Source organism: Peribacillus sp. YIM B13482 (genome assembly GCF_042787975.1).
Classification (GTDB): Bacteria; Bacillota; Bacilli; order Bacillales; family DSM-1321; genus Peribacillus; species Peribacillus simplex_A.
Genome location: NZ_JBHZPF010000024.1, coordinates 1 through 56,018, shown reverse-complemented (window position 1 = coordinate 56,018; position 56,018 = coordinate 1). Strand labels below are relative to the sequence as shown.

Genomic DNA, 56,018 nt, shown 5'->3' with positions numbered 1-56,018 from the left:
TCGCGTTCATCCACAACCGGGACCCCGCCCACTTTATTTTCGATCAAGATTCGCAGAATTTCCTTTAGTGTAAAATCAGGACGGGCTACATAGACTTCCCTTATCATGAAATCCTTAACTAACATAATACCACCCCTTTTTTTAAAGTTCGTCGTTCTATATTCATCTCCTTTCTATTATTACCCTTACTTACTCTATTTAAAAACCCTTGCCGCCTGGACTGCCTTTTTCCAGCCATTATATAAATCCTTCCGTTCCTGCTCTTCCATCTCGGGTTCGAATTTCTTATCGACTGCCCACAGCTTTGAAATCTCTTCTTGGCTTTCCCAATACCCGACTGCGAGCCCAGCTAAATACGCGGCCCCTAACGCTGTCGTCTCACTAATAACCGGCCTTTCGACTGGTACTTTCAAGAGGCCGCTTTGAAATTCCATCAAGAAGTCGTTTTTGACAACCCCGCCATCGACCCTCAATGCCTTTAGGTTAATCCCTGAATCGACTTCCATGGCGCAAAGGACATCTTTTGTCTGGTAGGCCAAAGCTTCCAATGTTGCCCCGTACGAAATGCTCCTTCGATGTCCCCCTTGTTAATCCGAATACCGCTCCCCTCACATCACTATCCCAATAAGAGGTACCTAATCCAACAAATGCTGGGACGACATAGACGCCGTCAGCTGAAGTGACCCGTTTTGCATACATTTCACTGTCTTTCGAATCATTCAAGAGTTTTACCCCGTCCCTTAACCATTGTATGGCCGAACCTGCAACAAAAACACTGCCTTCCAATGCATATTCGACTTTTCCGTTCAGCCCCCATGCAATCGTGGTCAATAGGCCATGCTCTGATTTCACTGCCTTTTCTCCTGTATTCATCAGCATAAAGCATCCTGTACCGTACGTATTCTTGGCTTTGTTTGGCCAAGTATGTTTTGAAATAGGAATGGCAGCCTGTTGATCCCCCGCTGACCCGGCAATCGGGATTTCGTGGCCAAAGAAATGATGTGGGGCTGTATTCCCATATACCTCCGATGAGGAACGAACATCCGGCAGCATCGATTGCGGTACTTGCAGTATTTCCAGAAGCTCTTCGCCCCACTTTAAATTATGAATGTTATACATCAGCGTGCTTGAAGTTCGAATAATCGGTTACATGGGCTTTACCACCCGAAAGTTTCCATATGAGCCATGTTCGACCGTACCAAACAATAAGTCTCCGCTTTCAGCTTTTCCCCGGGCCCCATCTACATGGTCTAGAATCCACTTCATCTTTGTACCGGAAAAATAAGCATCATTCAACAAACCGGTTTTCCGTAAAAATAAGTCATCAAGACCCTCATCCTTCAATCGCTCGCAAATTTCGCTTGTCTGCCTGGATTGCCAGACGATGGCATGATGAATCGGCTGACCTGTTTCTTTATCCCATACCACGGTCGTCTCCCGTTGATCCGTTATGCCAATCCCAGCAATCTGTTCTGGTTTTATATTCATTTCCGATAAAACGGAACCCCAAATTGCATTTGCATTGTGCTTCACCCATCCAGGATTCGGGAAATATTGGATGAATTCCTTTTGGGCAATATGCAAAACTTCCCTTCTTTTATTAAGGCTCTTTTCGTAAAGATTGTTGTTTTTAAAACGAAACTATTCAAGGTTGATTGGAGCGGAAGTGCGAGACTCCTGCGGGAGCAGCGGGACAGGTGAGACCCCACAGGCGTTTACGCCGAGGAGGCTCACCGCCCGCCCCGCGGAAAGCGAGCATCTGGAGGGAAATCAACCACAACTCACTACCTGGTAAATAGCAACAAAGTATGTGAAAACAGCCTTTATTAAAAAAACGGCCCGGGAACTTGTCGTTCCCTGATCTCCATGGTTGTCTCCTCCTACACTTAAGATTCCTAAGTGTCTTGCTGTTTTTTCTTTCTTCATTTTTCTTGATATTCCCGTAAAAACAAAAAATATATAAAGTACGGCGAAAAACTGAAAAATATTAGCAGGTTAAGAGATTATCTTTTACAATGAACATAAGTTGGATAGGAGGAATGGAAAATGAATAATCATGAAATAGATTTTAAAATATATGGAGATGACATGCAGTTTGTTGAAGTGGAATTGGATCATCAGGAAACGGTGATTGCAGAAGCTGGAAGTTTAATGATGATGGAAGATCAAATCAAGATGGAAACCATCTTTGGTGATGGGTCTTCGAGTAGCGACGGCGGAATGATGGGGAAGCTATTTGGCGCTGGAAAAAGGCTCCTTACAGGTGAGAGTCTTTTCATGACGGCTTTTACGAATGAAGGAAGAGAAAAAAAACACGTTTCCTTTGCCTCACCTTATCCAGGTAAAATCATTCCAATGGATTTAAGCGAGCTTGGTGGGAAAATCATTTGCCAAAAAGACGCTTTCCTTGCTGCAGCGAAAGGTGTTTCGGTCGGAATTGAGTTTCAGAGAAAAATAGGTGCAGGCTTCTTTGGCGGCGAAGGCTTCATCATGCAAAAGCTTGAAGGAGATGGAATGACCTTCGTGCATGCCGGTGGCACAATCCATAAAAAAGAATTGGTTGCAGGAGAGATCTTACGCGTGGATACAGGATGTTTAGTAGCCATGACTAGCGGAATAGATTATAACATTGAATTCGTAAAAGGCGTGAAAACCGCTTTATTCGGAGGCGAAGGTTTATTCTTTGCAACATTAAAAGGACCCGGAACCGTCTGGGTGCAATCTTTGCCATTCAGCCGTCTTGCCAGCCGTGTATTCGCTGCAATGCCGCAAAATGGCGGATCTTCTGACGAAGGCAGTGTTACTAGAGGTTTATTCAATTTATTCAACGATAAATAAGAACCGGGATCAATGGCTGCCATCATGGCAGCCATTGATCACTTTTTTAAAGGATGGATATCTACATGCAGCTTGTTAAGTGGTCCTACATGAGACGCAATAATATCAGGGCTTTTTTTGATCAATTCCCGGATTCGCCTGTTATTTTCCGCAAAATAAGAGATTACTATTTTGTTTATACCGTTCACTGGACAGCTGCCGATGCCCCTATCGGCATAAAGGAGCTTGAAGAAATGGAACAGCTGCTCAACCGTGAGCTCGGAACTGAACTTCAATATCTTTATCGGAAAAAATGAGTTCACTCCTCGTACATCATTTTTCTTGTCATGCCTCCATCGACGATAAGATCAGCACCCGTAACGAAGTCATTTTCCGTTGCCGTCAAATAAAGACATGCCCTTGCTATATCTTCCGGTTTGCCAACCCGATTGGAAAAATGCTGTTGATGATCTTCATCCCTCAACGAGTCATAATCACCCGTTTCAATCCACCCCGGAGAAATCGAATTGACCGTAATTTTCTCTTTACTGAATGAAGCGGCAAGTGCATGGGTCAGGGCTTTTATCCCTCCTTTTGTCGCAGCATAGGATTCCGAATCTGGCTCAGACATTATCGCTCTTGTTGATGCTAAATTGATGATTGCACCTCCCATTTCATTATTCCGCATCGATGCAGCCGCTGCCTTGGAACAAAGGAAAACACTGCGTAGATTCGTATTCATCATATCGTCCCATTCCTCAATCGTCAGCTCATAAAGCGATTTGAACAATGCCTTTCCCGCATTATTGATTAATATATCAATGGTCTTATATGTTTTTAGAGTGATATCCATCAAATGCTGGATGTCAGCTTCCTTGCGAACATCCGTCTTAACGAACATGGCTTCATGCCCATTATTTTTGAGCTCTTCCGCATACAGCAGACCTTCCTGCTCGTCCATATCTGCGAGAACCACCGATGCACCGCTTTCTGCATAACCCTTTGCCACACCTCTCCCAATACCATTTGAAGCGCCCGTTACAATCACCGTTTTGTTTGCAAAACCCATCATTTCACCCTCACTTTCGCCAGCTTATTTTTCCTTATCATAATATCCAATTCGCTTCACTACAAACACTACCCTTGGGTGATCAACAAATCCGTTTCCTAAGCATCAACAATCAGCAGGACCCATTATATTTTTGTAGCGGCCTCCAATGATGTATGATAATAAAAACAGCAAGAAAGAACCAGGGTGAAGGGCACCCGCTATTATTTTTCTTAAAGTGTAAAAAATTTATATTGGAGGAATTAAAAATGGACTTATTAAAAAATGTGTTTTCTTTAGGATTAGGTGCTGCCGCTGCTACAAAGGAACAAATTGAAAAAGCAGTGGACTCTCTTGTAAAAAAAGGCGAAATCAGCAAAGAAGACTCCAAGGATCTTATTAAGAATTGGGTCGAAAAAGGGGAACTAGCCCAAAAACAATTGGATGATTCCGTCAAGGCCAAAGTCAATCAAGCGCTCAACGGCCTAAACTTGGCAACCAAAGAAGAAGTTCAGGACTTAGAGCGCCGTATCCAAATTTTAGAGAAACAGAACCAACAATCGTGATTTGGAGGTACTTGAATGTTTGGCAAGCGACTGAAACACGCACATCGTTACCAGGAAATCATTAATGCCTTTTTGAAAAATGGTTTTGGTTACTTCATCTATCGCCTTGGATTATCCGAGAGTAAAGCGGCATCGAAACTCCAGCCTGACGAAAACCTGAACCTCCGCTCAATCGGAGAGCGGCTGCATACGATTTTACAAAGCCTGGGACCTACATTCATTAAACTTGGTCAGATTGCAAGCACAAGGCGTGACTTCGTTCCGGAAGAAATCATCCGCGAACTTGAAAAGCTGCAGGACCAGGTCACCCCCTTTCCATTTGATAAGGTTCGCAAAATTATTGAAGCCGAATTGGGTGATTCTTTGGAAAACATTTTTCTTGAATTCCATGAAAAACCACTGGCTACCGCTTCGATTGGGCAGGTCCATACTGCACGGCTTCCATCACAGGAAGTCGTAGCAATCAAAGTGCAGCGGCCCGATATTCTGCCGACTGTGGAAACGGATTTGGAAATTCTCGATGATTTGGCAAGACTGATGGAAGCACGCATATCTTGGGCCAGACGCTACCAAATCAGAAAAATGATTGATGAATTCGCTAAATCGCTTCGCGCAGAACTCGATTATAACTCCGAGGGCCGAAACGGGGAAAGAATAGCCAAGCAATTCATCGATGATCAAGGGTTTAAGATACCAAGAATCCATTGGGAGTATTCCACAAAAAGGGTCCTGACGATGGAATTCATTCAAGGAATTAAGATCAATCATTATAAACAGCTTGATGATGAAGGTTATGATCGTCGGAAAATCGCAGAAAGATTAGCGAATTCCATGCTTCAGCAAATATTGATCGATGGCTTTTATCATGGCGACCCCCACCCTGGCAACATCATCATTTTGCCAGGAAATGTCGTCGCACTCATGGATTTCGGGATGGTGGGACGTCTGGAGGATGAAACGAAGTATCAGTTCGCCTCGCTTGTCATCAACCTGAAACGTGGAAGCACCAATGGACTGATCAAGACACTTTCAGAAATGGGTCTTCTGACGGACGAAACCGATATGGCGCCATTAAGGGTGGATATTGATGAACTGCGAAATAAATATTATGATATACCATTGAGCCAAATCAGCTTAGGCGGAGCGGTCAATGACCTGTTCACAGTTGCCAATCGGCACCAAGTCCAAATCCCTCCAGAATTCACGATGCTCGGCAAGGCTCTGCTTACCATGGAGGCCATTGTTGAAGGACTAGATCCGCATTTCAGCATCATGAAGGCAGCTGAACCTTTCGGGGAAAGGCTTTTTAAGGAGCGCTACAATCCAAAAAATATTGCCAAGAACGCTTGGAATCAATTCATCGAGTCTGCCGAAGCCATTGCTGAACTACCCAAGGATATCAAGGAAGTAACAGGTATCATAAAAAAAGGGAAATTGCGACTGGATATCAATATTCCCGAACTTCAAGTTTTTTTGCATAAGCTTGATCAAATCTCGAACAGGCTTTCTTTCAGTATTATCCTGCTTGCATTCAGCATAATCATGGTCGGTCTCATTATTGGCTCGGCAATAGGTGGGGAAACCCTGATCCTATGGAAAATACCGGTTATCGAGATTGGATTTGTCGTTGCAACCCTGATGTTCTTACTTATGCTTTACACCATTTTCAGATCCGGAAAAATGTAAACTTACGAAAAAGGGCAAACCCTCTAATAAGGGCTTTCCCTTTTTCATGTTTTCATTTCATTGGTTATTTATCCGACGTTCATATGAAATGGCATACGCCCTATGGCGAAAGTGTAAGATTGGATCTTCCGAGCACTCGATTCCTTCAGTAATATTGGTTGGATCAAACAATAACTGATCTCTAATCGTTTCCAATTTATTAGAAATTACTAAATGGCCGACCGTTATTACCTGTTTTTCTTCCGACCAAGCAGTGGTTGGATCGTCAGACGGATCATTTTCCCCTCCTATTTGAATGTTCAATTTAAAGCCCACAGGACCTTGCCTGAGCCTCTCTTCCATTTCTTCTTCCAGATATTCTGCCGAATGCTTGGCTACCTCCTCTTTTGCTAGCATACTTAGGCCGGCATCAGGTACCCACTCATACTTAATAGCCTGACGCCGTCCTTCCGCATTAATGAAATAGAATGCATGAATGGAGTAATATTGACATGTTGAGAAACTGGCTGGAGAACGCATTTCTTTAAGCATTTGCAGGCTTGCCTTGCTTTCAGGGTATTTCAACAGGATTTTTGTAAGCTCTTTCAGATTTGGGAAACCTTCTTTTGCAGACTTGAAAAAGTCAGCAATATCAACAAACGCTTCCGGTGTTTTCGCAAAGAATAGCGGAATGGTGACAGTAATGAGATCTGATGCCTCTCCACTCGGCAATTTAAACTTGACTGCCATGCCCTTCACAGGGGATATGGCATCTGGATGGCTTGGTATCGGCGAGCTATTTGAGAACCGAATGATCACCGGCACGGCTTCATCCTGAAGATGCGAAGCCACCGTTAATGGGGACGCTTTTCCATTTGGGGTAAAAACCCCCTCATAAACATATCCCCTTGCATGCACCCGCCGATAACCGGGATATGTTCCAGCTACTTTTTCAATCACATTAACTGCTTCTCTGACTAGTTCAGGTTTAAAGTTGTCATTTCCCTCCATATACCTCACCCCATCTTTTCAAATTCCAATCCATGTTCTTAGTTATTACCTGTACCCCTTATCCCATTAGCTTATTCAAGGTAAACTTCCGTTCATACATGCACCTGAAGCATTGATCGTTAAAAAACGCCTGGAAAAATCCAGGCGCTGCACAAATCATGTAATAAAAGTTTTTCTATATCGCTTTTATAATTATAGGAAAAATAGTAAGTAGAACAAGATGGCAAGCCTTATGAACCAGAACTAAAGATCTTCACATTCAATCATTCAACATGAACGGCAGTACCATAAGCAATGATTTCACTAGCGTTTTGCATGATAGCCGATGTTTCCAGGCGCATTGCAACGATGGCATTCGCCCCTTTCTCTGTCGCTTCATCGACCATCCTGCCAATTGCTTTTTGTCTGGCTTCTTTCATCATTTCCGTATATTCCGTGATTTCACCGCCGACAATGGTCCTCAATCCCGCAAGAATATCTTTTCCAATATGTTTCGATTGAACGCAGTTCCCCTTAACAAGCCCCTTCAGTTCTTTAATTTCTTTTCCAGGAACGGTATTAGTAGTCACGATAATCATATAGTTCGTCCTCTTCCTTTTTTTTGATTTTTTTTACGATCAAATAAAAAATTAACGGTATTGGGGCTTGAATCAAACCAAGAATACCCCACATCCACTGGTTAAAGCCATTCTTCCTTGCATCGACAAATAGATATATGCTTTGGCTCAATAAAATAACCCCACATACAATCAAGGCAAGTTTTTCAAAACTACTCATGAACTCCACTCCACCTACCTTTTTAAATAAAATGTATTATAATCAGTGAAGATTTATGTTATCACCTAAAAAGCTAGAAACCTTCATATAGATGTATTACCTTTTCATATTATACCTTGATGTACACGTGATTTTTCGGGTTCTTCAGAAACTATTCAGGAATGATTCAAAAATATGGCTGCCTTTTTTGCCGGTTAAACCGTTCTGATTCTTCCATTTATGATTAGCCACTTTCATAACAGTTGAAAATAAATAAAAATACTCATTCCTGTTCACGCTCCACTTGAGAAAGGATTACATGTGTAACGGTTGCAGCAAAAGGAATTGTCCGATTGATGAATTCCTCCACTTCTTCAAGGCTCTCACTGTGGATTTTCAGCATAAAGCAAGCCTGCCCGGCAATTCGATAGCAAAAGTCAACATTCGGCAGCTTCGAGATATACTTTTTGAATTTCTCATATTCCCCATTTTTTATCGTTGCTTCCACGATACACTCAATAGGAAAACCGATCTTTTTATGATCAATCTCGGCAACATACCCTTTAATGATCCCGAACGACTCCATTTGCCGTACCCGGTCGGTAACGGTTGGGGCAGATAGATTTACTTTCTTTGCCAATTCCCTCATGGAAATCCGGCTATTCAGCGTTAATTCAGCAAGGATGCCCCGGTCTTTTTCATCTATTTTCATTTAGAAATTATTCCTCTCTTTTTCTTTATATTTATACAATATTCAACCGAAATATTTTACAAGCGTAATTAATATTCCTGTTTTTTTATATTAGGATTATCTCAAGGGGGAGATGCTCATGACAAGAATAAAAAATTCGGCGATTGGCTCCAGTCCGTATCAAAGATTATTTCATTCAGAAGAGATTTCGCATAAATGGTCGGACCTCTCAAATTGCATATCTGCGGATGGGAAACTATCGAAAGAGTTAAAGGAAAACGTCAGAAGGGTACTGGCATACGGTAATGGCTGTTCATACTGTCAGGCAAAAGGTATTCCATTAAAGCCAGAAGATGCGAAAGAAAGCTATGCAATCGCCTTTGCAGAAGTATTTCTCATTCAACGTGAAAAAACAGAGGAAAAGTTTTTCCAAGTATTGAAGGAGGTATTCAGTGATGAAGAGATTTCTGAACTATTGGCATTCATTTGTTTTACAACGGCCCAGCAATATTTCGGGGCTATGATGGATTTATAAACGCAAATAAAGGAACAGGCATCTCGCCTCGTTCCTTTTTGCAAAAAGCCTATAAACCCTTCAGTAGTTTGAACGTCCATTCGGGTCATATACCAGCATAAATTGAATTCCAGCTAGGTTTTCGCACCATGATCATCCATTTCATTGATCCTTGGAAGAATGGAGCGGGAAGGCACCGGGGATGTCAAAACTACGGAAGTATTCAGATGTCCATAGGGTATTAATCGATCTATAAGTAATCTCATGCTGTCCATATCAGCTAAAGCCGCTTTCAAAAAATATCCAACTGTTCCTGTTACACGATGGCATTCGATAATGTCTAAATCATTTTTAACTAACTGCTCGAAATCGGAAACGGAAACCTTAAGTTCACTTACCTGAATGAACACAAGTACACCTCTTCCTATTGCCAGTGGTGAAACCCTTGCACTGAACCCCTCAATGATTCCCTTTTCTTGCAGGCGATACATACGTTCAGAAATACTGGGCCGACTGAGAGCCAATTTCTTCGATAGTTCACTAATCGTAATGCGTCCATTCAACTGTAAAAGTTCCAGTAAACAAACATCTATTTCATCCATGAAGCAACCGCCTTTCATAATGAAGGAATATTAGCTAATATATCTTTAAAATGTTGTATGGAAAGTGAAAAAACATTCTTTTTTGTATGTAATTTTAACAGTTAATATTCTATCATTAAAATTAGTAAATGAAAAAGAAAATTCTGAATTCAACTAAAGGAGGAACCTGTATTGACCTTTACGAAAATCCCGGTTCGAAAAAACATTGAAGACATAAGCCCATATGTTTCCGGTAAGCCAATTGAAGAAGTCCAACGCGAACTGGGACTTGAAACGATCGTTAAATTGGCTTCCAATGAGAATCCATTCGGTTACTCAACTCTAGCAAAAGAAGCCATGCTTAACGAAATGGAGCAAATCTCCTTTTATCCAGAAGGAATGGCACCGTCATTAGCTGAAAAGCTGGCAAGGAAATTGAATATCAATCAAGATCAAATCATCCTAGGAAATGGGTCTGATGAAGTGATACGTTTGTTAACAAGAACCTACATCCAACAAAATGATGAAGTCATCATGGCTGATGTTACATTTCCACGGTATGAAACGAATGTATTGATTGACGGCGGTACACCTGTAAAGATACCTCTTATTAATGGTGTACATGACCTGCAGGGTATGTATGATGCCATAACTGAAAAAACAAGAATGATTTTTGTCTGTAACCCCAATAATCCGACAGGAACGATCGTCCAAAAAGAAAAATTAAAATCTTTTATCGAGAAGGTGCCGAAACATATTTTACTGGTCGTTGACGAAGCATACTATGAATATGTCGATGATGAAGATTATTTAGAAACTTTGCCGCTTCTAAATACCCATTCAAATCTGGTCATCTTACGCACTTTTTCAAAGATTTATGGATTGGCTGCATTAAGGATTGGATACGGTTTAATGGATGCTTCCATCATACAAGAGCTAGTTAAAGTGAAAGAACCCTTCAATACCAACCGTTTAGCACAGGCTGCGGCCTTCGCTTCCCTCGATGACCATACATTTGTAGAGCAATGTGCTCGTAAGAATGAGGAAGGAAGAAGATATTTAGAAAACGAACTAAGCGAGATGGGTTTAACATTCTTCCCTTCACATGCCAACTTCTTGATGGTCAAACTGAACCATCCTGGCAGGGACATTTTCGAGAAGCTATTGATTTCTGGTGTCATCATCCGTTCTGGTCATTTGCTAGGCTATGAAAATACGATCCGCGTGACCATCGGCACTCCGCATGAAAATGAGAGATTCATAAACTCCTTACAACATGCAATCAATAAAACGTCCAGTACTTGATCTACGAAATGAAGTTGCAGTATGATTGATGATTAATAGATAAAAGATACGACATAGACGCCTTTGCCCATGTCGTATCTTTTACGTGAATTTATTTAACAAGATTCCTTTTCTATTATAGTTGTTTCCTGTTCATCCACACTTTTAAATTTAAAGATCGAAATGGAGATCAATGTAGCCAACACAATAAGGCAGGCAACGATGCTGATCCGATTCTGTTCACTGAACACGAACGTGACACAAATGATGCTTAAGGCGATTACCGCAAATAAGGTTACATATGGAAAGCCCCACAATTTAAAACTCGGAGCTTTAGGATATGAATTGCGAAGTTTTAGCTGCGCTAAACAAATGCTGATCCATACAAGTGATACTACAAAACCCGGAAACGCCATTAATAAAGTAAATGCCCGATCCTGGGCAACGTAGGTAATCATGGAGCCGACGACCAATGCAACGGCACTTAGGATTAAACTATACAAGGGAACGCCATTTTTTGATACATAAGAGAATGACCTGGGGGCCTCCCCTTCTGCAGCTAAAGAATGCAGCATCCGAGTACACCCATATATTCCGGAGTTAGCTGCAGATAAGACGGCCGTAATTAAAATGAAGTTCATGATGTGGGCAGATCCCTGAAAACCGGACATTGACAAAACTTGTACAAACGGACTTGCTTGGTCGCTAATTTCGTTCCAAGGAATCAGACCGCAGATTACAAGTATCGGTAAGGTGAAAAATAATACGACTCTCCAAATATAACTTTTAATGACCTTCGGTAAAATTCGTTCAGCATCTTTTGCTTCCGTTACCGTCAGGCCTATTAACTCGGAACCGCCATATGAGAACATAACGATCAGTAATGCTGAAAAGATGGACATCCACCCATTTGGGAAAAACCCTCCGTGCCCTGTGAAGTTTTGCAGGTAATTAGATCCGCCGCTTGGGATGGCCCCAAATAAAATACAGGCTCCCAAGATAATGAATAGAATGATCATTGTAATCTTAATGCCGGCAAACCAAAATTCGAATTCACCATAATTTTTAACATTCATCATGTTAACCCCAATGATTAAAGCAGCACACCCTAAACTCAATATCCATAACGGGATTGTTGGGAGCCAATACTGCAAAAAGCTTCCTGCGACCACTACCTCAATGACACATACGGACAGCCACATGAAACAATACATCCAGCCTATAATGAAGGAACTTCGCTTACCGAATGCTTTCTGAACGAAACCTTTCATATTCGTATTGGGATAGGCGATTGCCATTTCCGCTATAGCTCCCATGACTACAAGAAGTAATAATCCTGCAAAAATATAAGTGAAAATGACTCCTGGCCCTGCTAACATTATGGTTTCGGCACTTCCTTTAAAAATCCCAGTACCTATTGCCCCTCCCATTGCCATCATGCTAATATGCCGCGGCAACAACCTCTTTTGCAGTGACCCACCATTTGATTCCATTACATCTGCCTCCTTTTTCCCATAATTTTTCTTATTAAAATCAAAACCCATTTCAATCGTTGAAAGGCGAATAGATAAGTTATTTCATCAATCCTTATGGTTTAGGAGTGGAAGGATGCAAAGCCTTCTTGAAAAATCACCTCATACTTCACCAAATAAAAATGATATCAATATGCCGTTAGTTTTACAAGAGTATGATTGCAAGCTAATACTGCTCCTGTTGGTCAAACGCCGTTATCCGGGCCTGATCCTTCAATATGGAGTAAATTCCCTGATAGCCTTGCCTTATGGGGGACCAATGACCAGGTTTCTAAATCAATTAAAATGAAACCCTCCAACCGGGGACTACATTGGTAATCCCCATTAATTTACATCTTCCAGTTATCTTATTTATTTACGATGTGAATCGCATGTCCCAAAACTGCCTCCGCCGCTTCCATCCACCCCTCAGTCAAAGTTGGATGAGGATGCATGCTGAGGGCTATATCTTCGACCCGAGCTGCCAACTCAAGTGCAAGGACCCCTTCACCTATAAGGTTGGAGGCATCTGCACCAACCATGTGCATTCCAAGCAATATGTGGCTTTTTGCATCCACAATCACTTCAGCAAATCCCTCTGTTTCATTCGTTGCAAGCGCCCTTCCATTGGCACTGAACGGGAACTTCCCGGTCTTGACTCTGTATCCCTGTTGTTCTGCTTCTTCACTGCTTAAACCAACCCCTGCTATTTGTGGTTCCGAGAAGATTACATATGGGACATACGGGGAGTCAATGGCACTTGGCAACCCCCCGATTACTTCCGCTGCCACGATACCCTGTTTGGACGCTCGGTGTGCAAGAGCCGGCCCAGGTGTAATGTCACCGATGGCAAAGATGTGCGGCACATTTGTACGGCATTCCATATCTACAGCTATATGGCCCTTTTCACTAACCGTAATGCCTGCCTGATTCAGGCCAATCTCTTCTGTGTTAGGAATCCTGCCAATTGTAACCAGGGTCTTTTCGCTCACTACCACTTCCGCCCCCTGGTTTTCCGAGGAAACATGAAGGTGAACTTGGCCATCCACTACACTCGCCTTTTCTACCCGCGCCGATGTTTTAATATCCATGCCTAGCTTCTTGGCATTACGGGTAACTTCCTTGACAAGGTTCTCGGCAACCTGGGGGAGAATGCGGTTGGCCATCTCAATGATGGTCACTTTAGTACCTAACTTTGCAAATGCCATACCCAATTCGATTCCGATATAGCCTCCGCCTATGATCGACAAACTAGATGGGACTTCATGCAGCTGCAAACTTGCTGTTGAATCCAAAATATACTCTCCATCGACTTTAATGAATGATGGAATGAAAGGTCTGGATCCCGTCGCAATAATTGCCTGTTCAAACTTGTAGGTTTCAAAATCGCCATCGGTTTCGACTCCGATACGGTCATCAGATAAAAAGAAGGCTTGACCTTTAACCACAGTCACTCCATTTTCTTTACACAGATGGGCAATACCTTGGTTCAACTGGGAAGTGATGCCCTCTTTCCAACCCTGCCAAATTCCCAAGTCCATTGTGGTTCTTTCTTGAGACAGCCTGATCCCCATTTTCCCTAAATCGTTAAGCTTTTGGTATTGATCGGCTGCGTGAATTAAAGCCTTCGAAGGTATGCAGCCCCGATTAAGACAAGCCCCGCCCAGCTTATCCTTTTCAACAAGCACGACCGATTTCCCTAACTGTCCGAGACGGATCGCCGCAGCATATCCCCCCGGACCTCCTCCCATGATGATAACATCCGTCTCTACAGCAACTTCCCCTACTACCATTTATCTCATCTCCACAACTAAACGAATTGGATTTTCCAGCAGTTCCTTGATTCTATTTGTAAAATGCACAGCTGTAACACCATCTATTAAACGGTGATCGAAAGATAAAGACATATTCATCATTAAACGGATTACACCTTCCAAATCGCGGACGACCATTCGTTGTTCCATTTTATGCAACGCTAATATGGCCGCTTCCGGATAGTTAATGATCGGGGTCGCATGCATCCCACCGATGGGTCCTACATTGCTTATCGTAAATGTACTGCCTGTGATTTGATCTATGCCCAACTTCCCTTCCCGGGCTTGGTTTGCCAATTGCCTGATTTCATCAGCCAGTTGGAAAATGGTTTTTTGATCTGCATGCTTTATGACAGGAACAATGAGACCCTCTTTTGTATTCGTTGCAATCCCAATATGATAATAATTTTTCAAGATGATTTCATTGGTTTTTTCATCAATTGAAGCGTTTAAAGTTTTAAACTCCTTTAAAGCGATTACAATGGCTTTTACGAAAAATGGCAAAAAGGTCAATTTAATATCCTTATCATCGGAATACGCCTTTAATTGATCTTTCAATTCCTTCAATCGATCCATTTCCAATTCATCTACATGGGTTACATGAGGAATGGTCGAAACCGACTTCACCATATGTTCAGCGATCTTTTTACGAATGCCCTTAAGGAGAATTCGCTCTTCCCACTCTTTTTCCAATCCTTTTGCCTGGACGGCATACTTCATTGGGGACATATCTTGAAGAATCTTGTCATCATTGTTATTGGCATTTTCCCTTATTATCGAATTATTTTCTTTAAACTGCTTCAAGTCACTTTCGATTATTCGCCCAGCAGGACCGGAGCCTTTAACCTGCTCGATATCAACCTTCATTTCCCTTGCCATTTGACGCACGAATGGGGTAGCCAACACACGCACTGCATCAAGATGCGGTTTGCTTGTAACATGCTCTCCATCTACTTTTACATCATCAGATTGAATGACTTGGATATCTCCTTCACTAATGCCTGTTTCCGGAGCAGGCATATCGTTCCCTTCTTGAATTGTGAATATAGTGGTTCCCACTTCCACGATATCCCCTTCGGAAAAGAATATTTTCTTGACCACCCCCGTTGCTGGGGCAGTCAATTCCGCATTAACTTTATCCGTTTGCACCTCAACAATGGGTTGGTCCTGCGTCACCGCATCCCCTTCCTTGATCAGCCATTGGATAATTTCTCCTTCATGCATCCCTTCCCCTACATCAGGAAGTTTAAATTCCATCATGCGTCTTCCTCCTTTTCCCTTAATTATCAATTAAAATGAAATCGTCTCCACTATTCCTTGTTTTACCCGGTCAACAGTCGGTAGATAATGATCTTCTATTGAAAACGGCGGAACCGGAACATCAAATCCTGTTACACGCTTAATCGGAGCTTTCAGGTAAATAAGAGCTTCATCATTAATGATGGAAATAATCTCCGCACCTAATCCGGCAGTCTTATGGGCTTCATGGACGATTAATGCACGACCTGTCTTTTTAATGGATTGCACGATGGTATCCCTATCTAAAGGGTATAATGTTCGAAGATCAACCACTTCACACTTCCAGCCTTTTTCGCTTTCAATCTTTTTCGCGGCATTCAATGCCTCCCTTAACATAGCCCCCCATGCAAAAATCGTCAGATCGCTTCCCTCCTGGACCACTTTTGCTTGACCAATTGGTATACGATACATTTCTTCGGGAACTTCTTCCTTAAAAGCACGATACAATTTAGTCGGTTCCAAAAAGATTACCGGATCAGGATCTTCAATTGCGGCAATTAGAAGCCCTTTTGCGTCGTATGGATTACTGGGTGCAACTACCTTTAAACCCGGAGTATGAGCAAAGAAGGTTTCGACACTTTCGGAATGAAGTTCAGGTCCTCTGATTCCAGCACCATATGGCGTACGGATTACGAGGGGCACGCTAAATTGCCCACGAGTCCGGTATCTCATACGGGCAGCATGGGAAACGAGTTGCTCGAATCCCGGATAAATAAAGGCGAGGAATTGAATCTCCACTATGGGCAGCAGTCCGTTAAGGGCTAAACCAATGGCAGAGCCGATGATTCCGGATTCAGCTAATGGCGTATCCACAACTCGATCTTTTCCATACTTTTCATAAAGCCCTTCCGTCGATCGGAAAACTCCGCCGTTCACTCCAATATCCTCACCCAAGATCAACACACGATCATCATGACCCAGCATTTGGTCCTGCGCTTCCGTAATAGCCTGGAGCATCGTTAAACTTTTGCCCATTATTTCTTCACACCTTTCTTTAAGATTTGGTTCAATTCCTGCTTCTGTTCCTTTAGGTGCCATGACTCCTCAGCATATACATGTTTAAACATTTCGAGCGGATTGGATTTCGGATAACCTTCCGCCTTTTGAAGGTGAGCATCTATCAGTTCGTTGAATTGTTTTAACACCATTCCTTCCTGTTCTTCATTCCAGTAACCCTCTTTATTCAAATACTTTTTAAGACGCGTTATCGGATCACGATTTTCCCTCCAGAACGTTGAAACTTCGTCCTGATCGCGATATATGTTCGGATTGTCTGCAGTAGTATGGGCACCATAGCGAAAGGTTATGGCTTCGATTAAAGTAGGTCCTTCACCTTTAAGCGCCCTTTCGACAGCCTCTTTTACAGTCAGCCATACTGCAAAGATATCATTTCCATCCACTCGAACCCCATGTATGTCATAAGCAGCAGAACGCTGGGATATAGTTTTAGATGCTGATTGCTTTTCAAAAGGCACACTGATCGCATAGCCATTATTTTGGCAGAAAAAGATTGTCGGGGTTTTATAAACACCTGCAAAATTCAGTGCCTCATGAAAGTCCCCTTCAGAAGTGGCACCATCACCAAAATAAGCAATGCTTACATTCTTTTCCCCTTTAATTTTACTTGCCCAAGCCGTTCCTACCGCATGAACCATTTGAGTGGCAATGGGAACACTAGGAGGTAATATCCTTTTACCTTCCGGACAAATTGAACCCTCAAAATGTGCCATCCAGTATAGGAAAACACGATACAATTCCTGTCCATGAATGATTGCCGCTCCATGATCACGGTATGTGGGAAACATCCAATCACCTGCCGACAACGCTAAAGCGCTTCCTGCCTGGGATGCCTCCTGTCCTTCGAAAGGTGCATAAGTTCCCATTCTGCCTTGGCGCTGGAGATTAATTGATTTACGGTCAAATGTTCTGAGCAGTAGCATGCTCTCATACATCTTTAACATCAATGATTTATCGATTTTCCCATCAATCGTTCCAACTATTTCTCCGTCAGGTGTCAATACACGAAACATTTCCGGCTCACCTTCATTTGAATACGCTTTCATTATTGGGTTTCCCGTCTTTTCCATTTCATTTCTCCCCTTAAGATAGATTTGTTTCGCAAACTTACCAAGGATTTGAACAGTCATGAAATAACAGCCCAAAAAGTTTTCATTGGTCTTTTATGTCTGTGAATAATTACTGTTTCATAAACTACATTTGCTTATATAAAAGGATAATACATCCAAGATTTTAATAATATGTTAAATAGAATGAATTTTTCGTATATTACCTTTATTTAGAATGTGTTTTCTTATATCTCACCTTCATTTTGAAAATAATCCCGATTATGGAAAAATCAAATGTAAAACCAGCGGGTTACCGGCAAGTTTGGGGATAAGCTCCGACCTTTTCAAGTCACTTGTTAGCTAGCATCCATTCAAGGGCTGCCTAAATAAAACAAGTACATCCACTATCATCAAAATCAGGATCGAGCACAAAAAGACCCATAATAATCATGGGTCTCAGACTGTTGACAAACTCGATAAATAATTGAGTTTGTCTACGTTTTTTTATGGCTTGTACAATTTGAACGTTGATTGGAACGTAGGGCACTCCCTTTCCGTGGGCGCTCCTCCCTCGGCTTGCTCCTGCGGGGTCTCGCACCTTCCGTTTCATCAACTTTGTTATAAAATTAAAATCTTTTGCCTACAGTCTTTATTGTTTAAAATAGAAGCATAAAAACTTGGGGTGATAAGGATGCTTCCAAACATGATTCTAATCAGCGAAATCAACTTGAAATGATTACTTTAGATTAACTGGTGCCAGCGAACCATTTGGTTCGAAAAGTGGAGGCCGCCATTGACTTCGCATTCATATATGACTTGGTGAAAGATATGTATTCAGAGGTAGACGCCCAAGTACTAATCCAGTTATTTTAGTTAAACTGACATTTATTCAATATACCTTAGATATTCGCTCGATCGAGGTTTACTTTACCAACAAGATTTCATTTTTCCTTACCCCACTACACGGGTATTAGAAAGATCTATTTTCAAATGTGCCTTTCACGACCGCTTCACCATCTTTGACCATGATTTGCCCCATCGCGATAACCCTATTTATTTCTAACGTTTGTTTCTTCAATATGATGATATCGGCGTCATTCCCTACCTCAAGCCGGCCCTTCTTAGTGAGGTTTAAAATATTTGCCGGATTTTCCGTCACAACTCGTATGGCATCGGCAATTGATACTCCATCCTCGATGACCGCATCTACGACAGAATCATATAAGGACATGCATGTACCAATGTTCAAACCGCGCAGGTTGCCACTGCCATCGAAGTCAGGCAGGCTTGCTTGCCCATCTGAAGTTAAGGTGATCTGCCTGATATCTACCCCTTCTTCTAGTGCTCTCTTTATTGCTGTACTTGCTTTGACCTCCCCTTCTTCAAGGAACTTCTTGATCGTACTTGTCGTAAAATCAATATAACCCCCTTTTTTTGCATATTCCATCCCTGCTTTGAATAAATGCGGATTTCGATTTATATGTGTAGGGTAAAACTGTGTGATCGGTATTTCCGTTGTCTCGACAACTTCTTCAATTACCTGCAAATGGTTTTGACTGTCGCCGACATGAATGTTGACGATACCGCTTTTCCCGGACAACAGACCTCCATTACGCGCTTGAGAGGCCAATTTAGCCAGTTCAGCTACAGTCGGCTGTGAAGAACGATGATCGGCAATGGCAATTTCGCCAACACCGATAATTTTATCCACAAGAATCAAATCATCTTCGATCTTACCGGTTAACGTCTTGACTGGAACTTGATAGGAACCAGTCTGAACGAAGCAGCTAATACCTTCTTCTTCAAGCGCTCTCGCTTTAGCGAGCAGTGCTGGCATGGTCCTTGTCGTCCCATCTGTTCCGATGACCCCTACCAATGTCGTTATACCCGCTAAAGTGGCATCTGTTAATTGGATTTCTGGTGTCCTCGTTTTAAAGCCCCCTTCCCCACCTCCGCCGATAATATGTACGTGAGCATCTATAAAACCCGGAACCACAATTTGGCCACTCGCATCAATCACTTTCATTTCAACGAACTCTGCAGGGACATCAATCTTGTCCTCAATGAAACCAATTTGCTTTCCAACCAAGAGAATATCTTTTTGGCCCATATATTCCGGACCATAAAGCTCCCCATTTTTAATAAGTGTTAACATAGTTCGTTCCCCCTCCAAAAATTGAAATTTTCAAATAGGTTTCAAAATCTTTCACTCGGGTAAATATACAACATGACCCGCTAACAATTACATAAAAAGGACCAAACATACTTGTTCATTTTAAAAAGTGTTGTAGCTGAATTGACATCTTGATTATGCTTTTCCAAAAGTATAAAAACAAAAGGAGTAAACGACATGAATAAAGTGATTTCTTCTGATATTAAAACAAATAAAAGATTATCCATGCGACAAATCATGAACCTATATCAAGTTACAAAAGAATTTAAAGGGAATATATATTTTATCTGCAACCATAAATTGGTCGATGCCAAGAAACTTTCGACTTTCGTATCCTTTGTGCTCATTCTTCAAGAGTGTTCAACCATGAAAGTCATACTTGAAGGCGAGAATGTACATGCCATGCTAGAAAAAGTACAGGCTATTTGTAAAGAAAATGATGAAAGTGCATTTGGATTCCAATCGAACCAAACCGTTAATATTTAAATGATTCCAACTATGTCATGAAGAGGGTGTATAGAAGTGAGAACCATTTTAATGGTGATAGGCGCAATCGTCGTAATCGGCATAATAGCAAATCTCATTTTTTAATGAATGATGAAAGACTGTCAATGATTGACAGTCTTTTTTTTATGCTAATTTATTGGAAAGTACGGGCGTGCCATGATCCCATTTCATGAAAATTACCACGGCACATCCCAATCCCTCCATTTTTTCAAACCATTCCGAATTTCTTTTCCTTTATCAATCCAATATTGCTTCCTTTTGTCCTCCTCTTCTTTCTTTACCTGTTGCTCAGCTATAACTGCCTGTTGTTTAGCTATAAGCGGTCCGATATCTTGAGTATTAAAAGATTGAGATGCTTGATTCTGTAATGCTCTCGACATTATTTTTTGAAAGATGATTGCAGTTCCCTGACTGCTGTGTGTCGTTAAATAATGCTTTTCATCCGTTTTATCATATCCAGCCCATACTGCACCGACCAACGAAGGTGAATAACCGATGAACCATTGATCTTTAACCCCTGATATTCCTTCGATGGGAACTTGTGTTGAACCTGTTTTACCTGCTATTTCATAACCCGACACAGCTGCGTTTTTCCCTGTGCCATATTCCACTGTACCAAGCAACATGGAATTCATTTTATCGACGACGCCTTTAGAGGTTACTTTGGTGCTTTCCTTTTTCCAGGCGGCTACCTCTTTTCCATCATTATTTTCTATTTTTACAATGGCATGGGTTTCCATACGTTCCCCGCTGTTGGCGAATGCTGAAAAGGCTCCTGCCATCTGCAGCGGGGACACACCTTTCTTCATCCCTCCTAAAGCAAGCGAAAGATTTCGATCATCCTTTTCATAAGGAATCCCAAACCGTTTAAGAGAATCCAGCCCCTTATCGATGCCAATCTCATTCAAAAGCCAAACCGTTGGTACATTCAAGGAATTCATCATCGCTTCATACATGGGTACTTCTCCTTTATATACACCGCTCAGGTTTGTTGGCTCATATTCCCCAAAGCTCATTTTTTCATCCTTCAAAGGGGCAGTGATACCGTATCCCTCTTCAACCGCTGGAGTATAAACGACAAGTGGTTTAATGGATGAACCTGGAGATCTTGTAAGCTGGGTTGCCCGGTTATATCCCATAAATTGATGCTTTCCTCTCCCACCGACAATTGCCCTTATCCCTCCTGTTTTAGGATCAAGGAGGACTGATCCACTTTGAACCATTTCTCCTGTACTCGTTCCAACTGGAAAATTGGCTTCATTCGCATACACGGATTCTGTAGCCTGCTGCATGGATTGGTCCAGTGTCGTGTATATTTTATAGCCCTTTGAAAGCAGGTCCTCAAGCTTTATTCCATATTTGCTTGATGCTTCCGATAAAACATGATCCACATAATAAGGGTACTTCCCTTTTAATGGATCGGTTTCCTTCTCCCCCATGAGAAGTGTCACTGTATCTTTTTTTGCAGCCGCTGCTTCATCCTTCGTCAAATAACCATGTTCCGCCATTTTAGAAAGAACCAAATTACGCCGCTTCACTGCCCCGTCTAAGTTCTTATATGGATCAAGTTTGGATGGCAAGTTAATGACACCTGCCAGCAAGGCTCCCTCGGCAACGGTCAATTCAGAGACCTCTTTGGAAAAGTAAATATTTGCGGCCTTTTTAATTCCCCATGCCCCATGGCCAAAATAAACTTGATTCAAATACATATCCAGAATTTCATCTTTTGTATATTTATCTTCAACTTCCTGGGCCAGAAAAAACTCTTCAATCTTCCTCTTCAGTGTTCGATTCGACTCCAGCATCGTAATCTTCACAAGCTGCTGGGTAAGTGTGCTCCCTCCTTCAACAACACTTCCGGCCTTCGCATTTTTAATCAGCGCTCGCAAAATCCCTTGATAATCTATGCCGTGATGTTCATAAAAACGGTGATCCTCAATGGAAACCACCGCTTGTTTCATATGTTCCGGTATTTCATCTATCGAAACACCTTCGGATTTATTTGCCGTGATCGTGCTGGCAAGATTTCCATCCCGATCATAGATTCCTGTTGGTTGCTGAAGAATATTTTGAAGATGGCTTATATCTGCAACCTGTCTGAAATAAAAAAGTGAACCGGCGCCTAAAACCACAATCACCAATATAATAATTAGACCTAATTTCACTAACCCTCTCATTTGTACCCCCATTTTCCAATCTGCGACATGTTTCATTAAAAATATTTTACCCCTTTTATTAAAGAAAACTCGTCGATTGACTAAAAGGCCTAAGCTAAGTCGCCTTTTCTTTAGCACTATACCCGGGTATCGGTTTCCTTGCCGATGATACCCCCTTCACCGAATGAAAAATAAGCCCGCCACTAATTGAAGGACCAGGATTTCATCCTACCATTTTTAATAATGACCGTATCTATCCTTTACCCGTAATTTGCGATCAATATACCGATTAATGGCGTGAAACCCTTAAAAAGTGGGTATAACACTTTAAATACTTATAAAAGGGGAGAGATGGCATGAAAAAAAATTTAAAACATATTGTCGTCGCTTTTGATGGAAATGAAGAAAGTAAACGTGCCGTGGAATATGGAGCAACATTGAAAAAGGCCTTTCCTGAGGCCGAGCTGACCGTAGTTCATGTCCTATTTGATAAGGTTGAGCAGCGTATCATGGGAAACGCCTCGGCGCCGGGGTTTGTACCGGCTGCTGGATTTTATGTGGATCCCGTCCAGACACATCCCGTCGTTGAAGTCGAACAACCAGAAATTCAAATGGTCAATGACACCCCTTCCGCCGTTGAGAGTAGTGTTCAGAACGCAGAAAGTAATACGTTGAGATTGCTAAGTGAATGTCAAGTCAAGGGGAAATTCGAGATATTGGAAGGACATGCGCCAGATAGCGTATGTGAATATGCGGCAAGAACTGCTGCCGACCTCATCGTTGTAGGCAATAGCGCTAAAAGCGGTTTGGAAAAATTCTTTCTTGGCAGTACAAGCAGCTCCATTGCGAAAAACGCACCCTGTTCGGTATTCATTGCAAAATGAGGATTGAGCCGTTTCGCCCTGTAAGACTCAATTTGCTTAATCTCCGAAAAAAGCCGAATTCTTTATAGAATCCGGCTTTTTTTGTTAATAGGCTTTTTTCAGTAATACACTTGAAGCAGCCGAATATAACATCATCACCACAAGGGCCGATAAAATAAAACTGATCAGCATATAAGTCCCATTATAAATGAATGAATAAATCACTACTGGCTGTCCTTTTGGAGCTGCAGAGCCAAAAAACACGATTCCGGATATGAAATGACACAGAAACCTCAGAAAACTGCCCAAAAACATGCCGCCAATCCCATACCACTTCGCTTTGGAACGCTTTTCCTCTTTATAGCTATTTACAAACTTATTCATGAATACACCGGATATCCCGACAACCGTAAAGGCAAGATAATAATCAATGAAGCCTTGAATCGGCGTGCTGATCCATGCTGTACCACTGACGATCTGCAAAAGCCCAAGTAACAATCCGGTTAACATACCACCTTTGATGCCCCACCGATATGCCATCAGAAAAATCGGTACCATGGCTATTGAAATCGAGCCTCCTTGCGGCCAGATTCTTGAAAAAATGAATCCAGAAACCAAATCCAGTAATAAAGCCAGTGAAGCAAAAATGGCAACCTCTGTCATGAATAACGTTTTATTTTTCATCATGTCTCTCCCTTCTCCAAAAATGAAAAGTGTCCATGAGTTCCCTCCCTGCCAGATTTTGCACAAACAAAAAAGCAACACCGGGGCGGTAGTGGATGCCCAGTATTGCTTGTATCCAAAACCACATCCCTACGCAAGTGTTAACTATCAGGTTCATAGGGTCTGAACTCAACCGTTCACTCTCAGCCTTTTGGCTCCCCTTGTGGAAGTATTTAATTTTCGATCCTCGGTTAGAATATACTACTAGTTTCTATAAAAGACAACTTAAAGAAAATGTCATATCATAAAAACTTACCACTCCCATATTTATGGGGGTATCCTTTCTTTTAACCAACTTCAATACACCTGCAATTAACCAGGTTAGATGGCTAAATGCAACAACTTTTCTATAGACTCACTAAGGTTTGTTTTGATATCTTTTAATTTACACCGGGGAGGGATTAGACATGGATAAACATTCGATTTCAGCTGAAAAAGGCGCATACATAAGCATTGCCGCTTACATATTCTTGTCTGCTCTTAAATTGTCATTCGGTTATTTCGGTGATTCTAAAGGGCTTTGGGCAGATGGTTTAAATAATACGACCGACATCATCGCTTCCATAGCCGTATTGATTGGTTTGAAAATTTCGAAGAGACCTCCTGATGATAATCATTCATATGGTCATTTACGGGCGGAAACCATAGCCTCGCTGGTAGCTGCCTTCATCATGATTACCGTGGGCATCCAGGTTGTTTACAGTGCTATAGAATCCTTCTTCCAGCAAGATTCAACAACCGTTCCAAATATGCCGACCGGTTATGTCGCTCTTTTCTCTGCAATCTTCATGTACGGAATCTACCGTTATAACTTAGCGTTAAGTAAAAAGATCAACAGCTCTTCCATCTACGCCGTTGCACAGGATAATCGTTCCGATGCCCTTGTCAGTGTTGGTGCTTTTATAGGAATCATCGGTACTAAGATGGGAATCCCTTGGCTGGATGCGATAGCTGCTGCTGTAGTAGGGATCATCATCTGCAAAACGGCCTGGGATATCTTCCGTGATGCATCCATCTCTTTAACCGATGGTTTCGACGAGCAGCTCCTGCAAAAGATCGGACAAACCATTATACTGACAGAAGGTGTTAAGGACATGAGTGAAATTAAAGCCCGTATGCACGGAAGTGAAATCCTGCTCGAAACTACCGTACATGTTAACCCTCTTTTGACCGTCATCCAAGGTCACGATATTACGGTTAAAATCGAAGAGAATCTTTTGAAGGAATATAACATCCAGCATGTGATCGTTCACATTGAACCATATGCATTTAATAAAAAAGGTAACCGTCATTAACTTTGCGGATACCTTTTTTTATTATTAAATCCTGCAATTCCTTTAATAAAACTGTGTCAAAAAAAGGTATTTATCGATTAATTGCCGAATATTTATCCAATTGACACATGTGTAAAAAACATTAATCTGTTATCATAAAAGCAAAATAATTATTTTAATATTTTGTATTTTATTCAAATAAATTAATTTCTGGGTCGAAAGTAAAATTCATTTTCCTACATTATGGAGGGCAAAATGGTATCTAATCGAGAAATGACCATTCACTTTTTATCTTCTCAAAAAAACAGCATCATTTCCAAATGGAAAGATCAGTTGCTCCATTTATCGGACGGATATATGGGGTATTTTAAAGGGGAAGTGGAAAATATTTTCAATCTGCTAATGGATCAGCTTGGGAAATCGGATACTGACATAGACGATGTACTGAAGGTCGTAGGTGAAAAAATTGCGTGTGATCGAGTTAATAAACAATTGGATATGGAAAATTTCTTTTCCACTGCAACCATCGGCAGATCCACCATCGTTGAGCACGTTTTGAATTCCGAGGCAACGAAAGAAGAAGTATCCGATTTAATTAAGCAAATAAACGTTTACTTCGATAAACTAATTCATTTTGCATTATCCTGTTATACCGAATTGAAAACGATGGAACTTAAAGAACGCTATCAATTCATTAGCCCAAACCATAAAGACCGTTTGACGCTCCTTGGCCAAATGACCTCAAGCTTTGTCCATGAATTCCGAAATCCACTGACTTCCATAATGGGATTCATACAATTGTTACAGGCAGAGCAACCGCAGATAAAATATCTTGATATCATTTCAAAGGAATTGGATCAGCTCAATTACCGGATCACACAATTTCTTAATATTTCCAAAAAAGAAACTTCAGAAGCACAAACTGATCTATTTTCGATTGCTCAGCTAGTGAATGAGGTAATCGAATTTTTATATCCCAGCATTTTGGAAGTAAATGCTTCGATAACATGTAATATTGCCGATGATGCCGTCATTTCCGGTTCTAAAGAAGAGTTTCGCCAAGTTTTACTTAATATTATTTTAAATGCTCTTGATGTGGTCGCCGGAATGCCATCCCCGTCCATTTATATATCAGGCTCTGAATCACCACCCGGCATTCTTACTTTAAACATTTCCAACAATGGGCCAAGAATACCGGACGAAGTCCTGCCGAATATTTTTGAACCATTCATCACCACAAAAAAAAGGGGAACGGGATTGGGACTATTCGTCTGTAAAGAAATCGTTTTAAAACATCAAGGAACCTTATCCTGCCACTCTACCGATTTCCTGACGACCTTTTCCATACAATTGAAAACTAAATAATGGATAAATATCCTTATTTCCTTGGGTTTTCAGTTTGAAATTTTTGACTGATTGACGTCCAGTTACTTATACTAATAGTTAGGTTCCACTACTAATCGAGGTGAATGACCAATAGATTGAAAATAAAAACCATCATAATTTCATACAAGATAAACGATACTTATTTTTCTTCTAACATTTAATACACTACCATCAGTTCATTCATTATTGGTTTTGGGAGGTGACTGGGATAATTAAGTCGTTCGGTACATCAGGCGATTCAATTAAGTCCCACACTAATTGGACATATTAAGTTTTTTATTAGTCATTATTTTAATCGCTTTAACTGCCTTTTTTGTAGCTTCGGAATTTTCGATCATAAGGGTTCGCAGCTCTAGGATAGATCAATTGATTGAAGAGGGAAACAAAAAAGCCATTGCGGCCAAGAAGGTTACATCCGATCTGGATGAATACCTATCCGCCACACAGCTTGGAATCACCGTTACCGCTCTAGGATTGGGGTGGCTAGGACAACCGACCATCCTCAAATTGGTTGGGCCTTTATTCAATGCCTTGAACATCCCGCAAGAAGTCACAAGCATTCTGACATTTGTCATTTCGTTTTCCCTGATAACGTTCCTGAATGTGGTTGTAGGTGAATTGGCTCCAAAGACCGTTGCCATCCAAAAGGCCGAGCAAGTAGCCTTGGCTATTGCCAGCCCTCTGATTTTTTTCCATAAAATTGCCTTTCCCTTCATCTGGATATTGAATCATTCTTCTCGTTTCGTTGTCGGATTATTTGGCTTCAAGCCTGCATCCGAAAGTGAAATAGCACATACGGAAGAAGAATTGCGTTTCATCCTATCTGATAGCTATAAAAGCGGAGAGATTAACCAATCGGAATTTAAATATGTCAGCAACATTTTTGAATTCGATGACCGTGTTGCTAAGGAAATCATGGTTCCCAGGACAGAAATCATGACCATATCAAAAGATGAAACGGTACAGGAATTCGTCGATGTGGCCAAATTGGAGAAATACACTCGATATCCTGTTGTCGAAGGTGATAAAGACCATGTCATCGGCTTAGTGAACTTAAAGGAAGTCTTCTCGGATCTTATAAAGAATCGTGAAATCCACATCAAAGCGATTGAAAATTACGCTCGTCCGATCATTCGAGTCATGGAGAATATACCCATCCACGATTTGCTTTTGAAAATGCAAAAAGAACGCATTCATATGGCTATTTTGATGGATGAATACGGCGGAACTTCGGGCCTTGTCACAGTTGAAGACATCCTAGAGGAAATCGTTGGGGAAATTCGTGATGAATTCGATATCGATGAAGTTGCATCGATCAGGAAAATTAAGGATGGACACTATATATTAGACTCTAAACTTCTTGTAAAGGAAGTGAATGATTTACTTGGCATTCACTTAGATGAAGATGATGTCGATACTATAGGAGGATGGGTCCTTACTGAAAATTATGATGTGAATGTAGGGGACATCATGGAAAAAGACGGATTCTGCTTTAAAGTGATTGAAATGGAAGACCACGCCATTCGTTCCATCGAGGTAACAAAAAAGGTCGTAAAGCTTCCTTTGGAAGAGGACCTTCCCCAAGGATAATTATTAAGAAAAGCCACGTATAAAGTCATTTTACGTGGCTTTTTGTGTTCACTTATCGGATAACCGTCCCATTTTTTTGACCGTTACGATTGGAGGCGTAGTATTTTTTTTCCATATGATATAAAGCATAATAAGGACAACGGAAAAACCAGCTCCCGGAATTATATAAGGTGCAGTTATTTCCCTGATTTGCTGCCAGTTTTCGCCGAGGATCCGTCCTAAGGATAGAAACAAAATGGTCCAAGGGATGACAGCGGCAACCGTATAAAATATAAACTTCCATACAGACATCCTTGCAATTCCCGCAGGGATGGAAATGGCATGGCGAACCACAGGAATGAATCGAGCCGTAAAAATCACGCCTACCCCATAACGTTGAAACCACTCTTCAGCCATTACGATATGATTTTCTTTAATTAAAATATATTTTCCATACTTTAAGAGAAAGGGCCGTCCGCCATAATAACCAGCCCAATAGAGAAATAATTGTGCCATCGTCCCACCTACCACACCTGCAAGGACAGCTCCCCAAAAAGTCATTTTCCCCAGGCCAACCAAATAACCACCGTATCCGAGAACAAGCTCACTCGGGATGATTTCAACCATCAGCCCCAATAAAATCCCCATATACCCCATTTCTGCAAACCAATTCAATATAGTCATAATAAGCTGTGATATCATGCAATCGGACTCCCCTTACCGCTGATTTCAAATTGTTTGTCCTTCTATCCTATTTCAGCTTATAAGGTTCTATTCGATTTTTCATATCCTGCTTCACTTTATATCACTTTTAGGAATGCACAAAAAAAGACCAGCTGATATGTGCTCCGGTCTCATTGCATCAATATTCTTTTAGCTCCCGTTTTTGGGAAAATTGAGGAAAAGTGGTGAGTAAGGATGAATCATTTTGTGAAACATTAGTGAAAATCTCCTGGCGTGATTTCGTTTTTTCAATATGAATCCCGAGATTTTTATACTTGTTGATCATTTGATTATTCATGCTTACCCTCCCTTTCATCTGTATCGTTATCCATTAACTTCCCATTTAACGAAAGGATAAAACCTATTTAAAACATTCCTTTTAAAAAAAACATTTTACACGGAGTCAATTTACTTGAATGGTTTGCAGTTGATGTTCATGCACTTCATCTTTTTCTACATGTACCTGCACCTTATATGTTCCCGATTCTTCAAATGATACCTTATTTTGATATGTCCCATTTCCATCTTCTTCTGCTTTGGTAAAATGACTCTCCTCACTGCCTTCCTTCCACACCTCGAAATTCACATCTGCATTTGTCAGTGGCTTTCCATCCAATTCTACGTTTGCTTCAAAGTTCGAACTGTTTCCTGCCTTTACAGGGTTACTTTGAAACTCGATTGATACATCCGTACTCGGATGAGCTGATGCACCTTCACTTTCATGTTCTGGAACGACCACTTCTTTTGCCGGCATCACATGAAGGCCTTTGGCAGTTACATGGGAAACCACAATATATTTGCCTTGTTCATCAAATGTATGCATCACTTGATACTTGCCACTTCCAGTACTCTTCGATTCCAGCATTGTCCGTTTATCCTGTCCGGACTTTCTCACTTCAAACATTACCTCATCAGCTTCATTCACCAATTGGCTTCCTTGTTTTACTGTCGTTTCAAGAATGACTTCTTTTCCAGGCTCCAATTTCCCTTTAATGACGATCGATGCATCCATCGATTCTGGAACAGCGCTGTTCACTTCTTTATCCTCTGGCATTTCAGACTCTTGGCACCCAGCCAGCATGAATAACAACGCAGAACACATATAGAATTTTTTCATAATAATTTCCCCTTACAATTTATTTGACTAGAAATCTACTCTTTCCATATTCCCCATCCTTTCCTTTTTTCGGATTTTTATACATCATCCACATCAACCACTTCTCATCACGGTAACTGAAGTCAGCATGGCTACCGCGATGATGGTTAAAAATGAATATAAAAAAATTGAAGTCCCTACAACGCTCAGTCCGCAAAGCAGTACGCATCCATCAATGATAAAAATCAGCAAACCGACATTGAGCCCACTCTTCCTGGAAAGGATCTGTGCCAACATATCCGTTCCGCCTGTAGAGGTCCCATACCGAAGCATCAAGCCTATTCCAAGGCCAATCAACCCTCCCCCAATTATCGCACTTACATAAATGGGGAGATCCCATCCGGTGACGGCGTCGGAAAAAATATCGATGCATAAAGAGGAAAAAAGCAAGCCATGCAAGCTGTTCAGAAATAGTTGTTTTTCAAAGTACCAAGCATATATATATAATGGAATGCTGCTCAAAATCACACCAAGGCCTGTTGGCAGTCCAAAATAGTAATGAAAAATCAGGCCAATACCTATCATGCCCCCATCCAATAAATGAAAAGGTATCAGAAAAAAATTGATACCCACACCCACTAGCATGCTGCCGGCAATGATCGCTGCCATCCTTTCCATGATTTTCATGGCCGCCACCCCCATTAATCTGCATTAAAACCTGTCCAGTTTCTATAGAATATGTTTATACCGTCCAAAAAATAATGCAACTGACCAATTTTTTATGAAGCAGGTCCTCGGTTTTCTGAATATTCTATAATAGAATGCAATAAAGTAAAGAAAACAGTCAAATATCGCTAAATATTAGCTCAAATTGATCCTTTACAAGCAATTTACCGGATTTAAGGAGCCGTAAGCTATTTGACTGAATCATTAACTCTTTCTATAATGAAAGTATTTAAATTAATTAAATTGAGGTGATTTGATGGGGCATTAAAGAATGTTCGTTTTGACGGACGGACGCTGCCTTGCGTAACGGATATGTGCATATTCTTGAAAAATAGCTGCACTCCTTCATACAGAAATTCTTCTATTTCCCGTCTACGCATCGCTTATCGGCATATACTTTTATTCTCTTCATCACTTAAAAAAATGGGAGTTCAAGCAGCTGCACATCCATATACCATAGCTAGTTTGAATGATTCCCGAAAATATTCAGCAAGGCAAAAAAAATATACTTGTATATTTTAAAAATGTAGGAGGTGGACTCCTTATTCGTCTCGTAGGCGAGTTAAGGGAGACTATTTGGACATAATAAACTTGGTTCTTATTGCCATTTTAATTGCTTTAACAGCATTTTTTGTAGCTACGGAGTTTGCGATTGTTAAAGTGAGAAGCACGAGGGTCGATCAATTAATTGAAGAAGGAAAGCCGAATGCACTTTCAGCAAAGAAGGTAATATCCAACCTGGATGAATACCTCTCAACATGCCAGCTCGGGATTACAGTTACCGCTTTAGGGCTTGGGGTGCTTGGGGAACCGACAGTTGAAACCATTTTGCACCCGCTCTTAAATCAATTGAATCTTCCAGATTCCGCTTCACATGCACTCTCAGTTGCAATTGCCTTTTTTTCCATTACCTTCATACATGTGGTTGTAGGGGAATTGGCACCGAAAACATTGGCGATTCAAAAAGCGGAGCAAGTAACTTTATTGGTTTCCAAACCTTTAATTGGTTTTAACAAGGTCATGTATCCTTTCATCTGGGTACTGAACGGCTCTGCAAGGACGCTTACAAAAATGCTAGGATTAAAAGCAGTTTCCGAACATGATTTGGCTCATACAGAAGAAGAGCTACGTATCATTGTTTCTGAAAGCTACAAAAGTGGCGAAATTAACCAATCAGAGTTTAAATATGTGAATAAAATTTTTGAATTCGATGATCGGATTGCAAAAGAAATCATGGTTCCACGTACAGAAATAGCAACGGTATCCAAAGATGATACGATCCAACAGTTTTTCACCGTTATGGCGGAAGAGAACTTTACACGATATCCTGTCATCGATGGGGATAAAGATCATGTCATCGGAATGGTCAATATCAAAGAGCTATTCACAGAAATGATCGACAAGAACAACCAGGCCGCATCAGTGATCAACCGATATGTTCGTCCGATCATACGTGTCATTGACAGCATCCCTATTCATGATTTACTTTTAAAAATGCAAAAGGAACGCATTCACATGGCTATCCTCATGGATGAATACGGCGGTACATCAGGTTTGGTGACCGTTGAAGATATCCTTGAGGAAATCGTCGGCGATATCCGCGATGAGTTCGACCTGGATGAAGTGCCGGATGTCCGCAAATTAAAAGAAGATCACTATATCATCGATGCCAAGGTATTAATCAGTGAAGTGAATGATTTACTTGGATTGGATATCAACGATGAGGATATTGATACGATGGGCGGATGGATCCTTACCGAGAATTACGAAGCCAAACAAGGTGATATCCTGACTTATGGTCCCTATAACTTTAAGATAAAAGAAATGAAAGATCACCATATCTGTTATATTGAAATATATAAACCAGCTAAAGTCGTAAGCGAAGTAAAAGAATTTCCGATGATATCACAAACTGAAATCGTTTCATGATAATAACCCCCTTTCCTAATTGACATCAGGAAAGGGGGTTATTTTTTTTCAACCGGTACATGAAATAATATAAATACATATTATATAAAACCTGCTGCATTTAGATTGAATGATAATAATTAAGTATAGTTCTACCTTTATTGTTTCATACTGTTAGAAAAGCGATACTTTTTGAAGGAGTGAGGAATTATGAAACTCATAACCATTTGCCAACACTGCAAAGGGAAAGGGAAAACCCGTTTTCTACAATTCTTTTCCCGGGACTGCAATCATTGCAAGGGTCAAGGAAAAGCGATAAAAGATATGTCAAATTTAAGAAACCAGGCAAAAAACCTCTAATAATCTTTCATATTTTGAAGTTGGATTTAATGACACCAGTTTTTTTTAACGTATCATATACGATCAATATCGAAGGTCCAAGGAAAAGCCCAATGAAACCAAGCATTTTAAACCCTAAATAAAGACTGACCAACGATGCCAATGGGCTCAATCCCATATTTGCTGAATAAATTTTTGGTTCGATGGTCCTTCTTATAATGGTAATGACCAGGAACAGGATAACGAGGCCAATCCCTAGATGATGGTTTCCTTGCGCCCAAACAATTATTGCCCAAGGAACCAGTACAGACCCCGCCCCCAAGATAGGAAGAATGTCCACAACAACTATTAACAGTGCCAATGGAATCGTATACTTCACATTTAACAACCATAGTCCTCCATAAGCCATGATGAACGTAATTAAACTCAATAGGATTTGTGCCTTGATGAAGCCAACTGCTGCTATACTTAAATCTTGATAAACTAGCGATATCTTTTGATAGGTGGATATCTTCAAATAAAGGAATGCCTTTTTTCTTAACTTTGGCAATTCAAGACTAATTAAGAATAAAGCGATTAAATAAATTAAAAAATCAATGAAAAATCCCGGAATAAGCGTAACGAATTGCACCATATCCTGAACAAAGCCCTCTGTGAACCCCTCTAGAGCCTTGACCCCCTTTTCCATCGTTTGTTCTATTGACAGAATGAGATTTGGCGGCAATGTTTGGGAATATCGTTCCCACTGCCTTATGACTGGCAATATCGCCGTCAAATACATTTCACGTATGAATCCAGGAAATTCTTCAGAATAGACAATGATCTTCTTGATTAAAACCGAAAAGGAAAAATAAGTGATGCTCATAAGCCCGCCTACATATAAAACAAATGAAATCAATACTGCCCAAAGCCGATGCAGTTTTGCCGTTTCACCAATCATGCGGACCAATCCATCCAATAGAATGGCTGTGAGTAATGCTAAAATCAAAGCCCATGAATAGGGAATGACGATTAATATGCCTAAAAGGAAAATACCCCTCCAAAACCAGCGGAAAAAGACAGCGACATTCACTGAACAAACCCTCCTTGCACTTTCTTGTTCTCCTTATATTTATGAAACGGGGTCACATATATTTCGCTTATACGTTTTATTTTCTCAATAAAGGGAAAAAGAGTCACAAAGAGATGGAGGGATTGACATTGGATAATAAAGATAAAGAAAAGTATCTTGAAGAGCGCAATGATAAATCCAAGGCGTTCAAAAAAAATCAGGAAAAACAGCTGGAACGTGATCAAGTAGTCATGCCCATTGAAGATTTACCAATTGATGAAATTAAATATGAACGACAAGAAGAAAGAAATAAAAAGGAAACAAAACACCGCTCCACCAGCGACAGGTTTTAAAGCAAAAACCAGCCACTAAAGAGGCTGGTTTTTTGTTTGCGGGATATCTTTGCATTCAGCTTCAAAGTGTGCTATTTGGCTGCCCTTTTCTTGAAGAAATACAGTTACCGATATGGGCACCTTTTGAATGATGGTGTTTTCCATCCCCGTTTCCACCATTGCTTTTTTTATCGTATCTGCTTTTCATGGGAAACAAGTCTGTTTTCCATCAGGTTACGGGCAAAAAAAATCATTTACATGGAAAAAAATATGCGCCATCTATTATTAAGCTTCCTCTTGTCAGCTTGTATATCCTTCCCCCATTGTGAGGATTTTGCGAGTCTGGGTTCTCGATTAATTCTATTAATTCTATTCATTCAGCCATTATCTTTCCCATTCCTGAAGTGTTTCCAAAAATAAACATTGACTGAAATAAATGATTCATTACAATAGACTTTTAAGAATTAAAGAATATAATGGACTGGTCGACCATTATAAAGGAGAATCCTATGACGAACCCTACTCAATTATTTCATCAATATTTACAAGTATCCAGATCATTAGTCAGCAAAATGAATGAACAAATTACAGCCCTTGAAATTTATCATAATCAGTGGACAATCCTGAATTATTTAAAAAACTGTGGATATTCCACAATCCCAGATATCTGTAATTACTTGGATGTAGATAATGTTATTATCACACGTTCGGTCAACAGCATGGAACAGAATAATATGATTAAACAGGTCCCTGGAAAAGATGAACAGGAAAAACGGATCGAGCTGACTCCCCGGGGCAAAGAGGTACATACAAAATGCCTTAAAATTGCAGAGAAAATTGAAGGAAAAGCCCTGGATGGCATTACTGAAGAAGAACAGGATATGTTTTTCCAGACGGTCCTTAAAATCCTCAATAATATAAGAAACTGAATGGGTGTCTTATATTATTGTTGAGAGAATCACGGCCTTTCCATTTTCCTGTACGAATCAAGCTATAGCCATACCTTTTTTAAAAGTCGGATTCCTTCTTCGATTTCCCTTTCGGATAAACCACCGTACCCAATCAAAATAGTCGGCCCTTTTACGTTTTTTGAGTGATAAACCGAAGTTGGATGGACTGTAACCCCAACATTGGCAGCCTTTTGAATGAGCTCTGACTCACTTATGCCGTTTTTTACTTTTAAAAGAACGTGTAATCCTGACTTTTCACCGATTACGGCTGCATGATCATGGAAGTTCTCTTCAATTGCATTCAGCAACACCTTATTCTTTTTACGATAAATCGTACGCATTTTATTCAGGTGGCGTTCCCAATGTCCATTTATCATAAAAAGACAGAGCGTTTCCTGAATAATTCTGGAAACGGTCTGTTTGTATCCTATTAACTTCTGCTGATAGTCGTAAGCCAACTCCTTGGGTAAAACCATATAGCCCACCCTGATTGACGGGATTAGCGACTTTGAAAACGTGCCAAGATAGATGACCTTTCCATTTGTGTCCAACCCCTGCAAGGATGGAATCGGTTTACCTGCATGACGGAATTCGCCGTCATAATCATCTTCAATAATATAACCCTCTTTTTCTACTGCCCAATTCAATAATTCCACCCTTCTAGTTATCGGCATGATCATGCCGGAAGGAAATTGATGGGAAGGAGTGACATAGGCAACATTCGCTGCACTCGCTTTCAAAGAGTCCACACTAATTCCACCTTCATCTAATGGAATGAAAGCCATATTGGCTCCCTCCAACCTCAGTACCTCCCTAACCCGATGAAATCCAGGGTCTTCCAACCCAAAAATTCGCTCATTTCCAAGAAGCAACCGCAGAAGATGGATGAAATACTGTGTACCTGCCCCAATGATGATTTGATCAGCGCCACAGCGAACTCCTCTCGATTGAAATAGATAGGAAGAGATCTCAGCCCGGAGCCCCCATTCCCCTTGGGGATCACCACTCATGAACATTTTTCTTTCCTGTAGATACAAAGTATTGTTTAAGCATTTTTTCCACACAGCATGCGGGAAAGAATCCATGTCCACCCGGCCATGATTGTAATCGATCATATTCCTTTCATCCTTAGGGCCCATCTTCTCTTCGGTAACATGCAACGGTTCATTCAAAGGTGAGATCGGTTCTAAATCAGCTACGTAAAAACCTTTCCTTAATTGACTTTCCACATACCCTTCTGCCATCAACTGCTGATAAGCAGTATCTACTGTATTAAGGCCTATTCCTAAATGCATGGCTAGTTTTCTTTTAGAAGGCAGTTTCATTCCTGCCTTTATTTGCCCATTCTCGATTTCCGTTTTAAAGTATTTATACAATTGGACATATAAAGCTTCTTTATTCGTCTTATCTAAGGTTAGAGTGATTTCAAACATTTGGTCCTCCTAAAAAACTGGTTCCATAAATTATATCAGCCTTGGTCCTTATTATAGGACCAGGATATTTTTATAATGAAAATATCAATCAAGAGGAGGAGATTATGGAACATATCGAATTACTCGGGAAACACGTGATACTAACCCCAATGATGGAGCATCATATCGAACCGCTTTACGCTGCTTCCCTGCCACCTGAAATATGGAAATGGAGCGCAACAAAGATCTTGTCATATGAAGAGGCGATTTCCTATGTAAAGGAAGGCATCCGAGCAAGGGAGCAGGAACTTCATCATCCATTTGTCGTTATCGATCAAACAAATGATACGATAGTTGGCAGCACTAGCTTCAGAAATATTCAATTTCATAATCAGTCCCTGGAAATCGGTTCGACTTGGTATCATCCCGATAAATGGCGGACAGCCATTAACACAGAATGTAAGTACCTGCTATTGCAGCATGCTTTTGAAAAGTGGCACATGACCCGGGTTGAATTCAGGACGGACGAATTGAACAAAAGGTCGCGTGCAGCAATAGTCAGGCTCGGTGCCCTTGAAGAAGGCATTTTACGGATGGAGAAAAAACTGCAAGGTGGAAGGATAAGGAATACGGTGGTCTACAGCATTCTCGAGCACGAATGGTCCTGTGTGAAAAAGAACTTGGAAGCTTTTTTGGCAAGGTGAAGATGGAGAAAAAAAGTGCCGCTTATTTGAACTGTGCCCCATTTTACGGACAGTATAAAAAAAGCGCCTAAGCGGCTAATATGTGGTCCCGGTATTGTACCGGGGCTATTTTTCAGGTGAGTCTTTATGACCCGATTCAATTTTAGTTAATGAATCCTTTTGCCTTTTCGTGGATCGAATGAATATGCAAACGACAATCGCAAATAAAAGCGGCATTAGTAAAGCAAATAGAAGGTAAATCGTATCTCCAATGAACAAGTTCATTCCCCCTAAGCATTTCGATCCGCACTTTTGTCCGTAAAGCTTTTCCGTCAAACTGGATGATCACTGCTTAGTCTCCCGGTTCCTTCAAATACTTTGTGACAATCGAATCATATCCTGACACTGAATCCCATTTTCATAAATGGCCACGGAATAGTTTCTATTAAAAAAATCGCGATCGACCCCAGTTATTCTAAAACCGCATTTTTGGTAAAGGGCAAGCTGCCCTATCCCCGAATTTCCCGTGCCGATTTCAATCGTTTTATAACCTTGTTCCCTTGCATGGCTTATGGCGTGTTCAATCAATTGCTTTCCGATTCCTCTTCCATGATGCCGTTCATCCACTGCGATGTTCATTATCTCTATCAATTCAGGACCTTTTTGCAGCAAAACATAAACCCCGATGATTCGCTTATCCATCTCGGCAACAAAGCACGTCCCACTTCCCAAGTATGCTTTTACCAATTTCCTTGAAGGATCAGCCAAAAGCAACAAATGCATCGGCGGTGACTCATCCACCAATAATTCCCTTATCTTCATCCCCATACAAACCCTTCTCATTTTAGTTCTTCTACTAGAAGTTCCATCAATTCTGATGCCGGAAGTTCCCTGCTCAACTTATACCCTTGCCCTGCCCACAAAGCCATCAATTCAGGATTGTTTTTTTGTCCCGCCGCTTTTCGCATTTGCTTGGTCATGTGATGGACATAAGGATATGCGACGGGTGCAATGCTATCATATTCCCTTAAAAAGTGATTCACCAACCCGCGTGCCCTCCGGCCGCTGAAGGCGCGGGTAACTGAGGTCTGGGTAAAACGGGGATTTCCGAGAGCTGCCTTATGGACGGGACTTGCCCCGCTTTCGGGACAGCGAAGGAAAGCTGTTCCCAATTGTGCGGCTGTCGCTCCCGCTGCAAGCACGGCAGCGATATCCTTTCCATGCATCAGTCCACCCGCTGCAATGATTGGTAACTTCAGTTCATTTTCAATCATCCGTATTAATACTAAAAGACCGTAATCGTCTTCTGTGCCGTTCTCGAAGCTGGCTCGATGCCCCCCTGCCTCAATCCCCTGTACACATAGAACATCCGCACCTGCACCAGCCGCCCTTTTCGCTTCCTGAAGGTTGGTTACTGTCACGACAATAAGAGCACCGGCGCTTTGGAGCTCCCTTATTACATCTTCCGCAGGACAACCAAACGTAAAGCTGACGACATCGACCCGAGCCTCTTTTAATGCAGTTAGTTTATTTTCCCAATCATCATCATCACTATCGGCTTTTCCAATCTCAACCCCTACATTCTCGGCCTCCTTTTCAATTTTTTCACGATAGGCAAATAATAAAGTTTCATCCACCACTTCGTTACCTGGAACAAATACATTCACGCCAAATGGGCGCTGGGTCAAGTTACGAGTCTGCCCTATCTCGTCTTTCATCTGTTCTGCACTCTTATAGCCAGCGGCAAGAAATCCCAATCCTCCCGCATTGGATACTGAAGCCGCAAGCCGTGGAGTGGAGGCTCCTCCTGCCATCGGTGCTTGAATGATTGGATATCTCAGTAAATCTTTGAACAATCCACACAACTCCCTTTTGATTTTTACTCATACCCTTATCATTTTTACGTTTTCTTGATATAATGATTATCTGTAAGAGATAAGTGTCTAAATGATCACCCTTTATATCTTGCAAATATAAAACATAGGTGGTAAATAAAAAATGGAAACAAAACCATATAGAGTACTACTTTATTATTTGTATGTACCTATCGAGAATCACGAAGAATTTGCAGCCGAGCATCTTGCGGCATGTAAAGCACTTGAATTGAAAGGTCGTATCCTGGTGGCCTCAGAAGGTATCAACGGAACGGTTTCAGGTACGATTGAGCAAACCAACCAATATATGGACATGATGAAAAGCGATTCCCGCTTTGCCGATATCGTGTTTAAAATAGATGAAGCTGATGGACATGCTTTCAAAAAAATGCATGTTCGTCCGAAAAATGAACTTGTCACGCTTCGTCTGGAAGATGACATCAACCCGAACCGGACGACAGGCCAATACTTGAGCCCGAAGGAATTCTTCGAGCAAATGCAAGATGAAAATACTATCGTCCTTGATGCCAGAAATGACTATGAATTTGATTTAGGACATTTCAGGGGTGCAATCAAGCCGGAAATCACGAATTTCCGCGAACTTCCGGATTGGGTCCGTGAAAATAAACAAATGTTCGAAGGCAAAAAAATCCTTACGTATTGCACAGGCGGTATCCGCTGTGAGAAATTCTCAGGCTGGCTTGTCGAAGAAGGCTTTGAGGATGTTAGCCAGCTGCATGGCGGCATCGCAACATACGGGAAGGATCCCGAAGTCCAAGGTGACCTTTGGGATGGACAAATGTATGTATTCGATGAAAGAATTGCCGTACCCATCAACCAAAAGGAACACGTCATTGTCGGACGCGATATTTATTCCGGCGAGCCTTGTGAACGCTATGTCAATTGCGCTAACCCTGAATGCAACAAGAAAATCCTATGCAGTGAAGAGAACGAACACAAACATATGCGCAGCTGCACTCACGAATGCCGAGTGCATCCGCGTAACCGCTATGTAGCCGAGCATAACCTTTCTGAAGAAGAAGTATCTGAGAGATTACAGCAAATCGAAGAAACCTTCACGGCAAAATGATTAAGCAAACCCGAATCAGTGGACATGATCCCTATTCGGGTTTTTTTATAGCCTATATCCAATTTTCCGAAGATTACACTTGTTAACTTTCAAAACTGCCCAAACCGGAATATTACTTACATTCCTACTTCTATATCAAAATAGAAAAAACCTTCTTTAAAAGCAAAAGAAAGAATCAATCCGCTAACTTCTAAAGCTTTTTCATGATTGTCCCTTCATGAAAAAAGCGATTCCTCTTAAAAAGAATCGCTCCTGCATCAATAATTTCAGTTTGCCTCTGCACTCACAACAATTCCGCAAGCTTGTCTATCGCCCGCATCACCAGTTTTCATGGTATCTCCATCAGATCCTTTTTTTCCACTGGCTTCATAACGATCAGGAATATTGGCAAAGTTGTCTGGATTTGCATGAACGATGACAGCCAACTCTTCTTTCTTCAGTTGGTCTATTGTCATGTTATCCAATGTTGCCGTATATTTTGCTGTCCCATCTTCTTTTACATAGAGAGGGGGCATGTCCCCTGCATGATTCGAGTGCGTTTCATCAGTTGGATTGAAGTGTCCTCCCGCTGTAGTGAAAGGGCCTTCCTTAGCACGTGCGTCACATGCCGCGTTTTCGTGAATATGGAATCCATGATAGCCTGGCTCAAGGCCTTCCAAAGTGGTCTCGATCACCACAGCATTCTCTTCCGCGGAAAAGTTTACAGTACCAAGGGGTTTACCTTTTATATCTTTAACTTCTGCTTTCACCTGCGGATCCATCTCTGTATCTGTTCCTTGTCCCACTGTATTCATATCTTCGGCATTTTTGTCGCCCTGATTTGAATCATCCGCTGAATTACATCCATACAGTAAAAAGGCAGCACACATAGGCAGCACAAATTTTGGCTTATAGTTCATGATAAATCCCCTCACTCTCTTATATGTATATTCCTCTTATTATTTACCACTATTATGGAAAAATAAACAGAAAGCGGGATAAATAGGAAAATAGATTACACCAGCGAGTAGAACCTCTTACTAAATTCACAGACAAGGATCTTATATTATAGCTTAATGGGCTCACATTTTACAAAGTGATGACACCGAAAGCAATGGCTGCAATCGTCATGATGATGGTTGTCCCAAACGCCCATTTAAACAGGAATTTTTGGTGATCCCCAAAATCCACCCCTACAAGACCAATCAATATGAATGTGGCAGGCACCAATGGCGATAATGGGAATCCTGTGGTCGAATGACCTAATAAAGCCGCCCTTCCGATTTCAACAGGGGCAATACCGAAGTTCGATGCCGTTTCACTGATAATCGGCAGAATGCCAAAGTAATAGGCATCAGGTGAAAAAATGAACCCCATCGGAATGCTCGAAAGCGCTACGACCAGTGGCAAATGTGCCCCAAGCCAATCCGGAATGATGGTTACGATTGAAGCGGCCATCGAGTCCATCATCTTCGTTTCAGTGAATACACCCGTAAATATCCCTGCAGCAAAAATGAGTGTACAGATCATTACGAAACTATTGGCATGACTTAAAATCCTTTCCTGCTGTTCTTGTGGGTTCGGAAAGTTAACCAATAATGCAATAGCAAAAGCGGAGGCAAATAGGATTTGGATTGGCAGCAATTCCATCACCAGCAATACCATCAGTAAAATCGTCAAGAGCCAATTAAACCAAAATAACTTGGATGTTCCTTCAGGTGTGGTTTCAGCGGCTGCAGCCTGTTCACTCATACCAGGTGGCATGGTCCTTCCCATCGACCTGACTCCTAATCTCTCTCTTTCCTTTTTGCCAAGTACATATGCCGAAAAAAGTGTCCATAAAAGCCCGCAAATCATGACTGGAATGAGAGGAATGAATAACTCCGATACTTGAACTTGAAGGCTCGCGGCCGCTCTCACCAAAGGTCCTCCCCAAGGAATCATATTCATGACCCCCGCACCTAAACCAACGACACAGGCCAATACGAGTCTATTCATTCCTAATTTCATATAAAGCGGTAGCATGGCGGAAACGGTGATCATGAATGTAGAAGAACCATCCCCATCCAAACCTACCAACATGGTTATTATGGCAGTTGCCATGACAACCTTTAGCGGGTCGCCTTTTACAAAACTCAGTATTTTAGCGATCATGGGCTCGAATAAACCAACGTCAATCATTAATCCAAAATATAAAATAGCAAAAACGATCATGACTGCTGTTGGTGTCACCTTTAAAATACCTGCCACCATCATATCTCCCATTTCAGATGCAAACCCGCCAATCACACCAAAAGCAATCGCCGTGAGGATAAAAGCGACGACTACGGATAGACGCTTTGTGATGACTAATACCAAAAACGTTAAAATCATGCTAAATCCTAAAATAGTTAACATGTAAAAAACTCCTTTAATTTGAAAATGAACGCCTTTCCTTTTATCTAATTTTTCCGAAAAATCAATATTTTCAAATTATACCATTTGCACATTCATTAAAAAACCAGTTTTTATAAGCAAAAATCAAATTCATTTAATAAATTAGTTAATTTCTGTATACTATTATTTAGGAACCCGAAGTTTTTTTTGAAGGAAAGAAGTGTTGTATGTAAAATGAATGCTCATAAAATAGCTAAACGGAATCTTTTCATCATGTGGTTCGCCAACTTCTTCATAGGCGGAAGCATGACGATGGTTCTTCCATTCATATCTTTATACATTGGTACATTCGGGGATTATTCGACCCAATATATCCAGCATTGGTCCGGATGGACATTTGGTATCACCTTTGTGACTGCCTTTTTATTTTCTCCTATTTGGGGACGGATTGGCGACCGGTATGGCAGAAAGAAAATCTTGATTGCCTGTGCCTTTGGGATGGGACTGTCCATTTTCTTGATGGGATTCGTTGAAAATGTTTGGCAGCTTTTCGTCTTAAGGATGTTCACGGGAATATTCACTGGCTTCATATCCATGTCACAGGCCTTCATATCAACGCAGACTCCGAAAGAGATTGCCGGACGCGTACTGGGAACACTGCAAACGGGAAATATAACTGGTTCACTTTTCGGACCATTGCTTGGCGGCATTCTTGCAGACACACTCGGCTATTCAACCGCCTTTAAATTCACCTCTATCACCATTTTCATCTCTGGACTTCTTGTTTTTGCAACCAAGGAGTATCAAATGGAACGGCAAAAGGGAACAAAGTCGAGCTATACAAGCAAGGAGGTTCTCTCGCATATCATGCGGAATCCGATCCTAGTGAATGTCATGCTCATTTCGACACTTGTTCAAGTAGCCCACTTCAGCATCCAGCCCATTCTTTCTTTATACGTCGGCGAGCTGCATGGAACTTCCAATCTTGGATTTTATTCAGGTATCGCCTTTTCTGCGGCAGGCCTAGGGAATTTATTGATGGCGCGTCACTGGGGCAAGATAGGTGATCGGCATGGACATGTGAAGATTCTTGTGCTGCTTCTTTTTCTGACTGCCACTGTCTACTTGCCTGGTGCCTTCATCAATCACTTTTGGCAGCTTGTTTTTGTACGTTTCATACTGGGCATGGCAATAGGTGGCATCATCCCTGTAAGGATTGCCTACATTCGCCAAGAAGCGCCGGTCGCAATGCAGGGGGAAGTACTTGGGTACAATACGAGCCTGCGCTTTTTAGGCAATATCATCGGACCTGCTATGGGCGGTATGGTAGCTGGTTTCTATGGATTCTCCGCTGTTTTCATCACGACCAGTACCTTGCTCCTTATCGCTGGCCTGGTCCTCTATTACGCGATGCACCGCAATCCGGAGTTGGCCAGATCACATTAATCAAATTCGGGCGAGAAAACCTGCTTCCAGATGGAAGTCAGGTTTTTATCTGTTTAACGCACATACAGCCGTATTGCCAGATACATCTGAAGCTGGATCTTGTTTCGGTCGGATCCCGATTAAGGCAGTGATGCCGAGATCGACTACTTTATTCAAAAATACATATCATCAAGCATCAGAGTTATTGTGAATGCGGAATCATCGAAGGAAACCAGAAAAGGATTTGAAGCGAGTGCACTTTCAAGCCTATCAGTTAAATAACATGCTTTGTAAAGATAGGTTCAAAAGAAATGAATCAAACTTCCTGAAGGTCATAGCTTTAGGCTAACCACTTTAATATCATCATACCCACCCATAAACTGATAAGTATTTTTTCTGCACTTCAATTTTATGTTAAGATTATTTTAGGCAAATTTTATGAAAGTAAAAGACGCAAAGCCACGGGCCTAAACCAACAACTTAGTTGTCATGGCAGCCGGGCCGCCATGATTTATCTTGATTAAATCGCTTAATCATTTATTTCGTGCCCCTTTTTAATTTGCCTAAAAATTTGAAAAAAGAGGGTTATATATGTTTTTTCCAACCATTTATTCAGCTGCTACGGATGAGAGACACATAGTTAAAGATAAAAATACATGTGCATGCGGCACAAGATATAATGTATTCGCAATGTTGACAAGAAGCGACCTTCGAAAGATCAGGTTCAAGCATTATAAAGAAGTGACATGTCCAAAATGTAAATCCAGTATCCTTGATAAGGAATAGCCACTTAACACTGCCCTCTACGAAGTAGGTGAAAGGGAAAATATCGTTCCGTTAAGTAAAGCTTCCTTACCTTATGCCAATCAAGTTAAGGCACAAAATCGACATAAAAAAAGATCCTTCAAGGACTTTTATCATTGTCTTAAAAGGTGTACGGTCGGACTATAGTTGGCTCGATTGGTATAAACCGTGCAGTTTATCAGCAATCATCATTCAATCGTGTTTTCTGCATCTTCTAAAACCATGTCCGGAATGTCATGGATCCGTTCCATTCGGTAACGCAATGCACTTCGGTGTTTGAAAAATGAAATCCATAGTATTTTTGAATTTCCGTTATTGAATAGGTAGACACTTAATGTACCCATCAGATTTGCTCCCCCCTTCAGCATGTGCAAGGTCTTTCAAATTATCCAAGAGCTTGTAAGAGCCCAATTCGTCAAAAATGGCCAAGCTATTTTTTTGGAAATCCAGTTCTGCTGAATTTATAAGCATGCATGCCCTGTTTATAGACCTAATAATAATCCTCCATCTTAATGGTGGTGCCCATCCCAATATGTAGCGCCAAGGAAAGCTTATTGAAAATAGCTGTCCATTAAGATAATGATATATCTCCTCCTATACGGGGTTGCGAGTTCACTTTCCCTTCCACGGATACCATCATATCATCGCTTTTAGTCATGATGATTTCTTTATTAAGATACAGTTGTTCTTTCATATGATCCCATTCCAAGGCTTTTTCTGCCTGCCTTACAATCAGGTTCGGATGGTTAGGCAGTGACTCCACTTCCAGTTCCACAGCCCCAATGTAAATCATTTCCGCAGTCTTGAGAAACACTACCAACAGAACCAACAACTGAAACCCACCCGATTTTTCAGTAAAAGGGAAATAGGCATATAATTCATTCTCCCCCCATTACCGTAATCGTTTACTAAAGTTTTGGGGATCCTATCGAAGGACTTTGTAAACAAACATAGTTTACCGATCCTTCGTATAGATAAATGGAGGCATCTTCAGCCCTGGTCCCCCCACATGATAGCTCAAGCACTTTTTTCCTTCTTTAGGCATGAATAGTCCTGGAAATATCCATATAGATAGAAAGAAGGTCACATGCTATAATTTAGTGCGTTAACAATGAAAGTAACACACATATATAAAAGAAAGAAGGAGTGTTTCTTTGAATACATCAGCATACAAACAGGAATGGTTCGGTAACGTTCGGGGGGATGTTCTTTCCGGAATTGTCGTTGCCTTGGCATTGATTCCAGAGGCGATTGCCTTTTCGATCATTGCTGGTGTTGACCCAATGGTAGGTCTATATGCCTCATTCTGCATTGCCATCGCCATCTCGTTTTTCGGCGGAAGGCCGGGAATGATATCGGCTGCCACTGGAGCAATGGCACTCGTAATGGTCGATCTTGTTAAAGATCACGGCTTGAACTATTTACTTGCTGCAACTATATTGACTGGTTTGCTGCAAATTTTACTAGGGGTTTTAAAAATCGGGAAATTAATGAAGTTCATCCCGAAGCCGGTCATGACTGGTTTTGTGAATTCTCTAGCCATCTTGATTTTCACGGCACAGCTTACCCATTTCGTGGGCGAATCATGGATTATGTATCTCATGACAGCCATTTCATTAGCTATCATTTATCTTTTTCCGCTGATCACGAAAGTCATACCTTCACCACTTGTCGCCATCATATTCATGACAATCGTTGCAGTTACCACGGGAGCTACGGTGCGTACGGTTGGGGATATGGGGCAATTGACTGAAGCCCTTCCGATGTTCATGCTTCCAGACATCCCTTTGACCTTCGAAACTTTGGCGATCATTTTCCCTTATTCCATAGCCCTTGCGTTTGTCGGGTTGCTTGAATCATTATTGACCGCTCAAATTGTCGATGAGATGACTGACACGGACAGTAATAAAAATAAAGAAGCCAAAGGCCAAGGGATTTCGAATATCATTGCCGGATGTTTTGGCGGAATGGCAGGATGTGCGATGATCGGCCAATCCGGTATCAACATTAAATCGGGAGGAAGGGGCCGGCTTTCCACTTTTGTAGCTGGCGCATTTCTTATGGTATTAATCGTGGTATTGAATGATGTCCTTGTTAAAATACCGATGGCTGCCCTTGTCGCAGTCATGATCATGGTTTCAATCGGGACCTTTGACTGGTCTTCCCTAAAGCGGCTCACTAAAGCTCCAAAGACGGATGCAGCAGTGATGATCGTGACGGTCCTCATTGTTCTTTATACACATGACTTATCTAAAGGGGTATTTGCTGGAGTGCTCTTGAGCATGATTTTCTTCTCGGCTAAAATTTCTAAAGTGGCTGTTGAGAAAACGGAAGACATCCATGCCAAGAAAATCATATATCGTATCAGCGGACAAATATTTTTCGCTTCGGTTCAGGACTTTGTTTCTAAGTTCGATTTCAAGGAAAAAGCCGAAACGGTCATCATCGATTTTTCCCATTCTAAAATATGGGATGCTTCTGCAGTCGGTGCTGTTGATACGGTTGTCCTTAAATATCAGTTTCAAGGTACACCTGTCCAGGTGCAAGGCCTGGACGAGGAGAGTTCGTTATTGCTTGAAAAACTCGCCACCTCAGAAAGTAAAATATCTTGAAAAAGTATAATTCTGCTGAATAGAAACTTTTCAAACCGACAAAATAGATAACATGAAATATTTCCTTTTGAAAGGAGCGAAAAGCATGACATCCGATCAGGATTATACAGCAGCGAATCTGTCACCAGATTTATTGAATGAACTGAAAAGCTTTGAAAGCAAACTTGGCGAGGAAGCCAATAAAGAACTGATTGTCATCGCCTATGAAAAAGAAAAGGAAACCTTAAATTAAAAAAAAAGACTCAAACACCTTTAAATGGATGGTTGAGTCTTTTTTTGATGTACAGAAAAGGGGCCCCAAAGTATTAAATGGGCACCCCTTTTCCAATATTATTTACTGAATACGTCCGTTAAAACCGGAACGATTTGTTTTTTACGCGATACAACGCCCTCTAAGACGGCAATGTTATTGTTTAATGAAACGTCATATGCCTTTTCCACTGCATCAGCCGCTTTTCCAAGAGCCAAGGCCACAGAATCATTGGTCAAGATATCCGTTACGACGAATAGGAATAAATCCAATTCCTTCACAGCGATGACCGATTCAATGGCTGCTTCTATTTCAGCTTGCTTAGCAAGAACTTCGTTCGGATCTACAGCATTGACCTGAGCTATCTCAACTTTAGCCATTCCCATGGAGAATTCTTTTGCATCAAGAGTGATTAGCTGGGCAATCGTCTTGTCGCTCAAGTCAGCTCCCGCCTTCAACATTTCCAAGCCATATGTTTCAGCGTTTACTCCCGCAATATCAGCCAGTTCCATAGCTGCTGCAACGTCTTGCTCTGTGCATGTCGGGGATTTGAACAATAAAGAATCGGAAATTATGGCAGATAGCATAAGTCCGGCGATCGTTTTAGGGACTTCAATGCCGTTTTCTTTATAGATTTTATTTAAAATGGTTGCCGTACAGCCAACTGGCTCCGCACGGTAATATAAAGGATCGCTTGTTTCAAAGTTAGCGATACGGTGATGGTCAATAACTTCCAACACACGGACTTGGTCAATATCTTCTGCACTTTGCTGGCGTTCGTTGTGGTCGACCAGGATCACGCCATCCGCTTCCCCTGCCACTTTTTCCACAAGGCGGGGAGCTTCGAATTTGAATTGGTCCAACGCATATTGAGTTTCACCATTCACTTCACCCAGACGAACTGGTTCAGCGTTGATACCTAGTTGCTTTTTAAGATCTGCATAAGCGATTGCTGAACAGATTGTGTCTGTATCCGGGTTTTTATGTCCAAAAACTAATACTTTTTCCAAGATTTTAACCCCTTTTTCATAAATATTTTTCCGCGAATCCCCTCATCGCAATAAGGGAGACCCACCTTTACTATACACTTTATTTTAACACAAAATCCCGTAAATTCAGTGCTCGAATTACCCATTCCCCAATAAAATCTTTCATTCTCAATCCCTCTACCTTCACTTTGTCAATAGATAAGGGTTGGTTTTTCTCAAATATATTAGTTGAATTATCATCGTATATGGCTTACGATAATATAAGCAGAAATACTAGATATTGATTACACAAACAATACTAATAACTATATATAGAATATTTTATAATCAAAGGTGCCAGTGATGGCTGAAAAGGGAATCCGGTGTAAACCCGGAACTGTCCCCGCAACTGTAAATGTGACGAAATGAGAAACCACTGTATAGCTCTCTCTATACGGGAAGGACTCAAAGTAGGATGATCATGAGTCAGGAGACCTGCCTTGATTTTTTCATGTTTCTTATTCTTCGGGGATTGAGATGATGAAACGATAGTATAATGGCTATTTTTTCATGGTTCTTTTATTCTATCGTTTGATCCGCTCAATCCATTTGGGCGGTTTTTTTATTTTAGCGGAAGTTTACAAGGAGGATTATTAATGACTCAAACATATAACTCTACCATAAGCGAAAATGACACCGAAACGAATTCAATCCAGCTTGAGATGTTATCAAAGGAATTCGAAGGCCGTCTCGATATGGAAAAGTTCAAAAAGCGTTTTATAAAATGGCTTGATCGCAAAAGTGACTCAACCGATGAACAGGCATCAAAAAAACTGATTCAGCTCGCTCTTGAAAGTGTGGATATAGATGCTCCCGATTGGACGTTCGTTGCTGCAGCAGAACTATTGAATACGATGTATAGGGATGCACAGGCAAATCGAGGTTATGAAGGCATGAGTTATGGCCCATTCTATGAACTGATCACGGAACTCTCGCAACTTTCAGAAGGCCAGCGTTATCCCATTTATAAATCAGAACTGCTAGCTTCTTATACGAAAGCAGAAATTGAGGAATTGGGTTCGGTGATCGACCCGGAAAAGGATAAATTATTTTCTTACATAGGCATCTACTTATTAAACGATCGCTACCTAGCCCGCCCAAAAAAAGACAAGGTCTACGAACTGCCTCAAGAGCGCTTCATGATCATCGCGATGGAAATCATGCGAATGGAAAAAACGGAGCATCGTCTTCAACTAATAAAAGAAGCTTACTGGGCTATGTCCAACCTTTATATGACTGTTGCGACGCCTACTCTATCCAATGCAGGTAAAACGCATGGACAGTTAAGCTCTTGTTTTATCGACGCAATTGAAGATTCCATTGACGGCATCTATCTATCTAACTACGATGCTGCAAAAGTATCAAAATTCGGCGGCGGTGTAGGTCTTTACGTTGGTAAGATTCGTTCGCTTGGTTCTGATATCCGAGGTTTCTCTGGAAACAGTTCCGGCACGACTCCCTGGATCCGGCTATTCAACCAGACAGCTGTCAGTGTCGATCAATTGGGGCAACGTAAAGGTGCCATCGCGATTTACTTGGATGCCTGGCATAAAGATATTATGAGCTTTCTTGATTTGAAGACGCAAAACGGGGATGACAGATTAAAAGCCCATGATATTTTTACAGGTGTATGTATTCCTGATTTGTTCATGGAGGCTGTACGCGACAGAAAAGAATGGTATCTTTTCGATCCACACACCGTCAAGCAAACCCTTGGATTCTCACTTGAAGATCTTTATGACGAGAAGAAAGGCGAAGGAAGCTTCAGGAATCATTATGCACTTGCTGTCGAGGCCGCAGAAAACGGTACACTTCCAAACTATAGCTTTGAAAAAATCAATGCGATGGACATCATGAAAAGCATCATGATTTCTCAATTAGAAGAAGGCGTACCATATATGTTCTACCGCGATGAAGTGAACCGGAAGAATCCGAATAAACATAAAGGCATGATTTACTGTTCTAACCTTTGTACGGAGATTGCTCAAAACTTAAGCCCTTCGACGATTACGGATGAATATGAAACAGAAGATGGAGATGTCGTTGTGGTCCGTAAAAGCGGCGATTTCGTTGTCTGCAACCTATCATCCATTAACTTGCCCCGTGCGGTGAGCAGCGATGTTTTGGAGAGGTTAATTCCCATTCAGGTCCGGATGCTGGATAACGTCATTGATGTCAATAATCTTCCGGTCAAGCAAGCATCCATCTCGAACAAACGTTACCGGGCAATTGGTCTAGGAACGTTTGGATGGCATCATTTACTTGCCACTCAGAATATTTATTGGGAATCGGATGAGGCTGTTCACTATGCCGATGCTTTATACGAAAAGATCGCTTACTTAACAATCAAAGCATCCAACGAGTTGGCCAAGGAAAAAGGATCATACCCATATTTCGAAGGATCGGATTGGCATACAGGGGAATATTTCGAACTTCGTGACTATACAGATCAAAAATGGATGGATTTAAAAGCAGATGTGCAGGAGCACGGTACCCGTAATGGATATTTAATGGCTATTGCCCCCAATTCATCGACTGCTAAAATCGGTAATTCAACGGATGGAATCGATCCTTTGTATGAAATTGAATTTTACGAGGAAAAGAAAAACTTCAAATTCAAGGTGACCGCACCAGGATTGACGCCAAATACGTATGAATATTATAAAAAGACCCGCTTTAATTTGGACCAACTGGAGAGCATCAGGCAAAATGCAGCCCGCCAACGCCATATTGACCAAGCAATCAGCTTTAATCTGTATGTACACAACACAATCAAAGCGAAGGTCCTATTGGATATCCATTTAACGGCGTGGGAATCCGGGTTGAAATCAACGTATTATGTTCGTTCGACTTCTTCCGAATATGACAATGCCTGCGAAAGCTGTTCTAGTTAACGACGATCAAACCCTTAGTAATCTATTCTTAAAGGAGTTTTCACGAATGACCAATCATATAAAAAAGATCCGGATGCTGGAACCAACGCATCCAACTAAAGCGACCGGTGTTTTCAAAGGAGAAGCTTCAGGCTTTCTCCTTTGGAACGATATTCAGTATGAGAAATTCTATGATACCTATACACAGCTCATCAATAACTTTTGGAAGCCTTCAAGCGTGAACATGATTCAGGATAAAAAGCAGTGGGGAGAATTGGACGAAGATATCCAGGACGCTTTTCTTGATATCCTTACGATGATTGCTGGAATGGACAGTCTACAAACGCCTACTTTAGTAGAAATCCTTCGGTATATAAAGGATCCTGCGGCAAAAGCTATCCTGGCAAACATGGCCCAACAGGAATCCATCCATAATGAATCCTATTCCTATATCCTTGCTTCCCTGATACCGGTAGGCAAGCAAAAACAGCTTTTCGACCGCATTAAAGAACATCCGGAAGTGATTAAGCGTAATCAACCGATCGTGGATGCCTACCAAAAGTTTGTGGACGATCCAAGCCCTCAGCATTTATTCGAGGCACTGATCCATTCAACGAACCTCGAAGGGATTTATTTCTATCTGGCTTTCGCCTTCTATTATAATTTAGGACGCCAGAACCTTATGACCGGCTCGGCGACGATGATATCCTATATCCATCGCGATGAAATGGTCCATTTCGATTTCATTGGAATGCTCGTTCAAATCTTGATGTATGAATATCCAGAGTTAAATAATGAAGAAAACACGAAATTCATCTATAAAACGATTGAAAAAGCCGTCGAACTCGAAAAGGAATGGTCTGAGTATATGCTTGAAGATATCCAAACCAAAGCCGATCTCGATTTGGAAGAGTTCAATGAATACATCGAATATATCGCCAACAAACGGCTTCGCATGCTAGGCCTTGAAAACTTGTATAAAGAGTATAGTGAAAACCCGATGCCTTGGATCAAAACGTTCGATGATGAATCCATCGGCCTTACCAAAACCGATTTCTTCGAACAGAAGTCAAGGACCTACAGTCAAGTAAATGCCAGCAATGGATTCGATGAGCTATAAAATCGCCATTGTCTATCATTCTGCTGGAGGAAATACAAAAGCTCTTGCTGAAGCCATCGCTTCCCTATTACCTGGAGCTGAACTATATCAACTGCATGAATTCGATTTAGGTACATTGCCCGATTACGATGCATTGATCGTCGGTACCTATACATGGGGAAATGGGGAGCTTCCTGCCAAATCAGCAGCCCTTTACAAAGAACTGGAACAGTTGCCTATTGCTCATCTGAAAACGGGAGTCTTTGGCACTGGTGAAACCAACTATAATCATTTTTGTGGAGCGGTCGATCATTTCCGGGACATGTTATTTGCCAAAAGCCAGTTATTGGTGACATTGAAGATAGAACAGATGTATCAAGAATCAGACTTGCCCAGACTTCAAAAGTTCGCCTCGCTATTCCAGAACTGACTAAAAGGTGATATGCGTTTTCGCATATCACCTTTTAGTATTTTTTTAAAAATTTGGCTCCCTATATCATAGCAGCGGTAAGCATGAAGTATAATGGAATAAAAAGGGGATAATATCCAATGACTGAAAATTTAACCCAGTTCCTGCCTATCCTGTTTATGCTAGCGCTTGTCGTATTCGTTATATTCATCGTTTTTTACCTGGCAGGGCATTTTAATCGTTCTAAACGGATCGAAGAAAAATTGGACAAAGTATTAAGGGAAATGGCCGAAAAAAAAGAAGAATAAACGTGGTTTCCCTTACAGGGGAAAATAAAAAGACTCCAGTATCGGAGTCTTTTTTTATATGCGTTCAATTATTTTTGAACGTTAGCTGCTTGTGGTCCACGAGCGCCTTGCTCGATTTCGAAAGAAACTTCTTGGCCTTCTTCAAGAGTTTTGAAGCCTTCGCCTTGGATAGCTGAGAAATGTACGAATACATCGTCTTGGCCTTCAACTTCGATGAAACCGAAACCTTTTTCTGCGTTAAACCATTTTACTTTACCTTGTACCATGATAGTTCCTCCTGTGTTTGGAAAAATCCATTTTATTACTATTTTTGGTTCTGGATAATGTTTCAAGAGGAATCCTATAACAGTAAATCCTTCTATCAAACTTATTCCGAACAAAAATAATTACTCATATTATATCATGGAAAATCCAAAAAAAACAAGATTATCGCAGTAATTCCACCGACAAATTATCCTAAAATTCTACATTTTCCGCTTCTTGCTTTGACGGAAACCTTCGTCCAATAAGTAGCGCTCCGCCTCTACTGGACTCTCGAAACACTCCTCAAGATTCGAGCCTGAATACACGTTCCAAAGCTGATCTTCCCTTTCAAGTGAAAGCTCTTGCTTTTCACGGCCAATCCATGTTCCTTCCAACCTAGCGAACTCGTTTTCCTCTTCTTCGATTTCAACAGGAGGTTCAGAAAGATAATCCATGCTTTTTTGAATCAATTCTTTTAATTCCGCTTCATTATAGTCACGTATATTGATAAATCCTTTACGGTCAGTATCTTTTTTTCTCATATGGCCAGCGTAAACGAATCCATTTCCATTGGGATGCAAATGCTGAACGACTATCTTTTTCTCCTGGACACTTTCTGGGTAATGGAAATTCACACGCCCCAATGAAACGTCTTTTCGCTGTAATTCCGGAAAAGTTTCAATGATGCTCAATTTTTCTTCAAATGTTAACAAATTTCTTCCTCATTTCATTAGTTCATATTGTTTGTCGATTATAACACAGACTGATAAGAAACAATAATCTCCCTCTTCCTTTATAATGTAATGAAAGGAAGTGATATGATTTGATCATGAAAATTCGGGACTTGGATTCCGATTTTGGCCAGCAGCTTTTTAAACTTCAAAAAAAATCCTATACGGTGGAAGCGGATTTGATCGGCTTTCCCGATATCCCTCCTTTATTGGAAACATATGAACAATTCATTCATTGTAATGAATCGTTCATATGCTTTTTAGAAGGTGATGCCTTAGCTGGAGCGATATCCTATACAATAGAAAATAGACTAATGCGGATTTGCAGAATGATCGTCCATCCCGCTTATTTTCGTCAGGGTATTGCGGATGCCCTTTTGAATGACCTTCAATTACAAGGCGGCTGGGAAAAGATATCCGTTTCGACCGGTAAAATGAACCTGCCTGCACGGAAGCTATATGAAAAAAACGGCTTTACCCATAAAGAAGACATAGAGGCCGCACCTAATCTTTTCATAAGCATATTTGAGAAAAAGCATTCATTTTATGTACGTCACGACAAAAAGCATCATGAATGAGATGACGATGATCACAGCAACCCATAGCCAGGCCAATGTCATATTCCCGGAGTCCATGGCGACATATATCGCGGTTGGTATGGTTTGTGTCTGTCCGGGGATGTTTCCGGCAAACATTAGTGTCGCCCCGAATTCCCCCAATGCACGTGCAGAACTCAATATGGCACCTGTGATGATGGATCTGACTGCCAATGGAAGCGATACAAATAGGAACAATCTCCACTCGCCCGCCCCGTCAACTCTTGCTGCATTTTCGATTTCTTCATCAATACCTTCAAAGCCTGTTTTAGCGGATTGGTACATAAGCGGAAAAGCTACCACGGTGGATGCAATAACCGCCGCCCACCAAGTGAACATTAGGGGCTGATCAAAAACCCTTTCGATGAATTGGCCTGGCATTCCATTCTTCCCAAAAATCACAATCAATAAAAAACCTACGACAGAAGGTGGCAAAACGAGCGGCAATAAAAATGCTGTTTCCAACAGGACTCTTCCCCTGAATTGCTTTTTAGCCATCATTCGCGCCAGGATAATCCCTAAAATGAAAACAAGGATACCCGCTAGTCCCGCCACCTGTATCGATAGCCTGACAGGTGACCAAAAATCCCCTGTCATGGTATTATCCGCACATCCATGTAAAATATCAGCCTATGCAGGTCCTTGATCGGCCATATCACCGAATCGTTTTTTTTTTCATTAAAGGCAGATTGCATTTCATTTTCTCCCTTTCCTTTTGAAATAACTATTAAGTTTATTTTTCTTGACATCTTGCTGACACATAGGAACGTTAAAGTAAGAGTATCACAAATATAAAAATAATTTCATCCAATAAACTTTTAATTTTG

General features: G+C 41.2%; 60 protein-coding genes, 2 pseudogenes and 3 riboswitches (1 of these 65 running past the window's edge). Of the genes and pseudogenes, 26 read left to right on the top strand and 36 right to left on the bottom strand.

Annotation, left to right across the window (positions count from 1 at the left end):
* The 4 genes and pseudogenes from ACFX4L_RS13440 to ACFX4L_RS13425 all read right to left on the bottom strand — a co-directional run.
* A protein-coding gene (locus tag ACFX4L_RS13440) for a CBS domain-containing protein (protein ID WP_125161110.1) crosses the window boundary here: on the bottom strand, nt 1–125 show its 5' end (the start). The gene continues 343 nt to the left of window position 1, outside the view; the window shows 125 of its 468 coding nt (coding positions 1–125); its start codon is at nt 123–125; its stop codon lies off the left edge, out of view.
* A 69-nt stretch (nt 126–194) separates the two neighbouring features.
* Nucleotides 195–506, bottom strand: a complete 312-nt coding sequence (locus tag ACFX4L_RS13435; protein ID WP_377382567.1) for an FGGY-family carbohydrate kinase — start codon at nt 504–506, stop codon at nt 195–197.
* Entirely contained in the window at nt 484–873 is a 390-nt protein-coding gene (locus ACFX4L_RS13430; protein ID WP_377382596.1) for an FGGY-family carbohydrate kinase, read from the bottom strand. Before ACFX4L_RS13430 ends, ACFX4L_RS13435 begins: the two co-directional genes overlap by 23 nt.
* A 129-nt stretch (nt 874–1,002) precedes the next feature.
* Nucleotides 1,003–1,584, bottom strand: a pseudogene (locus ACFX4L_RS13425) (FGGY family carbohydrate kinase); the annotation flags it as partial.
* Between the two features lie 462 nt (nt 1,585–2,046).
* On the opposite strand from ACFX4L_RS13425, the gene ACFX4L_RS13420 reads away from it, so the two are divergent.
* Complete coding sequence (locus tag ACFX4L_RS13420; protein ID WP_061461973.1) at nt 2,047–2,838, top strand: TIGR00266 family protein; 792 nt, start codon at nt 2,047–2,049, stop codon at nt 2,836–2,838.
* Nucleotides 2,839–2,927: 89 nt separating this feature from the next.
* Complete coding sequence (locus ACFX4L_RS13415; protein ID WP_377382565.1) at nt 2,928–3,134, top strand: hypothetical protein; 207 nt, start codon at nt 2,928–2,930, stop codon at nt 3,132–3,134.
* A 2-nt stretch (nt 3,135–3,136) separates the two neighbouring features.
* Here the strand turns inward: ACFX4L_RS13415 and ACFX4L_RS13410 are convergent, their stop codons facing one another.
* Nucleotides 3,137–3,886 carry an SDR family NAD(P)-dependent oxidoreductase gene (locus ACFX4L_RS13410; RefSeq protein WP_377382563.1) on the bottom strand — a complete coding sequence of 250 codons (750 nt, stop codon included), beginning with the start codon at nt 3,884–3,886 and terminating at the stop codon, nt 3,137–3,139.
* Nucleotides 3,887–4,134: 248 nt separating this feature from the next.
* Here ACFX4L_RS13410 and ACFX4L_RS13405 point away from each other — a divergent pair, with 248 nt between their 5' ends.
* Both ACFX4L_RS13405 and ACFX4L_RS13400 read left to right on the top strand, forming a co-directional pair.
* Complete coding sequence (locus ACFX4L_RS13405) at nt 4,135–4,431, top strand: phasin family protein (RefSeq protein WP_061461970.1); 297 nt, start codon at nt 4,135–4,137, stop codon at nt 4,429–4,431.
* Nucleotides 4,432–4,446: 15 nt separating this feature from the next.
* Nucleotides 4,447–6,117 carry an ABC1 kinase family protein gene (locus tag ACFX4L_RS13400; protein ID WP_061461969.1) on the top strand — a complete coding sequence of 557 codons (1,671 nt, stop codon included), beginning with the start codon at nt 4,447–4,449 and terminating at the stop codon, nt 6,115–6,117.
* Between the two features lie 57 nt (nt 6,118–6,174).
* Here ACFX4L_RS13400 and ACFX4L_RS13395 read toward each other — a convergent pair whose 3' ends face one another.
* The 4 genes from ACFX4L_RS13395 to ACFX4L_RS13380 form a co-directional block, all read right to left on the bottom strand.
* Nucleotides 6,175–7,107: a catalase family peroxidase gene (locus tag ACFX4L_RS13395; RefSeq protein ID WP_377382560.1), complete on the bottom strand. Its 933-nt coding sequence runs from the start codon at nt 7,105–7,107 to the stop codon at nt 6,175–6,177.
* A 263-nt stretch (nt 7,108–7,370) separates the two neighbouring features.
* Nucleotides 7,371–7,685 carry a YbjQ family protein gene (locus ACFX4L_RS13390; protein WP_061461967.1) on the bottom strand — a complete coding sequence of 105 codons (315 nt, stop codon included), beginning with the start codon at nt 7,683–7,685 and terminating at the stop codon, nt 7,371–7,373.
* Nucleotides 7,666–7,884: a sigma-Y antisigma factor component gene (locus ACFX4L_RS13385; RefSeq protein ID WP_284471551.1), complete on the bottom strand. Its 219-nt coding sequence runs from the start codon at nt 7,882–7,884 to the stop codon at nt 7,666–7,668. Before ACFX4L_RS13385 ends, ACFX4L_RS13390 begins: the two co-directional genes overlap by 20 nt.
* A 262-nt stretch (nt 7,885–8,146) precedes the next feature.
* Nucleotides 8,147–8,575: an Lrp/AsnC family transcriptional regulator gene (locus ACFX4L_RS13380; RefSeq protein WP_377382558.1), complete on the bottom strand. Its 429-nt coding sequence runs from the start codon at nt 8,573–8,575 to the stop codon at nt 8,147–8,149.
* A gap of 118 nt (nt 8,576–8,693) precedes the next feature.
* Here ACFX4L_RS13380 and ACFX4L_RS13375 point away from each other — a divergent pair, with 118 nt between their 5' ends.
* Nucleotides 8,694–9,089: a carboxymuconolactone decarboxylase family protein gene (locus tag ACFX4L_RS13375; RefSeq protein WP_289320871.1), complete on the top strand. Its 396-nt coding sequence runs from the start codon at nt 8,694–8,696 to the stop codon at nt 9,087–9,089.
* 113 nt (nt 9,090–9,202) lie between these two features.
* Here ACFX4L_RS13375 and ACFX4L_RS13370 read toward each other — a convergent pair whose 3' ends face one another.
* Complete coding sequence (locus ACFX4L_RS13370; protein WP_061461963.1) at nt 9,203–9,670, bottom strand: Lrp/AsnC family transcriptional regulator; 468 nt, start codon at nt 9,668–9,670, stop codon at nt 9,203–9,205.
* A 171-nt stretch (nt 9,671–9,841) separates the two neighbouring features.
* Between ACFX4L_RS13370 and hisC the strand changes: the two genes are divergently transcribed.
* On the top strand, nt 9,842–10,954 hold the full coding sequence (gene hisC, locus ACFX4L_RS13365) for a histidinol-phosphate transaminase (RefSeq protein WP_377405382.1): 1,113 nt from the start codon (nt 9,842–9,844) through the stop codon (nt 10,952–10,954).
* A 95-nt stretch (nt 10,955–11,049) separates the two neighbouring features.
* Here the strand turns inward: hisC and ACFX4L_RS13360 are convergent, their stop codons facing one another.
* Nucleotides 11,050–12,426, bottom strand: coding sequence for an amino acid permease (locus ACFX4L_RS13360; protein WP_377405380.1), 1,377 nt, complete (start codon nt 12,424–12,426; stop codon nt 11,050–11,052).
* Nucleotides 12,427–12,541: 115 nt separating this feature from the next.
* On the opposite strand from ACFX4L_RS13360, the gene ACFX4L_RS13355 reads away from it, so the two are divergent.
* Nucleotides 12,542–12,754 carry a hypothetical protein gene (locus ACFX4L_RS13355; RefSeq protein ID WP_125161097.1) on the top strand — a complete coding sequence of 71 codons (213 nt, stop codon included), beginning with the start codon at nt 12,542–12,544 and terminating at the stop codon, nt 12,752–12,754.
* 58 nt (nt 12,755–12,812) lie between these two features.
* Here the strand turns inward: ACFX4L_RS13355 and lpdA are convergent, their stop codons facing one another.
* From lpdA to pdhA, 4 genes are read right to left on the bottom strand one after another with little or no spacing between them, the layout of a single operon-like run.
* Nucleotides 12,813–14,237, bottom strand: coding sequence for a dihydrolipoyl dehydrogenase (gene lpdA, locus ACFX4L_RS13350; RefSeq protein WP_289338031.1), 1,425 nt, complete (start codon nt 14,235–14,237; stop codon nt 12,813–12,815).
* The gene (locus ACFX4L_RS13345; RefSeq protein ID WP_284471556.1) at nt 14,238–15,518 is read right to left on the bottom strand and encodes a dihydrolipoamide acetyltransferase family protein; all 1,281 of its coding nucleotides are present in this window, start codon (nt 15,516–15,518) and stop codon (nt 14,238–14,240) included.
* A 30-nt stretch (nt 15,519–15,548) separates the two neighbouring features.
* Entirely contained in the window at nt 15,549–16,532 is a 984-nt protein-coding gene (locus tag ACFX4L_RS13340; protein WP_284471557.1) for an alpha-ketoacid dehydrogenase subunit beta, read from the bottom strand.
* Nucleotides 16,532–17,644, bottom strand: a complete 1,113-nt coding sequence (gene pdhA / locus ACFX4L_RS13335; protein ID WP_377405377.1) for a pyruvate dehydrogenase (acetyl-transferring) E1 component subunit alpha — start codon at nt 17,642–17,644, stop codon at nt 16,532–16,534. The genes ACFX4L_RS13340 and pdhA overlap by 1 nt, the downstream gene beginning before the upstream one ends.
* Nucleotides 17,645–18,373: 729 nt before the next feature.
* Between pdhA and ACFX4L_RS13330 the strand changes: the two are divergent.
* Nucleotides 18,374–18,540, top strand: a pseudogene (locus tag ACFX4L_RS13330) (transposase); the annotation flags it as partial.
* A gap of 53 nt (nt 18,541–18,593) precedes the next feature.
* On the opposite strand, the gene iadA reads toward ACFX4L_RS13330, so the two are convergent.
* The gene (gene iadA / locus ACFX4L_RS13325; protein WP_377405375.1) at nt 18,594–19,778 is read right to left on the bottom strand and encodes a beta-aspartyl-peptidase; all 1,185 of its coding nucleotides are present in this window, start codon (nt 19,776–19,778) and stop codon (nt 18,594–18,596) included.
* A gap of 195 nt (nt 19,779–19,973) precedes the next feature.
* Between iadA and ACFX4L_RS13320 the strand changes: the two genes are divergently transcribed.
* Nucleotides 19,974–20,282 (top strand): hypothetical protein, encoded by a 309-nt coding sequence (locus tag ACFX4L_RS13320; protein ID WP_284471559.1) that lies wholly within the window; start codon nt 19,974–19,976, stop codon nt 20,280–20,282.
* A gap of 197 nt (nt 20,283–20,479) precedes the next feature.
* On the opposite strand, the gene ACFX4L_RS13315 is transcribed toward ACFX4L_RS13320, so the two are convergent.
* Nucleotides 20,480–22,516, bottom strand: coding sequence for a transglycosylase domain-containing protein (locus tag ACFX4L_RS13315; RefSeq protein WP_377405373.1), 2,037 nt, complete (start codon nt 22,514–22,516; stop codon nt 20,480–20,482).
* 299 nt (nt 22,517–22,815) lie between these two features.
* Between ACFX4L_RS13315 and ACFX4L_RS13310 the strand changes: the two genes are divergently transcribed.
* Nucleotides 22,816–23,343 (top strand): universal stress protein, encoded by a 528-nt coding sequence (locus tag ACFX4L_RS13310; RefSeq protein WP_061461951.1) that lies wholly within the window; start codon nt 22,816–22,818, stop codon nt 23,341–23,343.
* An 84-nt stretch (nt 23,344–23,427) separates the two neighbouring features.
* Here ACFX4L_RS13310 and thiT read toward each other — a convergent pair whose 3' ends face one another.
* Nucleotides 23,428–24,009: an energy-coupled thiamine transporter ThiT gene (gene thiT, locus ACFX4L_RS13305; protein ID WP_061461950.1), complete on the bottom strand. Its 582-nt coding sequence runs from the start codon at nt 24,007–24,009 to the stop codon at nt 23,428–23,430.
* A 106-nt stretch (nt 24,010–24,115) separates the two neighbouring features.
* A riboswitch (TPP riboswitch) is annotated at nt 24,116–24,217 on the bottom strand.
* Between the two features lie 235 nt (nt 24,218–24,452).
* Between thiT and ACFX4L_RS13300 the strand changes: the two genes are divergently transcribed.
* The 3 genes from ACFX4L_RS13300 (at nt 24,453) to ACFX4L_RS13290 (ending at nt 28,295) form a co-directional block, all read left to right on the top strand.
* Nucleotides 24,453–25,340 (top strand): cation diffusion facilitator family transporter, encoded by an 888-nt coding sequence (locus tag ACFX4L_RS13300; protein WP_377382544.1) that lies wholly within the window; start codon nt 24,453–24,455, stop codon nt 25,338–25,340.
* A 234-nt stretch (nt 25,341–25,574) separates the two neighbouring features.
* Entirely contained in the window at nt 25,575–26,684 is a 1,110-nt protein-coding gene (locus ACFX4L_RS13295) for a histidine kinase N-terminal domain-containing protein (protein WP_061461948.1), read from the top strand.
* A gap of 279 nt (nt 26,685–26,963) precedes the next feature.
* Nucleotides 26,964–28,295 (top strand): hemolysin family protein, encoded by a 1,332-nt coding sequence (locus ACFX4L_RS13290; protein ID WP_284471563.1) that lies wholly within the window; start codon nt 26,964–26,966, stop codon nt 28,293–28,295.
* 48 nt (nt 28,296–28,343) lie between these two features.
* On the opposite strand, the gene uptA is transcribed toward ACFX4L_RS13290, so the two are convergent.
* The 4 genes from uptA to ACFX4L_RS13270 all read right to left on the bottom strand — a co-directional run bounded on the left by uptA (nt 28,344) and on the right by ACFX4L_RS13270 (nt 30,780).
* Nucleotides 28,344–28,973: an undecaprenyl phosphate transporter UptA gene (uptA, locus tag ACFX4L_RS13285; RefSeq protein WP_061465991.1), complete on the bottom strand. Its 630-nt coding sequence runs from the start codon at nt 28,971–28,973 to the stop codon at nt 28,344–28,346.
* Between the two features lie 163 nt (nt 28,974–29,136).
* Complete coding sequence (locus ACFX4L_RS13280; RefSeq protein ID WP_284471564.1) at nt 29,137–29,295, bottom strand: Lmo0850 family protein; 159 nt, start codon at nt 29,293–29,295, stop codon at nt 29,137–29,139.
* 105 nt (nt 29,296–29,400) lie between these two features.
* Nucleotides 29,401–30,114, bottom strand: a complete 714-nt coding sequence (locus ACFX4L_RS13275; protein ID WP_061461946.1) for a FixH family protein — start codon at nt 30,112–30,114, stop codon at nt 29,401–29,403.
* Between the two features lie 93 nt (nt 30,115–30,207).
* Nucleotides 30,208–30,780 carry a YitT family protein gene (locus tag ACFX4L_RS13270; protein WP_309145520.1) on the bottom strand — a complete coding sequence of 191 codons (573 nt, stop codon included), beginning with the start codon at nt 30,778–30,780 and terminating at the stop codon, nt 30,208–30,210.
* 615 nt (nt 30,781–31,395) lie between these two features.
* Here ACFX4L_RS13270 and ACFX4L_RS13265 point away from each other — a divergent pair.
* On the top strand, nt 31,396–32,748 hold the full coding sequence (locus ACFX4L_RS13265) for a hemolysin family protein (protein ID WP_317777213.1): 1,353 nt from the start codon (nt 31,396–31,398) through the stop codon (nt 32,746–32,748).
* Nucleotides 32,749–33,094: 346 nt separating this feature from the next.
* On the opposite strand, the gene ytvI is transcribed toward ACFX4L_RS13265, so the two are convergent.
* Nucleotides 33,095–34,138: a sporulation integral membrane protein YtvI gene (gene ytvI / locus ACFX4L_RS13260; RefSeq protein ID WP_377405371.1), complete on the bottom strand. Its 1,044-nt coding sequence runs from the start codon at nt 34,136–34,138 to the stop codon at nt 33,095–33,097.
* Between the two features lie 128 nt (nt 34,139–34,266).
* Here ytvI and ACFX4L_RS13255 point away from each other — a divergent pair, with 128 nt between their 5' ends.
* On the top strand, nt 34,267–34,470 hold the full coding sequence (locus ACFX4L_RS13255; protein ID WP_081108978.1) for a hypothetical protein: 204 nt from the start codon (nt 34,267–34,269) through the stop codon (nt 34,468–34,470).
* Between the two features lie 15 nt (nt 34,471–34,485).
* Here ACFX4L_RS13255 and ACFX4L_RS13250 read toward each other — a convergent pair whose 3' ends face one another.
* Nucleotides 34,486–34,614 carry a hypothetical protein gene (locus tag ACFX4L_RS13250; protein WP_284471567.1) on the bottom strand — a complete coding sequence of 43 codons (129 nt, stop codon included), beginning with the start codon at nt 34,612–34,614 and terminating at the stop codon, nt 34,486–34,488.
* Nucleotides 34,615–34,958: 344 nt separating this feature from the next.
* Here ACFX4L_RS13250 and ACFX4L_RS13245 point away from each other — a divergent pair, with 344 nt between their 5' ends.
* On the top strand, nt 34,959–35,378 hold the full coding sequence (locus ACFX4L_RS13245; protein WP_377382540.1) for a MarR family winged helix-turn-helix transcriptional regulator: 420 nt from the start codon (nt 34,959–34,961) through the stop codon (nt 35,376–35,378).
* Nucleotides 35,379–35,440: 62 nt separating this feature from the next.
* Here the strand turns inward: ACFX4L_RS13245 and pdxR are convergent, their stop codons facing one another.
* Nucleotides 35,441–36,832, bottom strand: a complete 1,392-nt coding sequence (gene pdxR / locus ACFX4L_RS13240) for a MocR-like pyridoxine biosynthesis transcription factor PdxR (RefSeq protein ID WP_377405369.1) — start codon at nt 36,830–36,832, stop codon at nt 35,441–35,443.
* A gap of 104 nt (nt 36,833–36,936) precedes the next feature.
* On the opposite strand from pdxR, the gene ACFX4L_RS13235 reads away from it, so the two are divergent.
* On the top strand, nt 36,937–37,515 hold the full coding sequence (locus tag ACFX4L_RS13235) for a GNAT family N-acetyltransferase (RefSeq protein ID WP_377382536.1): 579 nt from the start codon (nt 36,937–36,939) through the stop codon (nt 37,513–37,515).
* 105 nt (nt 37,516–37,620) lie between these two features.
* On the opposite strand, the gene ACFX4L_RS13230 is transcribed toward ACFX4L_RS13235, so the two are convergent.
* From ACFX4L_RS13230 to ACFX4L_RS13220, 3 genes are all read right to left on the bottom strand, one after another.
* Nucleotides 37,621–37,773, bottom strand: coding sequence for a hypothetical protein (locus tag ACFX4L_RS13230; protein ID WP_377382534.1), 153 nt, complete (start codon nt 37,771–37,773; stop codon nt 37,621–37,623).
* 90 nt (nt 37,774–37,863) lie between these two features.
* Entirely contained in the window at nt 37,864–38,316 is a 453-nt protein-coding gene (locus ACFX4L_RS13225) for a GNAT family N-acetyltransferase (protein ID WP_377405388.1), read from the bottom strand.
* A gap of 17 nt (nt 38,317–38,333) precedes the next feature.
* A complete protein-coding gene (locus ACFX4L_RS13220) occupies nt 38,334–39,308 on the bottom strand; it encodes a nitronate monooxygenase (RefSeq protein ID WP_377405386.1) in 975 nt (324 codons plus the stop codon).
* Between the two features lie 184 nt (nt 39,309–39,492).
* Here ACFX4L_RS13220 and trhO point away from each other — a divergent pair, with 184 nt between their 5' ends.
* Complete coding sequence (gene trhO, locus ACFX4L_RS13215) at nt 39,493–40,458, top strand: oxygen-dependent tRNA uridine(34) hydroxylase TrhO (RefSeq protein ID WP_284471572.1); 966 nt, start codon at nt 39,493–39,495, stop codon at nt 40,456–40,458.
* Nucleotides 40,459–40,724: 266 nt separating this feature from the next.
* Here trhO and ACFX4L_RS13210 read toward each other — a convergent pair whose 3' ends face one another.
* Nucleotides 40,725–41,357, bottom strand: a complete 633-nt coding sequence (locus ACFX4L_RS13210; RefSeq protein WP_377405367.1) for a superoxide dismutase family protein — start codon at nt 41,355–41,357, stop codon at nt 40,725–40,727.
* A 169-nt stretch (nt 41,358–41,526) separates the two neighbouring features.
* Nucleotides 41,527–42,834, bottom strand: coding sequence for a CitMHS family transporter (locus tag ACFX4L_RS13205; RefSeq protein ID WP_089363748.1), 1,308 nt, complete (start codon nt 42,832–42,834; stop codon nt 41,527–41,529).
* A 213-nt stretch (nt 42,835–43,047) separates the two neighbouring features.
* Here ACFX4L_RS13205 and ACFX4L_RS13200 point away from each other — a divergent pair, with 213 nt between their 5' ends.
* Nucleotides 43,048–44,259, top strand: coding sequence for an MFS transporter (locus tag ACFX4L_RS13200; RefSeq protein ID WP_089363747.1), 1,212 nt, complete (start codon nt 43,048–43,050; stop codon nt 44,257–44,259).
* Nucleotides 44,260–44,656: 397 nt separating this feature from the next.
* A riboswitch (cyclic di-GMP riboswitch) is annotated at nt 44,657–44,747 on the top strand.
* Between the two features lie 483 nt (nt 44,748–45,230).
* Here the strand turns inward: ACFX4L_RS13200 and ACFX4L_RS13195 are convergent.
* Together ACFX4L_RS13195 and ACFX4L_RS13190 are read right to left on the bottom strand one after the other, a co-directional pair.
* Nucleotides 45,231–45,386 (bottom strand): hypothetical protein, encoded by a 156-nt coding sequence (locus ACFX4L_RS13195; RefSeq protein ID WP_377382529.1) that lies wholly within the window; start codon nt 45,384–45,386, stop codon nt 45,231–45,233.
* A gap of 227 nt (nt 45,387–45,613) precedes the next feature.
* Complete coding sequence (locus tag ACFX4L_RS13190; RefSeq protein ID WP_377405365.1) at nt 45,614–45,874, bottom strand: hypothetical protein; 261 nt, start codon at nt 45,872–45,874, stop codon at nt 45,614–45,616.
* Between the two features lie 322 nt (nt 45,875–46,196).
* Here ACFX4L_RS13190 and ACFX4L_RS13185 point away from each other — a divergent pair, with 322 nt between their 5' ends.
* Together ACFX4L_RS13185 and ACFX4L_RS13180 are read left to right on the top strand one after the other, a co-directional pair.
* A complete protein-coding gene (locus tag ACFX4L_RS13185; protein ID WP_089363744.1) occupies nt 46,197–47,654 on the top strand; it encodes a SulP family inorganic anion transporter in 1,458 nt (485 codons plus the stop codon).
* An 85-nt stretch (nt 47,655–47,739) separates the two neighbouring features.
* Entirely contained in the window at nt 47,740–47,886 is a 147-nt protein-coding gene (locus tag ACFX4L_RS13180) for a hypothetical protein (protein WP_155727240.1), read from the top strand.
* 98 nt (nt 47,887–47,984) lie between these two features.
* On the opposite strand, the gene ACFX4L_RS13175 is transcribed toward ACFX4L_RS13180, so the two are convergent.
* The gene (locus tag ACFX4L_RS13175) at nt 47,985–48,914 is read right to left on the bottom strand and encodes a manganese-dependent inorganic pyrophosphatase (RefSeq protein ID WP_284471578.1); all 930 of its coding nucleotides are present in this window, start codon (nt 48,912–48,914) and stop codon (nt 47,985–47,987) included.
* 293 nt (nt 48,915–49,207) lie between these two features.
* Nucleotides 49,208–49,389: riboswitch (cobalamin riboswitch) on the top strand.
* A 139-nt stretch (nt 49,390–49,528) separates the two neighbouring features.
* Here ACFX4L_RS13175 and ACFX4L_RS13170 point away from each other — a divergent pair.
* The 4 genes from ACFX4L_RS13170 to ACFX4L_RS13155 all read left to right on the top strand — a co-directional run bounded on the left by ACFX4L_RS13170 (nt 49,529) and on the right by ACFX4L_RS13155 (nt 53,621).
* Entirely contained in the window at nt 49,529–51,826 is a 2,298-nt protein-coding gene (locus ACFX4L_RS13170) for a ribonucleoside-diphosphate reductase subunit alpha (protein WP_377382525.1), read from the top strand.
* A gap of 46 nt (nt 51,827–51,872) precedes the next feature.
* Nucleotides 51,873–52,925, top strand: coding sequence for a ribonucleotide-diphosphate reductase subunit beta (locus tag ACFX4L_RS13165; RefSeq protein ID WP_061461932.1), 1,053 nt, complete (start codon nt 51,873–51,875; stop codon nt 52,923–52,925).
* Entirely contained in the window at nt 52,915–53,334 is a 420-nt protein-coding gene (locus tag ACFX4L_RS13160; RefSeq protein ID WP_284471580.1) for a flavodoxin domain-containing protein, read from the top strand. The genes ACFX4L_RS13165 and ACFX4L_RS13160 overlap by 11 nt, the downstream gene beginning before the upstream one ends.
* A 119-nt stretch (nt 53,335–53,453) precedes the next feature.
* On the top strand, nt 53,454–53,621 hold the full coding sequence (locus ACFX4L_RS13155; RefSeq protein WP_284471581.1) for a hypothetical protein: 168 nt from the start codon (nt 53,454–53,456) through the stop codon (nt 53,619–53,621).
* Nucleotides 53,622–53,689: 68 nt separating this feature from the next.
* Here ACFX4L_RS13155 and ACFX4L_RS13150 read toward each other — a convergent pair whose 3' ends face one another.
* Nucleotides 53,690–53,887, bottom strand: a complete 198-nt coding sequence (locus tag ACFX4L_RS13150) for a cold-shock protein (protein ID WP_028393295.1) — start codon at nt 53,885–53,887, stop codon at nt 53,690–53,692.
* A gap of 198 nt (nt 53,888–54,085) precedes the next feature.
* Nucleotides 54,086–54,577, bottom strand: coding sequence for a hypothetical protein (locus ACFX4L_RS13145; RefSeq protein ID WP_089363742.1), 492 nt, complete (start codon nt 54,575–54,577; stop codon nt 54,086–54,088).
* A 116-nt stretch (nt 54,578–54,693) separates the two neighbouring features.
* On the opposite strand from ACFX4L_RS13145, the gene ACFX4L_RS13140 reads away from it, so the two are divergent.
* Nucleotides 54,694–55,173, top strand: coding sequence for a GNAT family N-acetyltransferase (locus ACFX4L_RS13140; protein WP_284472115.1), 480 nt, complete (start codon nt 54,694–54,696; stop codon nt 55,171–55,173).
* Here ACFX4L_RS13140 and modB read toward each other — a convergent pair.
* Nucleotides 55,135–55,788, bottom strand: coding sequence for a molybdate ABC transporter permease subunit (gene modB, locus ACFX4L_RS13135; RefSeq protein ID WP_284471582.1), 654 nt, complete (start codon nt 55,786–55,788; stop codon nt 55,135–55,137). The genes ACFX4L_RS13140 and modB overlap by 39 nt on opposite strands.
* Between the last annotated feature and the right edge of the window lie 230 nt (nt 55,789–56,018).

What these genes read in the sequence shown, in the direction of transcription:
- ACFX4L_RS13435 (WP_377382567.1), bottom strand. Translation starts at nt 506, where the DNA reads ATGGAAGTCGATTCAGGGATTAACCTAAAGGCATTGAGGGTCGATGGC.
- ACFX4L_RS13430 (WP_377382596.1), bottom strand. Translation starts at nt 873, where the DNA reads ATGAATACAGGAGAAAAGGCAGTGAAATCAGAGCATGGCCTATTGACC.
- ACFX4L_RS13420 (WP_061461973.1), top strand. Translation starts at nt 2,047, where the DNA reads ATGAATAATCATGAAATAGATTTTAAAATATATGGAGATGACATGCAG.
- ACFX4L_RS13415 (WP_377382565.1), top strand. Translation starts at nt 2,928, where the DNA reads ATGAGACGCAATAATATCAGGGCTTTTTTTGATCAATTCCCGGATTCG.
- ACFX4L_RS13410 (WP_377382563.1), bottom strand. Translation starts at nt 3,886, where the DNA reads ATGGGTTTTGCAAACAAAACGGTGATTGTAACGGGCGCTTCAAATGGT.
- ACFX4L_RS13405 (WP_061461970.1), top strand. Translation starts at nt 4,135, where the DNA reads ATGGACTTATTAAAAAATGTGTTTTCTTTAGGATTAGGTGCTGCCGCT.
- ACFX4L_RS13400 (WP_061461969.1), top strand. Translation starts at nt 4,447, where the DNA reads ATGTTTGGCAAGCGACTGAAACACGCACATCGTTACCAGGAAATCATT.
- ACFX4L_RS13395 (WP_377382560.1), bottom strand. Translation starts at nt 7,107, where the DNA reads ATGGAGGGAAATGACAACTTTAAACCTGAACTAGTCAGAGAAGCAGTT.
- ACFX4L_RS13390 (WP_061461967.1), bottom strand. Translation starts at nt 7,685, where the DNA reads ATGATTATCGTGACTACTAATACCGTTCCTGGAAAAGAAATTAAAGAA.
- ACFX4L_RS13385 (WP_284471551.1), bottom strand. Translation starts at nt 7,884, where the DNA reads ATGAGTAGTTTTGAAAAACTTGCCTTGATTGTATGTGGGGTTATTTTA.
- ACFX4L_RS13380 (WP_377382558.1), bottom strand. Translation starts at nt 8,575, where the DNA reads ATGAAAATAGATGAAAAAGACCGGGGCATCCTTGCTGAATTAACGCTG.
- ACFX4L_RS13375 (WP_289320871.1), top strand. Translation starts at nt 8,694, where the DNA reads ATGACAAGAATAAAAAATTCGGCGATTGGCTCCAGTCCGTATCAAAGA.
- ACFX4L_RS13370 (WP_061461963.1), bottom strand. Translation starts at nt 9,670, where the DNA reads ATGGATGAAATAGATGTTTGTTTACTGGAACTTTTACAGTTGAATGGA.
- ACFX4L_RS13360 (WP_377405380.1), bottom strand. Translation starts at nt 12,426, where the DNA reads ATGGAATCAAATGGTGGGTCACTGCAAAAGAGGTTGTTGCCGCGGCAT.
- ACFX4L_RS13355 (WP_125161097.1), top strand. Translation starts at nt 12,542, where the DNA reads ATGCAAAGCCTTCTTGAAAAATCACCTCATACTTCACCAAATAAAAAT.
- lpdA (WP_289338031.1), bottom strand. Translation starts at nt 14,237, where the DNA reads ATGGTAGTAGGGGAAGTTGCTGTAGAGACGGATGTTATCATCATGGGA.
- ACFX4L_RS13345 (WP_284471556.1), bottom strand. Translation starts at nt 15,518, where the DNA reads ATGATGGAATTTAAACTTCCTGATGTAGGGGAAGGGATGCATGAAGGA.
- ACFX4L_RS13340 (WP_284471557.1), bottom strand. Translation starts at nt 16,532, where the DNA reads ATGGGCAAAAGTTTAACGATGCTCCAGGCTATTACGGAAGCGCAGGAC.
- pdhA (WP_377405377.1), bottom strand. Translation starts at nt 17,644, where the DNA reads ATGGAAAAGACGGGAAACCCAATAATGAAAGCGTATTCAAATGAAGGT.
- iadA (WP_377405375.1), bottom strand. Translation starts at nt 19,778, where the DNA reads ATGTTAACACTTATTAAAAATGGGGAGCTTTATGGTCCGGAATATATG.
- ACFX4L_RS13320 (WP_284471559.1), top strand. Translation starts at nt 19,974, where the DNA reads ATGAATAAAGTGATTTCTTCTGATATTAAAACAAATAAAAGATTATCC.
- ACFX4L_RS13315 (WP_377405373.1), bottom strand. Translation starts at nt 22,516, where the DNA reads ATGAAACATGTCGCAGATTGGAAAATGGGGGTACAAATGAGAGGGTTA.
- ACFX4L_RS13310 (WP_061461951.1), top strand. Translation starts at nt 22,816, where the DNA reads ATGAAAAAAAATTTAAAACATATTGTCGTCGCTTTTGATGGAAATGAA.
- thiT (WP_061461950.1), bottom strand. Translation starts at nt 24,009, where the DNA reads ATGATGAAAAATAAAACGTTATTCATGACAGAGGTTGCCATTTTTGCT.
- ACFX4L_RS13300 (WP_377382544.1), top strand. Translation starts at nt 24,453, where the DNA reads ATGGATAAACATTCGATTTCAGCTGAAAAAGGCGCATACATAAGCATT.
- ACFX4L_RS13295 (WP_061461948.1), top strand. Translation starts at nt 25,575, where the DNA reads ATGGTATCTAATCGAGAAATGACCATTCACTTTTTATCTTCTCAAAAA.
- ACFX4L_RS13280 (WP_284471564.1), bottom strand. Translation starts at nt 29,295, where the DNA reads ATGAATAATCAAATGATCAACAAGTATAAAAATCTCGGGATTCATATT.
- ACFX4L_RS13275 (WP_061461946.1), bottom strand. Translation starts at nt 30,114, where the DNA reads ATGAAAAAATTCTATATGTGTTCTGCGTTGTTATTCATGCTGGCTGGG.
- ACFX4L_RS13270 (WP_309145520.1), bottom strand. Translation starts at nt 30,780, where the DNA reads ATGAAAATCATGGAAAGGATGGCAGCGATCATTGCCGGCAGCATGCTA.
- ACFX4L_RS13250 (WP_284471567.1), bottom strand. Translation starts at nt 34,614, where the DNA reads ATGGAAAACACCATCATTCAAAAGGTGCCCATATCGGTAACTGTATTT.
- ACFX4L_RS13245 (WP_377382540.1), top strand. Translation starts at nt 34,959, where the DNA reads ATGACGAACCCTACTCAATTATTTCATCAATATTTACAAGTATCCAGA.
- pdxR (WP_377405369.1), bottom strand. Translation starts at nt 36,832, where the DNA reads ATGTTTGAAATCACTCTAACCTTAGATAAGACGAATAAAGAAGCTTTA.
- ACFX4L_RS13235 (WP_377382536.1), top strand. Translation starts at nt 36,937, where the DNA reads ATGGAACATATCGAATTACTCGGGAAACACGTGATACTAACCCCAATG.
- ACFX4L_RS13225 (WP_377405388.1), bottom strand. Translation starts at nt 38,316, where the DNA reads ATGAAGATAAGGGAATTATTGGTGGATGAGTCACCGCCGATGCATTTG.
- ACFX4L_RS13220 (WP_377405386.1), bottom strand. Translation starts at nt 39,308, where the DNA reads ATGGCAGGAGGAGCCTCCACTCCACGGCTTGCGGCTTCAGTATCCAAT.
- trhO (WP_284471572.1), top strand. Translation starts at nt 39,493, where the DNA reads ATGGAAACAAAACCATATAGAGTACTACTTTATTATTTGTATGTACCT.
- ACFX4L_RS13210 (WP_377405367.1), bottom strand. Translation starts at nt 41,357, where the DNA reads ATGAACTATAAGCCAAAATTTGTGCTGCCTATGTGTGCTGCCTTTTTA.
- ACFX4L_RS13205 (WP_089363748.1), bottom strand. Translation starts at nt 42,834, where the DNA reads ATGTTAACTATTTTAGGATTTAGCATGATTTTAACGTTTTTGGTATTA.
- ACFX4L_RS13200 (WP_089363747.1), top strand. Translation starts at nt 43,048, where the DNA reads ATGAATGCTCATAAAATAGCTAAACGGAATCTTTTCATCATGTGGTTC.
- ACFX4L_RS13195 (WP_377382529.1), bottom strand. Translation starts at nt 45,386, where the DNA reads ATGGGTACATTAAGTGTCTACCTATTCAATAACGGAAATTCAAAAATA.
- ACFX4L_RS13180 (WP_155727240.1), top strand. Translation starts at nt 47,740, where the DNA reads ATGACATCCGATCAGGATTATACAGCAGCGAATCTGTCACCAGATTTA.
- ACFX4L_RS13170 (WP_377382525.1), top strand. Translation starts at nt 49,529, where the DNA reads ATGACTCAAACATATAACTCTACCATAAGCGAAAATGACACCGAAACG.
- ACFX4L_RS13165 (WP_061461932.1), top strand. Translation starts at nt 51,873, where the DNA reads ATGACCAATCATATAAAAAAGATCCGGATGCTGGAACCAACGCATCCA.
- ACFX4L_RS13160 (WP_284471580.1), top strand. Translation starts at nt 52,915, where the DNA reads ATGAGCTATAAAATCGCCATTGTCTATCATTCTGCTGGAGGAAATACA.
- ACFX4L_RS13155 (WP_284471581.1), top strand. Translation starts at nt 53,454, where the DNA reads ATGACTGAAAATTTAACCCAGTTCCTGCCTATCCTGTTTATGCTAGCG.
- ACFX4L_RS13150 (WP_028393295.1), bottom strand. Translation starts at nt 53,887, where the DNA reads ATGGTACAAGGTAAAGTAAAATGGTTTAACGCAGAAAAAGGTTTCGGT.
- ACFX4L_RS13140 (WP_284472115.1), top strand. Translation starts at nt 54,694, where the DNA reads ATGAAAATTCGGGACTTGGATTCCGATTTTGGCCAGCAGCTTTTTAAA.
- modB (WP_284471582.1), bottom strand. Translation starts at nt 55,788, where the DNA reads ATGACAGGGGATTTTTGGTCACCTGTCAGGCTATCGATACAGGTGGCG.